This is a genomic window from Ruegeria sp. HKCCD6119 (genome assembly GCF_013110585.1).
Lineage (GTDB): Bacteria > Pseudomonadota > Alphaproteobacteria > Rhodobacterales > Rhodobacteraceae > Ruegeria.
Window position 1 is genome coordinate 115,344 of the sequence record NZ_WVQV01000006.1, and the last position, 57,001, is coordinate 172,344.

Below are 57,001 nucleotides of genomic sequence, written 5' to 3' on the forward strand. Positions count from 1 at the left end.
AGTCATGTGCACTTCAGGCTTTGGGATGCGCGCTGTTGTAGACCTCCATCAACCGCGCAGTGTCCACTGCCGTATAGGCCTGCGTCGTCGACAAAGAGGCGTGGCCTAGAAGCTCTTGAATGGCACGCAGGTCGCCTCCGGCTGACAGCAGGTGGGTGGCAAAGCTGTGCCGCATCGCGTGGGGTGTTGCGGTTGAGGGCAGCCCCAATTGCATACGTGCCTTGGCCATGACCCCTTGGATTGCACGCGGGTTCAATGGCCCGCCACGGACGCCTCGAAACAGGGCTTTGTCCTGTGCTTGTGGATGGGGACACAGCTTCAAATATCCGTCGACCGCTTCGCGAGCGGCAGGAAGAACCGGTACGACCCTCTCTTTGTCGCCTTTCCCGACGATGCGCAGCGTGGTGGGCAAAGGCGCGTCCGCTCCGGTCAGGGACAGCGCCTCGGATATGCGCAGGCCGCATCCGTACAGCAGCGTGACAACCGCGACGTCGCGCGCCGCGACCCAGTCGGATGTGGATTGCAGTTCCACTGTATCGATCATGGCGCGGGCTGCATCTTCGGCCAGCGGACGGGGCAGTTTCTTGGTGAATTTCGGCGCGCGGGTGGACAGAACGGCGGTGGGCTCGAACCCCTCACGCTCTGCCAGCCAACGGTAGAAGCTTTTGACCGCCGACAGTTTGCGCGCCAAAGACCGCGCGCTGACGTCCGCGCCACGCTGATCCGCCATCCAGGCGCGCATATCCGACACCGTGATCCGTTCCAGCGCCTTCAGGCCATGCCGTTCGGCGTGATGCAGGGTCATGAACGACAGAAACTCGACGACATCGCCACGATAGGCGTTTAGCGTATTCTCGGATCGTCCGGCAAGCGCGCTCAGGCTGTCCAGCCAATGCTGAAGCGCGTCGCGGCAAGCGGGCGAGACCAGGCTCACGACAACCAGTGGCGCATCGAGCGTTCGAACACGCCGGCAAAAAAGGCCAGAAGATCGGTGCCCAGCTGCGGGGTGAAATGCCGCGGGTCGCGGGCGGCCATGACGATCATGCCCGGAAGGCGACCGGCCCCGAGGTCCAGCTTCAGGCAGGCCTCGGAACGAAGCTGATCGGCCTGTGACCCGAAAATACGTCGGTTTGGCTGATGGATTTCCCGCAAGATCACATCCCGCGCAGGACCGCCGCGATCAATGGTCAGGTACCGGTCGATGAAGCCGGGTTCCGCGATCGTCAGGACCCCGCCCAACGTGTCGATTGCGGGATCGTTCTGAACCACGGTTGTTTCCAGAACCAGCGTAACGCTGTCGACGCGCAGGATGTCCGCCACATCGGCGCCCAGCGCGCGCAGGAAATCTTCGAACTCGACAGGTTCCAGCAATCGCAGAATGGCGCGGTGGACCTGATTGGTGCCCGCGAGGTTTTCATAGGCCGCAGCGATGACGGAACGGTGGGTGTCTTCCAGCCGATCCAGCCGCGCCTCGAGCCGTTGCATTGCAATGCCGCGCAGGTCTATCACGTTGTCGCCGCGCGCTTGTTCGTTGGCAGCGACAAGCGCCTGCATCAGGTCTTTGTCGTCCAGTACGACATCCGGCTCGGCCAGAATTGCCGCGCGGAGGTTATCCTCGAGTTTGGGGGTGCTGCTCATGTCCCGTCCGGTCTTTTTTGTTGTCGCGGCTTATAACATGCCGGACCGGATTTGCCTTGGAAAAAATGCACGCAAGGGTGGATTTCCTTGCATGTTGTGGCAAGGGGCTCCCGCCCGCCATGCCCGATCACAGATCAGGCATTTGGCCGTTGGGCCGGGCGCGGCGCCTGATGGCGCCGCGCGGTTGCAAGCCAGATCAGAGGATTTTCTGACCGGTTTTGGCCCAGTCGGCCAGAAAGGTTTCCAGACCTTTGTCGGTCAGCGGATGGTCGGCCAGCTTCTTGATTACGGCAGGCGGTGCGGTGATCACGTCGGCTCCGATGCGGGCGCTGTCGGTCACGTGGTTGACGGTACGGATCGATGCAGCAAGGATTTCGGTCTCGAACCCGTAGTTGTCATAGACCTGACGGATGTCTGCGATCAGGTCCATGCCGTCGAGGTTGATATCGTCAAGCCGTCCGATGAAAGGCGAGATGAATGTCGCGCCCGCTTTCGCAGCCAGAATCGCCTGATTGGTCGAGAAGCAGAGCGTCACATTGACCATCTGGCCTTCGTCGCTGAGCGTCTTGCAGGTTTTCAGGCCGGCCCATGTCAGCGGAACCTTGACGGCGATGTTCGGTGCGATCTTGGCCAGTTTGCGGCCTTCGGCGATCATGTCGTCAGCTTCTGTGGCGACAACCTCGGCCGATACCGGGCCATCGACCAGATCACATATCTCTTTGGTCACTTCCAGAATGTCGCGACCTGACTTCAGGATCAGCGAAGGGTTGGTGGTTACGCCGTCCACCATGCCCAGATCGTTCAGTTCGGCAATGGCGTCGATCTCGGCGGTGTCTACGAAGAATTTCATGAGGGCAGTCCTTTGATGGGTTGGCCTTGGTCGCGGATGGCTTTACCTCAAAGAGACCCCTGCTGGAACCCCCTGCGAAGGATATGCCGTGAGCGCTAACGGATTTTTCGACCAAGGAGAGCTGGTTGCGGTGCTGACAACACAGCCACTGGACCGAACGCTGGATTACAAAGCGCCCGAGGGTGGGTGCTTTCTGGGCGCGTTTGTCGAAGTGCCGTTGGGACCTCGCAAAGTCTTGGGCGTGGTTTGGGGGCCGGGGCAGGGCGGCTTTGATCTGAGCAAGGCGCGCTCGGTAATCCGGGTTCTTGACGTTGCACCGATGCGTGAAGAGATGCGGGTGTTTCTGGAAAAGGTCGCCGATTACACTCTGACACCAATGCCTGCGATGCTGCGTCTGGCGACGCGGGCACCGGGCTTGGGTGATCCGCCATCGATGCGCAAGGTCTATCGCTTGGGTGAAGGCCAACCAGACCGATTGACCGATGCGCGGACCCGGGTTCTGGGGGTATTGCGCGACTACGGCGGGCTGGCTTTTACCTTGAAAGAGCTCGCCGAGCAGGCGGGTGTAACGTCATCTGTTGTCAAAGGGTTGGTCAAACAAGGCGCCGTGCGCGAAGAGGACAGCCCGCGCGACTTGCCTTATCCTCATCTTGATCCGGACCTTCCCGGGAAAGACCTGACAGCGGATCAGGCAGCGGCGGTCGAACGGCTTCAGGCCGGGCAGCGGACCGGTGATTACGGCACCACGCTGCTGAAAGGGGTTACCGGTTCCGGCAAGACTGAGGTCTATTTGGAGGCTGTGGCTGAGGCGCTGCGCATGGGGCGGCAGGCCTTGGTCCTGCTGCCCGAGATCGCCCTGACCGCAGAATTTCTGACCCGGGTCGAGGCGCGGTTCGGTGCGCGCCCGGCGGAATGGCATTCCGGCGCTACCATGACGGAACGGCGGCGGGTCTGGCGGATGGTCGGGCAGGGCAATGCGCAACTGGTCGTTGGCGCCCGGTCGGCGCTGTTTCTGCCATTCCGCGATCTGGGGCTTGTGGTCGTCGATGAAGAACACGACACGTCCTACAAACAGGAAGACGGCGTGCACTACAGCGCACGCGACATGGCGGTTCTGCGCTCGGCGATTTGTGGCGCGCGGGTGATCCTGGCCAGTGCGACACCTTCGCTTGAAAGTTGGGCCAATGCCGAGGCGGGCAAGTACGAAAGGCTTGACCTGACCTCGCGTTTTGGGGCGGCGGTATTGCCCGAGATGAAGCCCATCGACATGCGGGCCGAGCAGATGCAGCCCGGAACGTGGGTTTCTCCGTCTTTGCGGCAAGCGGTGCAGCAGCGGATCGAAAAAGGTGAACAATCGCTGTTGTTCATCAACCGCCGTGGCTATGCGCCGGTGACCTTGTGTCGGGCCTGTGGCGAGCAGATCGCCTGTGATCAGTGCGACGCACGCATGGTCGAGCATCGGTTTCTCAAGCGATTGATGTGCCACCAATGCGGCGAAACCAAGCCGATGCCCGAAGCCTGCCCCTCCTGCGGCGTGGAAGGCAAGCTGGCCCCGGTCGGGCCGGGGATCGAACGGCTGGCGGAAGAAGCCGAGGCGACCTTCCCCGAGGCGAAAATCGCGATGCTGAGTTCTGACCTTTTTGGTTCAGCCCGGGCATTGAAAGCCAAGATAGAAGAGATCGCCGCCGGGGATGCCGACATTATCATCGGTACGCAGTTGGTGGCGAAGGGGCACAACTTTCCCAAGCTCACATTGGTCGGTGTGATTGACGCTGACCTGTCTCTGCACGGCGCGGATCTGCGCGCGGCTGAGCGTACGTTTCAATTGATGCGGCAAGTGGCTGGGCGCGCGGGACGGGCGGACAAGCCAGGGCAGGCGCTTTTGCAGACATTTCAACCGGAACACCCGGTGATCCGGGCCATCCTGTCGGGTGATGAGGAAGGGTTCTGGAAAGCCGAGGCAGCGGGTCGGCAGGCGGCAGGCGTGCCGCCCTATGGTCGCATGGCCGGAATCGTGTTGTCGGGCCCCGAGGTCGGGCCGGTCTTCGATATCGGCAATGCAATGGCCCGCAACGAATCGCCCCTGCGCGCGATCGGTGCTCAGGTCTTTGGCCCGGCGCCGGCACCTATTGCACGTATACGCGGTCGCCACAGAGTGCGCTTGTTGGTGAAAGCCCCGAAAGGGGCGCCGATTCAGGATGCCATTGCCCGCTGGATCGCCCCGTTGCGCCTGAAGGGCGATATCCGCCTGACCGTCGATATCGACCCACAGAATTTTTACTGACCTCTGCATCTGTGCAGGGTGATTGTGCGCAGACCGCTTCCCTCTCGCCAAAGCAGCGAAATGGGCGTAGAGGGGTCTCATGCTAAAACCCATGCCCCTTACAGAGGCGCAGAGCCTGCCGTTCTGGCGCCGCCCCATCACGCTGTTGTTCATGATGGCGCTGACCATGCCCATTGCGTTCAACGCATGGAGCGCGTTGCTGAACAACTTTGTTATTGAGGTGGCGAACTTTGATGGCGCGGATATTGGTCTGCTGCACACGGTGCGCGAGATTCCGGGGTTTCTGGCGGTTGGGGTGATTGCCGTCATCATTTTCATTCGCGAGCAGGTGCTGGCGATGATCTCGCTGATGATGCTTGGTGTCGCAACGGCGGTGACCGCGTGGTTCCCCAGCCTGGGGGGGTTGCTGTTTGTGACCTTGTTCAGTTCGATCGGGTTCCATTACTACGAGACCGTGAACCAGTCGCTTCAATTGCAGTGGCTGCCCAAGGATCGTGCTCCGCAGGTGCTGGGATGGCTGGTTGCAATGGGATCGGCGGCGACCATGGTGGTGTATGGGCTGATCGTACTGACCTGGGATCGCTTTGATCTGTCCTACAACTTTGTATTCATGGCGTCGGGTGGAGTTACGGCTGCGTTGGCACTGTTCTGTCTGTTCGCCTATCCGCAATTCGATGCGCCCACGCCGCAGACCAAGAAGCTGATCCTGCGTCGCCGGTATTGGCTGTATTATGCATTGCAGTTCATGGCAGGCGCGCGGCGGCAGATATTTGTCGTTTTTGCCGGGTTCATGATGGTCGAGAAATTCGGCTTTGAAGTGCATGAGCTCACCAGCCTTTATCTGATCAATCTGATGATCAACATGTTGGCCGCCCCATTGCTGGGAAAGGCGGTGGCAAAGTTCGGTGAGCGGCGCACGCTGATATTTGAATATACCGGCCTGGCCATCGTGTTCGCAGCCTATGGCGGCATCTATTGGTTCGGTTGGGGCGTTCTGCTTGCGGCAATCCTTTATGTGATCGACCACGTGCTGTTTGCGCTGGCTTTGGCATTGAAAACCTATTTCCAGAAAATCGCTGACCCTGCTGACATCGCGCCGACCGCTGCGGTGGCCTTTACGATCAATCATATTGCGGCGGTGTTTTTGCCCGCTTTGCTTGGCCTGCTTTGGGTCGTGTCGCCGGGCGCTGTGTTTGGCCTGGCCGCGGCGATGGCGATCGTTTCGCTGCTGTTGTCCCTGTTGATCCCGCGTCACCCCGAGCCTGGCAACGAGACTATCCTGATCAAATACGCTCCGGCCCCTGCGGAATAGGTCTCGGCGCTTGACCTTGACGGCGCGGCGTCCTAGGCGCGGTGTCAATCGAGACAGGAGGCCCCAATGCCCACATTCACCGCACTGACGACGCTGACAGGTAAGAAGGCCGCCGAAGGTCTGGGCGAGGCGATGGAACGTCTGGAGCCAGAGCCAACCGGCGTTGGTGTGTTCGAAGTCGAAGACGGATCCGGCCTGTGGGAGGTCGGCGGATATTTCACCGAAGCCCCTGACGAGACCGCGCTGGCGGTTCTGGCAGCGGCGTTCGAGGCCAAACCGTTTGTTGTTTCAGAGCTGCCGGAAACCGACTGGGTTGCGCATGTGCGACGCGAGCTTGCACCCGTCGAGGCGGGGCGTTTCTTTGTCTATGGAAGCCATGATGCCGACAAGCTGCCCGAAGGTTGCATTCCATTGCTGATCGAGGCCGCAATGGCCTTTGGCACCGGCCACCATGGTACGACGTTGGGTTGCCTCAAGGCCTTTGACAGATTGCTGGACGAAGGGTTCACCGCGACGAAAGTGGCAGATATCGGCTGCGGCACCGCCGTTCTGGCCATGGCCGCAGCCCGGGTTTGGGACGGTGACATCATTGCCAGTGACATTGATGAAGTGGCCGTTGACGTGGCCGAAGCCAATCTCAAGGCGAACGGGATGTCCGGTGCTGTACGGTGCGTGGAAGCCGCGGGTTTCGATCACCCCGATCTCAGGGCGCACGCACCCTACGACCTGATCTTTGCCAATATTCTGAAAGGTCCTCTGGTCGCCCTCTCGCCGGAAATCGCGGCGAATCTGCGTCCCGGAGGGTATGCAATCCTGTCGGGGATCCTCAACGAACAGGCCGATGACGTGGTGTCGGTTTATTCTCAAAATGAATTCAATCTCGCTCATAGAGGTGAGATTGGTGAGTGGACGACCCTAATCTTAATGAAACAGGGCGCAAACTAGGCCATTTGCAGGAGTTTTGTGGAATTTTGCCACGTTTTTGTCGTATTCTCTATTTACCGTTTTCTGACTGAAGTCGAGGGGGGCGGTTTTTGGAGGCTGCCATGACGGGTAAACAACTGGAGTTCACTCAGCGCGTTAATCGCCTGAACAAAAAACATCAAAAGATGAGCCGTGGCTATCGCGCGACGATGCGCAAGGATGGCCTGGTCGTCATGAAGCCGCAGCGGGTAAGCTCGGCAGTGCCGGCCAGGGTGCTGTTGCTTACGCTTCTGAGTGTTGTGGCGTTCAAGGCGTTTCTTTTGTCCAGCCTTGGCCCGACCGGATACCAATATCGGATCGACAGTTTGAACGAAGGCACATCGGTCGAAAAAGCAGGTGCCTGGGTGATGCAGATCGACCCGGTGTCGCAGGCGATTGCCGTGCAACTCAACAAGGTTTTATACTGAATCTCAATTTGACTCAGTTTCCAAAAAAACACCGCGTGCCCGGGGTGCGCGGTGTTTTTGTTTGCCCCTCAAGGGAGGAGGAAGGGGCGAATGCGAGTAGTGGTCGGTATTACCGGAGACCTTGGGCGATGGCGTCAATGTCGCCGCGGCACAGGCCGATATCTTCCAGTTCACGATCGCTCAGACCGGTCAGCGCGTTGCGGGTAACGCGGGCGTCATTCCATTCGACAGCTGCGTTCACGGCCGATACGAAAAATGCGCCGATACGGCCAACGAGGCCGAACGAGCCAGTGGAGGCGAAGCGGGTGGTGTCCAGTGCAGCCATATCCTGTTTCCTTCTGGTTGGTGTTCACTTTGCAGTCTTGCGATCTGCCCGGCATCTAGTGCCGCCAAATCGCCCGCACAAGTTCAGTTTTTGCATGTGTCCTATGCGTTTCCTGCAATGCTGCAAAAGGCTGTAATCCCCTTAAATAATTGGTGAAAACGCGTTCACAAAAGTGTCGAATTCAGACTTTTTGAAGTCGCAAATGGCACGTTGAGTCGCCCTTGGGACAGGGGTGTCGTTTTCAGGCCTTGGGTCAATTCGCTTGGAAAATGTTCACGCTTCGTGCTAGGCGTTGAAAAAAGATCACAGAACCCGAGCAGGCCGAGGCAAAACATGCGAATTCTGGGCATTGATCCGGGGCTTAGGACCCTGGGGTGGGGCGTCATCGAATCAAATGGCAGCCGCCTGAGCCACGTGGCCAACGGTTTGTGCAAGTCGGATGGGGATGATCTGGGTGAGCGGCTGTTGTCTCTCCACAACCAGATTGTCGAAGTCATCGCCGATCACCAACCGGACCAGGCAGCCATTGAACAGACCTTTGTGAACAAGGATGGTGCCGGTACGCTCAAACTGGGTCAGGCGCGTGGGGTTGCGTTGCTGACACTGGCTCAGGCTGGTTTGCCGGTTGGGGAATACGCCCCGAACCGGGTCAAGAAAACGGTCGTGGGTGTGGGGCACGCGGAAAAAGAACAGGTGCTGCACATGGTCAAACTGCAATTGCCCGGATGTCAGCCCAAAGGGGCGGATGCAGCCGATGCTCTGGCGATTGCGATTTGCCATGCCTATTACGGCAAGACCCAACAGGTGCGTGTGAAAGAGGTGCGGGCATGATCGGAAAACTCACCGGAAGGCTGGACTATCGCGCCGCAGATCACGTGCTGATCGATGTCCGGGGGGTGGGATACATCGTCTATTGCTCTGACCGGACCATGGCGGCACTGCCGGGCGTGGGCGAGGCGGTTTCGATCTATACGGACATGGTCGTGCGCGAAGACCTGATGCAGCTTTATGGCTTTCTTTCGCTGGTCGAGAAGGAATGGCATCGCCTTTTGTGCTCGGTTCAGGGGGTCGGAGCGAAAGTCTCTCTGGCGATCCTCAGCGCGCTGGGGCCGGACGGTGTCAGCCGCGCAATCGCACTGGGAGATTGGGCGGCGGTCAAGGCGGCGAAAGGTGTGGGGCCGAAAACAGCGCAGCGGATCGTTCTGGACCTCAAGGACAAGGCGCCGGGCGTGATGGCCATGGGTGGCACGGTGATTGATGCGATGGATGGCCCTTCGGTCGAAGTTGTAGAGCCTGTCGAGGCAGCGCCTGCTCCGAAGCGGACGCCAAAACCAGCCTCTGGGGCCGCTGCGGCATCAGCGGGTGCGCTGTCTGCCTTGTCCAATCTGGGTTATGGGCCGTCGGATGCAGCAGCCGCGGTTGCCGAGGCCGCCGCCAACAACCCGGATGCAGACGAAGCGGGTTTGATCCGTGCCGCCCTGCAATTGCTGGCTCCGAAAGGCTGAATGAATGGTAGACGCTGATCCCACTGTGCGCCCGGACCCATTGCCCGAGGACAACGACCGCGCATTGCGCCCGCAGGGCTTGGATGAGTTCATCGGTCAGGCCGAGGCACGCGCCAATCTGCGCATCTTCATCCAATCCGCCCGCCAGCGGGGCGAGGCGATGGATCACACGTTGTTCCATGGCCCTCCGGGGTTGGGCAAGACGACGCTGGCGCAGATCATGGCGCGTGAACTGGGGGTGAATTTTCGCATGACGTCCGGGCCGGTTCTGGCGAAAGCGGGCGATCTGGCTGCGATCCTGACCAATCTCGAAGCGCGTGATGTCCTGTTCATCGACGAAATCCACCGCCTGAACCCGGCGGTGGAAGAGGTGCTTTACCCCGCGATGGAGGATTTCGAGCTTGATCTGGTGATCGGCGAGGGGCCCGCTGCGCGAACGGTTCGGATCGAGTTGCAACCCTTCACGCTTGTCGGGGCCACGACGCGCATGGGTTTGCTGACCACACCATTGCGCGACCGGTTTGGTATTCCGACCCGGTTGCAGTTCTACACCGTGGATGAACTGCATGAGATCGTCACCCGAAACGCGCGAAAACTCGGCGCTCCGGCAGATGATGAGGGCGCACGCGAGATTGCGCGCAGGTCGCGCGGTACACCGCGCATCGCCGGACGTCTGCTGCGCCGGGTGGTGGACTTCGCCATTGTCGAAGGAGATGGGCGGATCACCCGCGAACTGGCTGACGGAGCCTTGACGCGGCTGGGTGTGGACCATTTGGGGCTGGATGGTGCGGACCGCCGATATCTGAAACTGATCGCCGAAAATTACGGTGGTGGTCCTGTCGGGATCGAAACGATGTCAGCCGCGCTGTCTGAAAGCCGGGACTCGCTGGAAGAAGTGATCGAGCCCTTTCTGTTGCAACAGGGGTTGATCCAGCGGACACCGCGTGGGCGGATGTTGGCGCAAAATGCCTGGACGCATCTGGGCATGGCTGCACCCAAGCGGCAGAGCGATCTGTTCGGTTGAAGCTTGCGCTTGGAAAATTTATGCCTTCGGCGAGAGTATTTTCGAAAAGATGAAGGCTTGACCGTGACACCGGAAGAGATTGAGGCGCTGTTCACGCGCGAAAGCGGTGAGTTTCTGTTTGCCCGTTGGGGACGACCCATCGTGCCGATTGTGTTTGGCGTTGAAGATGAAACGCTGTCCACTGTGAAGGGCGCCTTCGAGGCGGTTGTCACCTTGGCCGGTCACAAAATGGCCGAAACCGACCCCGAACTTGGTGCCAACTGCATGGTCTTCTTCTTCCGGGATTGGAAAGAGCTGCTGGACGTGCCGGATCTTGATCGTCTGATCCCGGATCTGGCACCGTTGGTCGGGCGCTTGGTTAAAGCGGATGCAAACCAGTACCGCATCTTCCGGTTCGAAGAAGACGGTGCGATCCGCGCGGCTTTTGTTTTTCTGCGCATGGACAAGCAGTTGTCCAAGATACCGGCGGAAACGCTGGCGCTGAGCCAGGTGGTGCAGACCATCTTGCTTTGGTCCGACACTGCGTTTCGGACGCAATCTCCGCTGGCCGTGGCGGGCGAAACGACGATCCTGCGCCCCGATATTGCTGCGTTGATTCGGGCTGCTTACGATCCGGTTTTGCCCGGTTCGGCGCAGGATGCGTCTCATGCGCTCAGGTTGTTTGCCCGGTTGGAGCCACCGCAATGAAACATTCCTACCCGGTTCGTGTATATTATGAAGACACCGACATGGGCGGCGTCGTCTATCACGCGAACTATCTGCGGTATATCGAACGTGCGCGTTCGGATTGGGTGCGCAATCTGGGCAATGACCAGAACGCGATGCGGGAAGAAGGCATTGTTTGGGTCGTGCGGCGGGTCGAGGCCGATTACCTTTCGCCCGCCAGGTTCGATGACGAACTGATCGTCGAAACCGAAGTCACGGAAATCTCGGGTGTGCGGCTGACCATGGCGCAGCTGGTCCGGCGTGGCGAGACCGAGATTTTTCGCGCCTCGGTCACTGCCGTGTGTATCAACAAGGATGGCAGGCCGATCCGGCTTCCGGCAGAGATTCGCGCATTGATGTAACAATTTGAGGGTCGGGGGTGGTTCTATTGGCATTTCAACCCCAACTGCGTTAGCGTTTGGCAAAACAAGGCCAAACAAACGGCCGTCAGGCAAAAACAAAGAGCAGGTTCATGGAAGCTGAAACGCTGGCGCTGGCGCAGGAGATCGATTTCTCCATGTGGGGGCTGTATGCCCGCGCGACCTTTATCGTCAAATTGGTGATGTTGATGCTGATCGGTGCATCCATCTGGTCCTGGGGCATCATCATCCAGAAGCTGATAAATTACCGCGCGGCCCGTCGCGAGGCGCAGGCATTTGACGAGAGCTTCTGGTCCGGCAACCCTTTGGACGAGCTGTTCGAGCAGATCGGAACCCAGCCGGATGGCAGCTCTGAAAAGATTTTTGCGGCCGGAATGATCGAATGGCGCAGGTCGCACCGAAATGATGGCGGATTGATTGCCGGAGCGACCGCGCGGATAGACCGGTCTATGGATGTGGCCATAGCGAAAGAGGCAGAGACCTTGCAGAAAGGTCTGCCCATTCTGGCCACGGTTGGATCGACTGCGCCGTTCATCGGCCTGTTTGGTACCGTCTGGGGCATCATGAATGCGTTTATCGAGATCGCCGAACAGCAGAATACCAATCTGGCGGTCGTGGCCCCGGGTATTGCCGAGGCACTATTGGCAACGGGGCTCGGCCTTCTGGCCGCGATCCCGGCGGTTATTTTCTACAACAAGCTCAGTGCTGACTGTGACCGCATCGTGGGCGGCTATGAGGCCTTTGCTGACGAGTTCGCGACCATCCTGTCGCGCCAGTTGGACAGCTGACAATGGGCGCGGCGGTTCAGCAATCCTCGGGTGGAAACGGGCGCAGACGCGGTCGGCGTCGCGGTCGTGCGCAACCCATGGCCGAGATCAACGTGACACCGTTTGTGGATGTCATGCTGGTTTTGCTGATTATCTTCATGGTGGCCGCGCCATTGCTGACGGTCGGTGTTCCGGTAGATCTGCCCAAGACCGCCGCCAGTGCTTTGCCCGGTGACAATGAAGAACCTTTGACCGTAACCCTGACGGCAGATGGACGTGTGCAGATCCAGACAACTGACGTGTTGCGCGAGGAACTGATCGGCAAGCTGCGGGCCATCGCCGCAGAGCGGAGCAGTGACCGGGTTTTCCTGCGCGCCGATGGCGCGATTCCTTACGCGCAGGTCATGCAGGTCATGGGCGCGCTGAACGCGGGCGGGTTTTCCAACGTTGGGCTTGTGACCGATACGGGCGGGCCGACGCTGGACGAAGGTGGAGAGTGAGGGCGCACGGTGGATACCGGCACCAAGATTTCGGCGATTGCGCATGTCAGCCTGATCGGAGCGGCGCTTTTCGGCGGTACCTTCCGGTCCGAGCCTTTGCCGATGGCCGTACAGGATGTGTCCGTGATAACCGCTGAACAATTCGCGGCCATGACGGCCCAGCGGGATGCGCCTGATATCCCGGAGGTGCCGACGGCATTGCAACAACCGCCCGAACCACAGGCTGATAGCACGCCGCCAGAACCTGTGGTCGAGGAACAACCCCGCCCTGAACCCGTCGTGCCTGCCGAACCCGAACCCGAGCCTGCCCCCGTTATCGTCGAAGCACCGCCGGAACCGGACGTGCCGGATGAGCTGCCGGTACTGACAGAGCCCGAGGTCGAACCTGTCGCACAGCCGGTGCCTCCGGGGCCCGAGGCGCAGCCGCGCCCGTCCGATCGTGTTGCCCCCGAGGCCATAGCGCCACCACCGCCCGAGGCAAAACCGGATGATTTCGAAACGCCGCCGGTGTCTCTGGACGAGGGCGCCGAGGTTCAGCAAGAACAACAGGATCAGACCGCGCCGGAAGAAGCGGCCCCCGAGATCGTGACCGAGGCAGAGGAAACCAAAGAGCAGTCTCCGCTTACCTCACCGCGACCGCGGGTGCGTCCGAACCGCCCAAGCCCACCGCCCGAACCCGTTGTGGCAGAGACGCCCAAGGCGGCGCCCGAACCTGACGCGCAAGCCGACGAGGCCGCGATCAATGACGCTTTGGCCGAAGCCTTGGGCAGTGGAACCCAGCCATCCGGCCCACCGCTGACCAGCGGCGAGAAGGACGCGATGCGATTGGCCGTGTCCAAGTGCTGGAATGTGGGCTCTTTGTCTACGGATGCACTGAGTACTGTGGTCGTTGTGGCTTTTTCGCTAAACCGTGATGGTACGGTTGTGGATGGCAGCATTCGGATGCTGGACAGTTCTGGTGGGTCTGCTGGTGCGGCCAATCAGGCTTATCAGGCCGCCCGGCGCGCGATTTTGCGCTGCGGGGCCAGAGGATATGATTTGCCTGCTGACAAATACGCTCATTGGCAGGATGTTGAGATTACATTCAATCCCGAGAGGATGCGGATCAAATGATGAAACTTCTGACCAGCCTCTTTGTCGGCCTGACGCTGATGTCTGCGCCGGTTCTTGCACAGAACGGTCCCCTGCGACTGGAGTTGGACCAGGGCATTATCGAACCATTGCCCTTTGCGGTGCCGAGCTTTGTTCCCGATGGTCCGTCAGCGGCGCAATATGCACAGGACATCTCGCGCGTGGTGGCGGCTGATCTGACAGGAACCGGGTTGTTCCGCGAGATCTCTTCGGATGCCTTCATCAGTCGGGTCAGCAGCTTCGAAGCACCAGTTCAGTTTGCCGATTGGAAAGCGATCAATGCCGATGCGCTGATTACGGGGGCGGTCAATGTTTCGGGCAAGAACCTCACGGTTCGGTTCCGGGTCTGGGATGTGTTTTCGGGTCAGGAGCTGGGCAATGGGTTGCAATTGGCAGGCACCACCGAGGGCTGGCGGCGCATGGCCCACAAAGTGGCAGATCAGGTGTACAGCCGGATTACAGGCGAGGGCGGTTATTTTGACAGCCGCGTGGCCTTTGTTTCGGAAAGTGGACCGAAAAACCAACGCCTGAAACGTCTGGCTATCATGGATTATGATGGGGCGAACGTGCAGTACATGACCGACAGTGCCGCAATCGTTCTGGCGCCGCGCTTTTCGCCTACTGGCGATCGGTTGCTGTACACCAGCTATGAAAGCGGCAGCCCGCGCATCTATGTTCTGGATGTGGGCCGCGTCAAACGACAGGAACTGAAGACGCAGGACGGAACCATGAGCTTCTCGCCCCGCTTTTCGCCGGATGGCCGGTCGATCGTGTATTCCTTGATTCAGGGGGGAAACACGGACCTGTGGAAAATGGATCTGGCGTCGGGGCAAAGCACGCGTCTGACCAACACGCCAGCGATTGAAACCGCCCCCAGCTATTCGCCGGATGGCAGCCGGATCGTGTTTGAAAGCGACCGTTCGGGCACGCCGCAGCTATACGTGATGCCCGCGAATGGCGGCGAGGCCACGCGGATCAGCTTTGGCTCGGGTCGTTATGGCACGCCGGTATGGTCGCCGCGCGGCGATCTGATTGCCTTTACCAAGCAAAATCAGGGCCGCTTCCACATCGGGGTGATGCGCACGGACGGATCAGAGGAACGCTTGTTGACCGCCTCGTTTCTGGATGAAGGCCCAACCTGGTCGCCCAATGGCCGCGTCATCATGTTCACCCGTGAAACGCAGGGCGCCAGCGGCCGGGCCTCGCTGTATTCGGTGGATATCTCGGGCCGCAACCTGCGCCCGGTGCGTACACCGGATGGCGGCAGTGATCCGTCATGGGGCCCACTACAGAATTGATCGCAGCAAAGTTCACAACGAATCGTCCCTGTGGTAGACAGGCGGCAACAATCAAAACACGAGGCACTTGAAATGAATGTATTGAGCAAAGTCCTGGCGTTGGGCGCGCTGAGTGTGATCGCCGCCTGTACGAACAATGACCCATCCGCCTTGGGCGGAAGCGGTGCTGGTGGCACAGGCGCAATCGTACCGGGCTCGCCCAGTGACCCGCGTTCGCCTGCGTATTTCCAGCAGACCGTCGGGGATCGTGTTCTGTTCGCCGTGGACCAGTCCACCCTGACACCACAGGCGCAGACCGTGTTGCAAGGGCAAGCGGACTGGCTTCTGGCCAATCCGGATTTTGTTGCCACGATCGAAGGTCACGCGGACGAGCAGGGTACGCGCGAGTATAACCTTGCGCTGGGTGCGCGTCGCGCAAATGCTGCTCGTGAGTATCTGATTTCGCGCGGTGTTGCTGGCAACCGTCTCAAAACCGTCAGCTACGGCAAGGAGCGCCCAATTGAGATTTGCAGCGTTGAGGAATGCTATTCCAAGAACCGCCGCGCAGTGACTGTGCTGACCGGATCAACACTGGGGTAAGACAATGCGTATGGCAGGATGGGTATTGGCGGCGGTCATGGCGACAGCCGGTGTTGCACAGGCACAGGATCAGCAAACCCTGGCCGACATACGTCAGGAGCTGACGGTGCTGCATGTGGAAATTCAGCGTCTGAAGCGCGAGTTTTCCACCACAGGATCGCCCGCGCCAAACTTGTCCGGCAGTTCGGTTCTCGATCGGGTTGACGCCATTGAAGCGGAACTGCAACGCCTGACCAGTCAGACCGAGCAGCTTAACCAGCGTGTGCAAAACATCGTCTCAGACGGCACCAATCGCATCGGAGATCTGGAGTTCCGCCTGTGCGAGCTTGAGGCAAACTGCGAGATTTCAGGCGAACCGACCAGCACACTGGGCGGAGAGGGCACAGATGTAGGTACGGCCGTCATCACGCCTGCCACGCCATCCCAAACCGATCAGGGTGAACTGGCCGTGGGCGAGCGGGCGGATTTCGACGCGGCATCGCAAGCACTGGCCGATGGGAATTACCAGACTGCGGCTGATTTGTTTGCGCAGTTTGATGCGAACTATCCTGGCAGCCCCCTGGCGCCCGAAGCGAATCTGAAACGGGGTCATGCGCTCGAAGGCCTTGGCGACACCCGCGAAGCGGCACGGGCGTTCTTGGCAAGCTTTACCGGAGATTCCGAAGGCGCATTTGCCCCCGAGGCGCTGTTCGAGTTGGGCGCGGCGCTGGGGCGTCTGGGGCAGACCGATCAGGCCTGCATCACGCTCAACGAAGTTGGCGTGCGCTTTCCATCCGCACCGGCGTTTGCGGATGCGACGCAAGAGATGTCTGCGCTGGGGTGTTCTTGAACCGTCACAGCGAAAACCTGCTTGCAGAGCTTCGCGCCCGGCTTCCCGAAAGGCTTCCGCCAAAACTGGGCGTGGCGGTCTCGGGCGGTGGGGATTCCGTGGCGTTGATGCATCTTTTGCATCAAGTCGCCCAAAACGAAGAGATCGCCCTTTTTGTGGCCACGGTCGATCACGGCTTGCGCCCCGACGCAGCGCAGGAGGCCGTGACAGTGTCGCGCCAGGCCGCTGCTTTGGGGCTGCCGCATGACATTTTGCATTGGGCGGGTTGGGACGGATCGGGCAATGTTCAGGACGAGGCCCGCAAGGCGCGTTACAGCCTGCTTGCCGGTTGGGCGCAACAGCGCGGAATCGACGCCATCGCGTTGGGGCACACGGCAGATGATCAGGCGGAAACGTTGCTGATGCGATTGGGTCGTTCATCAGGTGTCACGGGACTGTCCGGCATGTCGGCAAGTCGGCAATGGGAAGGGGTGACATTGCTGCGGCCAATGCTGGGGATCACACGCAAGGATCTGAGAGCCTACCTGACCGGTATCGGCGCAACATGGGTCGAAGACCCGTCGAATCAGGACCCTCGTTTCGACCGGATCAAGGCACGAGAGGCCATGTCCGGCCTCAAACCACTAGGAATTGATGCGCTTTCACTGTCGCGAGTGGCCGACAATCTGGCGCAGGCCAATGCAGCCCTGGGCGTTTTTGCGCAGGAATCCGCAGGGAATGTCGCCCAGATCGAACAGTGCGACGTGAAGGTGAACAGGGCCGGTTTTGCCGCATTGCCCAAGGAAATCCGACGCCGCGTGTTGCTTGGATGCCTTGCCTGGATCGCAGGGCAGGGATATCCCCCGCGTCAGGCGGCGGTCGAGCAGGCCATGAAGGCCATAACCGACGGGCGGGCAGGGTCGCTCAGCGGTTGCCTGTTGGTCCCGGAAGGGATGAGTGTTTGGATTTGCAGGGAATTCAAGGCCGTGGAGGCTCGGATTTCAGCACGTGACGAAGTTTGGGATGGCAAATGGGTCTTGACCGGTCCCGAAATTTCCGGTGCCGAGATCCGCGCTCTGGGTGAAGACGGGCTGCGACAGGTGCCTGAATGGCGCGAAACAGGCCGGCCCAGGCTGGCCTTGAGTGCGACGCCCGCGGTCTGGAAGGGGGGCGTGGTGCTGGCCGCTCCGCTTGCGGGATTCGCGAATGGATGGCGCGCGGACACGACGCCGGAATGGCCCGAGTTCCACGCATCTTTTTTATCGCATTGAACATACCACAATCCTCTCTATTTTAAGAGGTAACTTGGCAGCTTCTCACCTGCCGGAACTTTTGGGAGAATTTCCTTGGGCAACGCTCGCAATATCGCGTTTTGGGTCGTTCTGTTCCTGCTAATCCTTGCACTGTTCAATCTGTTCAGTGGACCGGGCGGAACGCTTCAGAGCAATGAAAGAACTTACTCCGATTTCGTCGGCGCCGTGCAAGGCGGTGAAGTCAAGAACGTGACGCTGGATGGTGAACAGATCCGCTATACGACCGAGAGCGGTGCAACTTACGTCACGATCAAACCCGGCGATGCCGAGGTCACCAAGCTTTTGATCGATGAGAACATCCCGGTTCAAGCGGTCAAGCAACAGCAGTCGGGCTTCCAGTCTTTCCTGATCACGCTGTTGCCGTTCCTGTTGCTGATCGGTGTCTGGGTCTATTTCATGAACCGGATGCAGGGCGGCGGCAAAGGCGGTGCGATGGGCTTTGGCAAGTCGAAGGCCAAGATGCTGACCGAAAAGCATGGCCGCGTCACATTTGACGACGTCGCGGGCATCGACGAGGCCAAGGAAGAACTGGAAGAGATCGTCGAATTCCTGCGCAATCCACAGAAGTTCAGCCGCCTTGGCGGTAAGATCCCCAAGGGCGCGCTGCTGGTCGGACCTCCGGGCACCGGTAAGACCTTGCTGGCCCGTGCCATCGCGGGTGAGGCGGGTGTGCCGTTCTTCACTATTTCAGGGTCCGACTTTGTCGAGATGTTCGTGGGTGTCGGTGCATCCCGTGTCCGGGACATGTTTGAACAGGCCAAGAAGAATGCGCCTTGTATCGTCTTTATCGACGAGATCGACGCGGTGGGTCGCCATCGTGGCGCTGGCTACGGCGGTGGTAATGACGAACGCGAACAGACCCTCAACCAGTTGCTGGTTGAGATGGACGGCTTTGAGGCCAATGAAGGCGTGATCATTCTGGCGGCCACCAACCGTAAGGATGTTCTGGATCCCGCACTGCTGCGTCCAGGCCGCTTTGACCGTAATGTGACCGTTGGCAACCCCGACATCAAAGGCCGTGAGAAGATTCTGGGCGTGCACGCGCGCAAGACTCCTTTGGGCCCCGATGTCGATCTGCGCATCATTGCTCGCGGCACGCCGGGCTTCTCGGGTGCCGATCTGGCGAACCTCGTGAACGAGGCTGCTTTGATGGCCGCCCGCGTGGGTCGCCGCTTTGTCACCATGGAAGACTTTGAGAACGCCAAGGACAAGGTGATGATGGGCGCCGAGCGCCGCTCGATGGTGCTGACCCAGGACCAGAAGGAAAAGACAGCCTATCACGAGGCCGGCCATGCCGTTGTCGGCCTGACCCTGCCGTTGTGCGATCCTGTCTACAAAGCCACGATCATTCCGCGCGGTGGTGCGCTGGGTATGGTGGTTTCGCTGCCTGAAATGGATCGCCTGAACTACCACCGTGATGAGTGTGAGCAAAAGCTGGCCATGACCATGGCCGGCAAAGCCGCCGAGGTCATCAAATACGGTGAAGACCACGTTTCGAACGGCCCGGCCGGGGATATCATGCAGGCCAGTCAGCTGGCGCGTGCCATGGTGATGCGCTGGGGCATGTCGGACAAGGTTGGCAACATCGACTATGCCGAGGCGCATGAAGGCTATCAGGGCAACACCGCAGGGTTCTCGGTGTCGGCCCATACGAAAGAGCTGATCGAAGAAGAGGTGAAACGCCTTATCCAGCAGGGTTATGAGCGCGCGCACCAGATTCTGACCGAACAGCACGAAGCATGGGAACGCCTGGCGCAGGGCCTGCTTGAATACGAAACCCTGACGGGTGATGAGATCAAGCGCGTTATGAACGGTGAATCACCCAGCGAGGATGATGAAGGCGACAAGCCAGATGAAGGCAGCGCGCCCAGTGTCACGGCCATTCCCAAGACAAAGGCCAAGAAATCTCCGCCCGATGGCGGGATGGAGCCTGAACCCACCGCATAGTCAAAAAAGACCCGGCGCATAGTCCGGGTCTTTTTTCTTTTCATCGGTGTTTTGCCGGGCAATATGCGCGCAAGAAAAAGGATGAAAAGGGAAGGCTATGCCGTTTTTGCGTGAAACCAAATTTGCCGCTGAAGCAGTCTGGCTTGGCTATGTCCCTGCGGGAACCTCTTTGCGGGCCCAGGCTGTTGATACGCTGGATCTGGGTTTTGACGGCGTGAAGGGTGAGCGCCACGAAGGCCTCAATCGGGCGTCCTGTGTCCGGGTCTCGAACCTTTACCCGAAAGGCACTGAAATTCGCAACGTGCGTCAGCTTTCAGTTTTGTCCGAGGAGGAGTTGCAGCAAATTGCGCAGGACATGGGGTTGGATCAGCTTGACCCGTCCTATCTTGGGGCTTCCATTGTGCTGCGCGGAATCCCGGATTTCTCTCATATTCCCCCGTCCTCGCGTCTTCAGGCAACGAACGGGGCGACGATAACAGTGGACATGGAAAACGCCCCTTGTGTTCTGCCGGGGCGCGAGATCGAAGCGGATCAACCGGGGCATGGCGCAGCTTTCAAACCTGCGGCGGCCGGGCGTCGGGGCGTCACCGGATGGGTCGAACGCCCGGGGCGCATTCAACTGGGGGACCGGCTGAAACTGTTTGTTCCGGATCAACCTGTTTGGGCTTGTGAAAACGGGCTTGTTTCCGATTAGAAACCCCTGAAACGAACTTACGACGCTTCGCGACGCCAGAATGTCGGAATCCATGGCTATCGGGATTGTACACAAGGGTATGGAATGCACAGCGCCGACGCCCCGCGTCGGTTTTGCACGGTATTCAATCAAGGACCCCGGCCAATGAGCTACAAATCCGATATCGAAATCGCCCGCGAAGCGAACAAAAAGCCGATTCAGGAAATCGGTGCCAAGATCGGCATCGACTCTGCGGATCTGCTGCCTTACGGCCATGACAAGGCGAAGGTTAGCCAGAACTTCATCAACTCGGTTCAGGACCGCGAAGACGGCAAGCTGATCCTGGTGACTGCAATCAACCCGACCCCGGCAGGTGAGGGCAAGACCACGACCACAGTGGGTCTGGGTGACGGCCTGAACCGCATCGGCAAGAACGCGATGATCTGTATCCGCGAAGCCTCGCTTGGCCCCAACTTCGGTATGAAGGGCGGCGCCGCGGGTGGCGGTTATGCGCAGGTCGTTCCGATGGAAGAGATGAACCTGCACTTCACCGGTGACTTCCACGCCATCACCTCGGCGCACTCGCTGCTGTCGGCAATGATCGACAACCACATCTACTGGGGTAACGAGCAAGAGATCGACACCCGCCGTGTCGCATGGCGCCGTGTGGTCGATATGAACGACCGTGCCCTGCGTCAGATCACAGCTTCACTGGGTGGTGTATCGAACGGCTTCCCGCGCGAAGCTGGTTTTGACATCACCGTGGCGTCCGAGGTTATGGCGATCCTCTGCCTGGCAAACGACCTGAAAGACCTTGAAAAGCGTCTGGGCGACATCATCGTTGCTTACCGCCGCGACAAGACGCCGGTCTACTGCCGTGACATCAAGGCCGAAGGCGCAATGACCGTTCTGCTGAAGGATGCGATGCAGCCGAACCTGGTGCAGACGCTGGAAAACAACCCGGCCTTCGTCCACGGCGGCCCGTTTGCGAACATCGCGCATGGCTGTAACTCGGTCATCGCGACCAAGACCGCTCTGAAAGTTGCCGACTATGTCGTGACCGAAGCCGGTTTCGGTGCGGATCTGGGTGCCGAGAAGTTCATGAACATCAAGTGCCGCAAGGCGGGCATTGCCCCGTCGGCTGTGGTGCTGGTTGCGACCGTGCGGGCAATGAAGATGAACGGAGGCGTTGCCAAGGCCGATCTGGGTGCGGAAAACGTTGAGGCCGTCAAATCAGGCTGTGCCAACCTTGGCCGTCACATCGAGAACGTGAAATCCTTCGGTGTACCGGTTGTCGTCGCGATCAACCACTTCGTCACCGATACCGATGCCGAAGTTCAGGCGGTGAAAGACTATTGTGGCGAGCACGGCGTCGAGGCGGTTCTATCGCGTCACTGGGAGCTGGGTTCCGAAGGGTCTGCCCCATTGGCCGAGAAAGTCGTCGAAATCGTCGAAGGTGGCACCGCGAACTTCGCACCGATCTACCCCGACGATATGCCTCTGTTCGAGAAGATCGAAACCATCGCCAAGCGCATCTACCGCGCTGACGAGGTTCTGGCTGACAACAAGATCCGCAACCAGCTACGTGAATGGGAAGAAGCCGGATATGGCAACCTGCCGGTCTGCATGGCCAAGACGCAGTATTCCTTCTCGACCGACCCATCGCTGCGCGGTGCACCCACGGGCCATTCGGTTCCGGTGCGCGAGGTACGCCTGAGCGCGGGCGCGGGCTTCATCGTGGTCGTCTGCGGCGAGATCATGACCATGCCTGGTCTGCCCCGCAAACCGGCTGCCGAAACCATCTGCCTCAATGACGCAGGTGAGATCGAGGGCTTGTTCTAAGCCGCCGAATAGGACATCTCGTGGTCCGGGGATTCATTCCCGGGCCATGAGGAGATGACGATGCCCACTCTGACACCGCCTCAGAACTGCAACACGATGCAGGAGCTGCGGGCTGAGATCGACAAGCTGGATCGCCAACTGATCGAAATGCTGGTGACACGCGCCAGCTATATCGACCGCGCGTCGCAGCTGAAACCGGGCGAGGGCCTTCCGGCCCGTATCCCGGAACGCGTCGAAGAGGTGGTGCAACGCGTGCGTGCAAGCTCGGACGCGCTGGGGATGGACCCGGATCTGGCCGAGAAGCTGTGGCGCATATTGATTGACTGGTCGATTGCACGCGAAGAGCGCGTGATTGGCACCGACTGACTGACCGGGCGTTCTGTGCGCCCGATCCGTTTTTTGAAAGAAGGGATCGAAGTATGGTAGCTCAGGTTATCGACGGTAAGGCCTTTGCCGCAAAAGTGCGCGGTCAAGTTGCCGATCAGGTCGCAAAGCTGAAAGAAGAAAACGGCATCACCCCCGGCCTGGCCGTGGTTCTTGTGGGCGAAGACCCAGCCAGCCAGGTTTATGTCCGCTCGAAGGGCAAAATGACCGTTGAAGTCGGCATGAACTCGTACGAGCACAAACTGGACGCCGCGACGTCGGAAGAAGACCTGCTGGCGCTGATCGACAAGCTGAACAACGACCCGGCCGTGCATGGCATTCTGGTTCAGTTGCCGCTGCCCAAACACCTGAACGAGGATCTGGTGATCAACTCGATCGACCCGGCCAAGGATGTGGATGGCTTCCACATTTCGAACGTGGGCCTTCTGGGCACCGGTCAGAAATCGATGGTGCCCTGCACCCCGCTGGGCTGCCTGATGATGCTGCGTGACCACCACGGTTCGCTTTCCGGCATGGACGCCGTTGTGATCGGCCGCTCGAACATTGTGGGCAAACCGATGGCGCAGCTGCTGCTGGGCGACAGCTGCACCGTGACCATCGCGCATTCGCGCACCAAGGATCTGCCGGATGTCGTACGCCGCGCCGACATCGTTGTCGCCGCTGTTGGCCGCCCCGAGATGGTGCCGGGTGACTGGATCAAGGAAGGCGCGACCGTGATCGACGTAGGCATCAACCGCATCGAACGCGACGGAAAGAACAAGCTGGTCGGTGACGTGGACTATGCCAGCGCGTCCCAGCGTGCTGGCGCCATCACTCCGGTTCCGGGTGGTGTAGGTCCAATGACCATTGCATGCCTGTTGGCCAACACTTTGACTGCGTGCTGCCGCGCCAACGCTCTGCCCGAACCCGAAGGTTTGACTGCGTAAGGCAATCTGGTCGGGTCGATCATATCGGCCCGGCACACTCCTCGGTTGTGCGTGACCCTGCGAGACAATCGTTGCACGCTGTAGCCATTTTGCCCTGAATGGGTTTGACAGCTTAAGAAATCGTGATATCCCAGTATTCCCAGTTGGTTACAGGTAAGGTGCATCAGTGCGTGTCGTGCTAAGGTTGAATTTTGTTGAGTCATGCACAAAAGCGGTATGACGTCTGGGATTAACACTATTCGGAATGCTTGTACCCCACAGCGAGTGACGGCGGGCCTTGTCTTTCTTCCCTTGCTTGCCTACGCGTTTCCTCCGTTTCTGGTTGCGGATCTGAGCTTCGGTTTGCGTCTTCTTTTCTGGACCGGGGTGATGGTCCTTGCCCTGACAGTCACCGGTTTGGCGCGCAAGCTGATGCAGAAAAACCCTGTTCTGTTGAATGTTCCCGTCCGTGATCTGGCATTCGCGGCACTGATCCTGGTTCTGTTCACGCCGTCCCTTTGGATATTGGCGTGGGTCCTGTTCACGTGCGGGGGCCACATAGTACCTGGCGCCCAGACCGTAGCGGTATATGGGGTCCTGTTTGCAACGGGTTTGGTTCTTGTGCAACGCAATGATCTGAACCCATTGATGGCCTCGACCCCGGACGCCGAGAAGCCGCGCCTGATCAGGCGTCTGCCGCCTGACTTCGATGGTCAAATCCATCGTTTGACGGTCAGGGACCACAATGTGGATATTGTCACTTCAGAAGGCACGTTCACGGTCCGCTCGCGCTTTACGGACGCAATTGCCGAGATGGAGCCGGTCCCCGGGCACTGTTCGCACCGGTCACATTGGGTGGTAGACGCGTCCATTGTTGGGCTTGAAAAAAAAGCGGGTAAAACCTTTTTGCGCCTGATGAACGGCGATCTGGTTCCAGTAAGCCGCAAGTACAAACCGAAGTTGGAAGAAGACGGGTTGATCTGAACTCAACGCGGCATTGGGATCATCTGTGGTTGCGGACCCGTTAGAATGGCCGTTGCGTCCGAGCTCATGAGATCGGAAAGTGCCCGATCCGAACTGCGCAACCCCCCGGTGTAAGTTCCGTAGGCAGGCAGGATCAGCCGGTTTCTGTCCAGCAGAAAGGCGGGCCGGGAAATGTGCCTTCCTTTTGTCCGAATCTGTGCTTTCGGATGAAAATGGCCTGAAATTTCACCTTGCGGCCGATCCTGGGCGATGTGACGAAAGACAAGAGGGCCGCACTGCCATTCGACCAGATGAGAGCCCCCCATCTCGATCGGGCCGGGATCGTGATTCCCTTCGATCCAGATCCATTGGCGCCCGGCCTGCAAAGTCGCAATCCTCAACCCTTCTGCGTCGGGCAAGGTTTGGGCCGCTTCGAGATCGTCAAAGCTGTCACCCAGGCAGATGACGGTTTCGGCGTTGGTGTGTTCCAGATCGCGCGCCAGCCGGTCAAGCGTTTCGCGACTGTCATAAGGCGGAAGCGTAGCCCCGCCCCGTCGGGCCATACGTTCTGATTTTCCCAGATGCAGGTCCGAAACACAAAGCAGTCGCCGCGCCGGCCACCATAATGCGCCAGACGGCAACGCAGCGAGTTGCTGGTCTGCAAAGGAAAATTCACACACGTTCATGATACGTTCTTGACCTGATTCCACATCTTGCGCAAGGGGTTCAAAGCTGGTCCAACCCGGCGGTTCCCAGCAGGCGGGCGCTTTCTTCGGCAAGCAGCCTTTCTTCGGCGGCTCCTTTGACAGGTACCTTTCCGACCTCAAGAAACAGCGGCGCGGCCAGTGGGGAAACGCGGTCCAGACGCAGCAGGTCGATGCGGTCGCCGATGCGCGCCAGCATTGCCTCGATCCGACCGAAGTCAACCAACCCGCGCATGGCTTCTTCGCGGGTGATCTGCATCAACAGATGATCGGGATCATATTTCAGCAAAGTGTCATAGAGAATATCTGACGAAAACGTGGCTTGCCGCCCGGTTTTACGTTGCCCGGCCAAGTTGCGTTCGATCAGACCGGCAATCGTGGCCGACGCGCGAAAGGTACGCTTCATGACTGCGTTGCCTGCCAGCCATGTGTCCAGCCCGTCACGCAGCGCTTCGGGTTGAAACAAAGGGCGTGGGTCAGTGACCGCATCCAAACCCCAAATCAGCGTGGCATAGTCTGTAGCGACAAACCCCAGCGGCGCCAAACCGGTTTCCTCCATCCGTTTGGTCAGCAGCAGCCCCAGTGTTTGTTGCGCGTTGCGGCCGGCGAATCCGTATACGCACAGATGCTCTCGCCCGTCGCTTGGAAAGCTTTCGATCAGCAGACGATCGCGTTGAGGCAGGCGGGACATTTGGCGCTGCAAGTGCAGCCAATCAGCCGTATGGGAAGGCAGGTGCGGCCAGTCAGTTTGGGCGAACATGCGCAGAATGCGGTCGCTGAGTTGCGTTGAGGTCGCAAATTTCGTGCCCGAGAAGGTCGCGATCTTTGGTTTGCGATCGGCGCGACGGCTGACTTCGACCACCATTTCACGCAGACCTTCATACCGCACAATCTGTCCGCCGATCAGGAAGGTATCGCCGGGGGTCAGCGAAGCAGCAAAGGCTTCCTCGACTTCGCCCAACGGTTTACCGCCACGGCTGCGTCTAAGGCGAACTTTGAGTGTATCCGTGTCCTGAATCGTGCCCAAATTCATGCGAATGCGCGACGCTGCGCGGGGATCGCGCAATTGCCATTGCCCGTCGGCACGCTTCTGCAGCCTTTGCCAGCGATCATAGGCGCGCAAGGCGTAGCCACCGGTGGTACAGAAATCCAGACAGGCGTCAAATTCGGATCGGGTCAACTGTGCGTAAGGTCCCGCGGATGTCATCTCGGCATATAGATCATCAGCGTCAAAGGGCCCGGCACAGGCCGCAATCAGAATGTGCTGGCACAACACATCGCGGGGGCCGGGGCCTCGGGGTTCTCCGTCCAGGTCATGGGCTTTGGCGGCCTCGAGCGCAGCGACGCATTCGACAACCTCAAAGCGGTTGGCAGGAACCAGCAGCGCCTTGGAAGGCGCGTTGTAGCGGTGGTTGGCCCGACCAATCCTTTGCACCAGCCGCTTGACGTTCTTGGGCGCACCGATCTGAATCACCAAATCGACATCGCCCCAATCAATGCCCAGATCGAGGCTGCCGGTGCAGACGATGGCGCGCAATTCGCCACGCACCATCGCGGCCTCGACCCGCTCGCGTTGCTGCCGGTCAAGGCTGCCATGATGGATGCCGATGGGCAGGCCGTCGTCATTCGCCAGCCACAGATAGTGAAAGTAGATTTCGGCCTGCGCGCGGGTGTTGTGAAAGATCAGCGTGGTCTTGTGCCGCCGGATCTGGTCCAGCACAGCCGGAATCGAATAGGCCGCGCCTCCGCCGGACCAGGGCGGCATTTCGGTTGTTTCCAGCATCTGGATGTCCGGGTCCGGGCCGGGATCGGCCTGCACGATCCGGCAGGGGTCTGGGTGGCGCGCCAGAAAGCCGGCAATTGCCGCAGGGTCTTCGACTGTGGCTGACAGGCCTACACGACGCAGACCCGGGTTGAGGCGCTGAAGTCGTGCCAGGGCCAGCATCAGCTGATCGCCGCGCTTGCTTTCCGCCAGCGCGTGGACTTCGTCGACGATGATCCGCTGCACCCCATCGAACATGCGCGGCGCATCTTCGTACGAGGTCAGCAGTGCCAGACTTTCCGGTGTGGTCAGCAGGATATGGGGTGGATCGGCTCTTTGGCGTTTTTTCTGCGTGGCCGAGGTGTCACCGGTGCGATCCTCAATCCGGATGGGCAGGCCGATCTCATCCACCGGGGTGCGCAGGTTACGTTTGATATCCGCCGCCAGCGCCTTGAGCGGCGAGACATAGAGTGTATGCAACCCGTTGTGGTCCCCGTCGGCCAGTTCGGACAGGGAAGGCAGAAATCCGGCCATGGTCTTGCCGCCACCGGTTGGGGCGATCAGCAGGGTTGCCGGTTCCTTCGCCCGGTCGAACATCTCTTTCTGATGTGGGTGGATGGACCAGCCTTTGGAGGAGAACCACGTACCAATCCGAGCGGGAATCTGCGTCATGGTTGCAGATTACCCGCCCGGAGGAGGGATTGGCACGGCGTTATTTGACGATTTTCTCGTCTTTTACGAACATGTTGGCCCAGGCACGGTCAATCAGGTCCGGGCTCATCTGATAAGGGATGCCTTCGAACTCGCAGATCGAGATCATCTGATCGATCAGGAAGATCGGTTGGTAGTTGGCATAAATATTGTTGATGGTCGGGTACTTGACCTTCAACAGGTGCACCAATGCCGCCTCATCCAGCGGCATACCTCGTTTGCGGGCCACCATGGCAAAGATTTTCAGGAAGTTCTCCTGATTGGGGCCGTCAATCTTGATCTTGAAGAAGATCCGGCGCAAGGCCGCTTGGTCGAAGATCTCATTGGGGTGGAAGTTGGTCGAGAAGATGACCAGCGTGTCAAACGGAACTTCGAACTTTTCACCTGATTGAAGGCCGAGGATATCCTTGTTTTCTTCAAGCGGGACAATCCAACGGTTGACCAGCGCCTGCGGCGGTTCGGCCTGACGGCCAAGGTCATCAACGATGAAAATGCCACCGGTGGATTTCAGCTGCAAGGGGGCCTGATAGGTTCGGGCGGTCGGATTGTAGACCAGATCCAACATACTGAGCGAGAGCTCACCACCGGTTACGACGGTGGGGCGTTCGCATTGCACATAGCGAGAATCGAACCGCTTGCGACGACGCAGGCTGTTGGGGTCGTCCGGCTCCTGTTCGATCGCCGTGTGCACGATCGGGTCATAGACCGTGATCACCTGACCCGCATATTCGATAGCGTAGGGCACATAGACGTTATCACCCAACGCATCTCGGATCCCGTTCGAGATCGAAGATTTACCGTTGCCCGGAGGACCGTACATCAGAATCGATCGGCCCGCACTGACCGCCGGACCCAGATGGTCCAGCAGGCTGTCGGGCAGAACCAGGTGACCCATTGCGCCAACCAGTTGCTCTCGCGTGACCTGAATATTACGGATCGACTGGCGTTTGACCTGCTCGCGATAGACATCCAACGGCACCGGCATTGCGCCGAAATATTCGGATTGGCTCAGCGCATCCAGCGCACGGGCCTTGCCTGCATCGGTCAGCTGATATCCCATCTCATTGCCGCTATTGGCGTTCAGTGTCCCGGTCGCTTCAAGCAGTTTCTGATCGCGCGCGATATCGACCAGTTCCTGTGTTACCGAACCAGGCAGACAGATGGCTTCGGCGACTTCTGATACCGTGCTCGCGTTTTTGCGAAAAATCGTCTTCAGCAGAATGTCCCGCATCATTACAAGCGGAAGCTTCATTTCGCCCAGACCTTTGGGGGCAGGGGGGGCCATAACAGAGGAATTCTGCATATTCATGCGCGGTGCTCGTCCATCAAAATGTCACGCCAAGAACCCGAAAACGGGCGTCTTGAAGAAAATGAACCAGCTTTGTGGCGGGACAAAGGCAGCGGCAAGGCGCGCTGATGATAGTTTACGATCCGAGAACAGTGCCCAGAATCAGGTACATCGCCAATGATCCGCCCAAGGCGAAACCCATCGGAAACTGTTTGCCCCGGCTCCAGCTTTCCCAATGCGGCGCGATCGTGCGCAGCCTTGTGATCTTGGCCAAACGATGAGTGACCACGGAAGCCAGAATACAGGCGGTCAGGATCATAAGCATAATTCGCAGATCGCCCAGCCAGACAAACGCCGATGCGGCGGCCAGAAACTTGGCATCGCCAGCGCCCATGGTGCCCGCGGCGTTCAGGAAGATACCAATGGCCAAAACCACGACGATATGCAGCAGTTGCCAGAAATAGACCGGCATAGACACGGTGATCGGCCCCAGGTTGCCGCCGACACTGCCTGTAGACCAGGGCGGGATGGCGATCAGTCCTATCACGATGTAAACCAGCGTCAGCGCAAGGACTGCATGGTTCTTGATCCGCATCTCACGCATATCCGTGAAGGCCACGTAAAAGCAGATCGGCAGCACAAACGGCAGAAACCAGGCCGCTGCCACTGCGGGTATTTGCATGTGTCAGGCCCCTTCAAGCGCCCGAAGCGAGCGGACCGCCTCGTCGAAATGCTGCGGGTGGGTTGAAATGGCTTCGCGGAACAGGTTCTTGGCGGTGGTTATATCGCCCTGTTTGACTGCCGAAATACCCATCGTGTTGAGCAGACGCGCTCGCTCGACCTGAGTCATCGGGACGACTGGCAGGCTATAGTTGCCTTGCGCCGATCGGGCCAAAACCAGGTTGTTCTTGGCAGTAAACAGCGAGTTGTCCTGACGGATCGCTTCCGAGAACAACCGCTCCGCTTCGGCATATTCGCCGCGGGTCAGTTTGGAATATCCCCAGTTGTTCATCACACTGCCCGGACGTGTCGTCAGCCCGACAGCGGTTTCATAGAAATGATCCGCGCGTTTCCACTCTTTCCGGGAATCAGCAACGACTGCCTCGAGGCGATACCGTTTGAAGGTTTCAAAGGTTGGGGGAACCGAATCCAGAACGGTTTTCGCCTGCGACCAGTCGCCGTTTCGGACCAATGCGTCCGCGTATTCAACCTTGTCCGCGGCGTTCGTGCCCTTCATCGTTGTGACGCGCTTCCATGCGGTCACGGCCTCGGTCGTGCGTTTGGCACGGCCCAAAGAAATTGCCAGTCCGCGCTGAAGATCGATCCGGTCCGGGTTCTTGAGCGCTGCGCCGTGGAAATAGGTCACCGCTTCGTTTGGATCTGCGGCGCTCAGAAGCACATCGCTCAGGTTTGTTTCGTCAATAACGTTCACTTCCTGAAACGTTCGTTCAACCTTTTCCTCTTCGGTTTCCTTTGCACAGGCCGAAAGGATCAGACCACTGATAACAACACTCGGAATCAAGAATTGCTGGCGCATTTTTTGCGTCCTTTACTGCTCTCGCCTCAATTACTGGATCTTGCGTAGCGTGAATTGCCCGTCGCCAAGCTGCTCCAGTGTGTATTCTTGTTGTTCTTGTGGGGTATTATTAACAGGATTTTCCATTTTTGCGAGTGCTAAGCGCAGATTGTCCCGGATTGCGTCACTTTCGCCATTGTCCAGCGCATAGGCACGCTGAAACACTTGCGCGGCCTCGGGGTATTCCTGTTTTTCCATCAGCAGGACACCCAGATTGTTCCAGGCCACCGGCCAGTCCGTGTCGTCTTCGACGGCTCTGCGCAGAAGTTTTTCGGCCTGTCCCAAGCGGCGTAGCCCCACATTTGCGGTACCCAGAGACGTCAGGACCTGGGGCGTCATACCCTGTTCCAGCGCGGCCCGGGTAAAGGTTTGAAGCGCCAGTTCGTATTCTCCGGCGGCCATCAATCTGTTTCCGACCTCGATGCTGTCCTCGGCCTGACCTTTGGTGTCAACTCCCGGTGCATCCAAACCGTTGGGTGACAGGCCTTCTGTACAAGAAGCCACCATGGCAAAAACCATGGTGGCCCGGAACATTAGGCGAAACCCGGAAGGGAAGCACCTGAATTCAGCTTTCATATGGCTCTATCCGACCTAGCGTCCAAAACTCGAAATAACATTTGCCGACGGGCCAACCAGAATAATCAGCAGCGGTGGAACCGTCAGCATCATTGTGACAAGAGTCATCTTGGTCGGCAACTTGTTCGCGGCCTCCTCGGCACGCATCACGCGTTTGTCGCGCATCTCACCGGCGTAAACCCGCAACGCCTCGGCGATTGATGTACCAAATGTTGCCGATTGGATCATGACGGTGACAAAAGAGTTCACGTCCTGAACGCCACAGCGCACGCCGAAGTCGCGCAGGACGGTATCCTTGTCCTTGCCGGCCTTCATTTCATACGCGACGGTTTCGAATTCCTGCGCGATATCCGGATAAGACGCGCTCATTTCACTGGCCACGCGAACGATGGCCTGATCCAGCGATTGACCGGCCTCGACGCAGACCAGCATCAGATCAAGCGTATCGGGAAAACCGGCGGTGATCGCTTCCTTCCGCTCTTCGACCCGTCGCGTGATCCAGTATTTGGGTGCGAAATAGCCGATCGCGCCGGGGACAAGCACCCGGATCATCATCTGTGTTCCGGTAAATTCCTGGCCGCCGGAAAAAACCGTGACCAGCAGAACACCAATGAAAATACCAAGGATCCCCAAGGAAAACTGCGCAAAGTGGAAGAACCGAACCGAATCCTTCGACCTGTAGCCCGCCTGGCGCAGCTTCAGCTCGACGGCCGAGTATTCTTCCTCGTTCTTGGGCTCGAGGAAAGTTGCAAACTTCTCAAGCTGTTCGTTTCGGCTCGAGTTTCGAAGCTGCTCTTTCTTCCCTTTTTTCTGCTTTGGAGGAGCCGCATTCGATCTTTGCAGTTTCTTCAGGGGGTCTTCCGGCTGCTTCATCATCAGTGTGACAGCGACCAGAACCATAAGCAGGCCAAGTACGCCGACAACGATAAGCGGTCCGAATTCACCCAGGTGCTGGGTCAACAGGTCATTGATGCTGGTCAGGATTTCCATGGTGCTGCCCTCAGACCTTGATGTTGGTGATGATTTTCATGACGATCAGGTTCAATGTCAGCAGGATCGCGACAACAAAACACGCGGGAATAAACCAGGGGTGATCCAACACGTCGTCGTAATAGCCCGGGTCCTTGACCAGAATAAAAATCAGACAGGCAACAGGGAACCCGGACAGGAACTTGCCGGACCATTGCGCCTCGGCCGTAATCGCCTTGACCCGACGGAACAGGCGAAAACGGGCGCGGATCACCTTTGCCAATCCGGCCAGAATTTCGGCCAGGTTGCCGCCAGATTGCTGCTGAATACCCACGGCTACGGCAAGAAAGCGCATATCCTGCATGTCCAGACGCTCAGCCATGTCCTTCAGCGCCTCGCCCACATCGCGACCATAGGCACATTCATCAGCGATAACGCCAAATTCGGTTCCCAGCGGATCCTGAACTTCGTTTGCAACCACCTGAATCGTCGACACAAATGGATTGCCAACACGCAGAGATCGTACCATCAGCTCAACCGCATCGGGCAGTTGTTCTTCGATCATTCCCATGCGTTTCTTGGCCTTGTGGTTTACCCAGGCGTAAACGCCGCCGATACCGATCGCGATGGAAACAACGATACGAAGTGCCGTGTCCGTAGCGGTGCCAATGCTCAAACCGACAAAGGCCATGGCTGATACCAGACCCATGATCATGATCAATTGACGTGGAGAGAACGCGATTGCAGCCTTTTGCGCCTTGTCAGCAAGAAGTGAATACAGAGGAATGCTCTGCGATTTCATATGCTGCTGCATCTCTTTGCGCAGCTGCTCCAGCACCTGTTCGCGTCCGGCACCCTTTTCCAGCATATCCAGGCGCCGGTTGACGCGGCTGTTCAGGCTAATGGACTTGCCGAAGGCGACAAGATAGATGCCCTCGACCAAGGCAAGGACCCCCACAAAGATGGCGACATAAATGATCGCCTCCATAGGCAATTGCATACCCGGTTCTCCTACATTGTGGTTGGGTCGTAGATGGACGCTGGCAAGTCAAAGCCCCATAGACGGAACCGTTCCGAATAGTGGCTCCGGACGCCAGTGGCGGTGAAATGCCCGATGATCTTGTTGTCTGGTGTCAGGCCAACGCGTTGAAAACGAAAGATTTCCTGCATGGAAATCACGTCCCCTTCCATCCCGGTGATCTCGGTGATCGAGGTCATCCGGCGCGAACCGTCCTGTAGGCGGCTGGCCTGCACGATCAGGTTCACAGCCGAGGCGATCTGACTGCGGACCGCCTTGATCGGCATTTCGATCCCGGCCATCGCGATCATGTTTTCCAGACGTGAAATGCCGTCACGGGCCGAGTTGGCGTGAATCGTGGTCATTGATCCATCGTGACCGGTGTTCATGGCCTGCAACATGTCGATGACCTCGGCGCCGCGTGTCTCACCCACGATGATACGGTCAGGACGCATACGCAGGGCGTTCTTCAGACAGTCGCGCGGGCTGACTTCACCTTTGCCTTCCACGTTGGGCGGGCGGCTTTCCATCCGACCCACATGCGTCTGTTGCAGTTGAAGTTCAGCCGTGTCCTCGATGGTCAGGATCCGCTCGGCATCGTCGATGAAGCTGGACAAGGCGTTGAGCGTGGTCGTTTTACCCGAACCCGTACCCCCGGAAACGATGATATTCAGTCGCGTGGACACGGCGGCCTGCAAATAGGCGGCCATTTCTTCGGTGAACGCACCGAAATTGACAAGGTCGTCAATACCCAGCTTGTCTTTCTTGAATTTACGAATGGAAACAAGCGATCCGTCCACCGCGATCGGAGGCACCATGGCATTGAAACGCGATCCATCGGCCAGACGGGCGTCAACATACGGGTTGGATTCATCGACGCGGCGGCCCACGGCGGACACGATCTTGTCGATGATCCGCATCAGGTGCTTTTCATCTTTAAAGGTAATGTCGCTGAGTTCCAGCTTGCCGGCACGTTCCACAAAAATCTGTTGTGGACCATTCACCAGAATATCGTTGACCGAATCGTCCTGAAGCAGCGCCTCGAGCGGGCCAAGGCCCGTCACCTCGTCATACAGTTCCTTGTTCAGTTGGGACCGGTCTTCGCGGTTCAGAACAATGTTTCGTGTTTCCAGAACTTCACTGGCGATAGCACTGATTTCAGCGCGCAACTCGGCTTCGCCGGCGTTTTCCAGCGCGGCCAGGTTCAGGTTCTCCAGCAGTTCGCGGTGCAGTTCGATCTTGATCTCACCCAACCGCTCCTTGCGTTTGCGGTCTTTGTCTGAACTTGTGACCTCACCAGCAATCTTTTTCACGGGTTTGCGTGCCACCGCAGTCGCGACAGGTGTCGCCTGTGCAGAAGACGCCGCTGTTTCAGCCGGTTGTGCCGGCGTTTTGACGGGCTGCGCTGCGGGTTGCTTTTTGTATCTTGAAAACACGGCTTATCCCCCCTTGGGATGATGTTTACGCAGCTTCTTCGGCACTGCTGCCGAGGCTGTGGAGCGACTTCGCCAGCTTTGCGATTTCGCGGCGCAAAGGGTTCTTGGCGGCCGCATTTGCCAGAGGCAGACCATGATCCCCACTTTGCATGACCGGTTTGCCACCATCAGGCAGCAGAAGGTCGATGGAGATTCCAAGGCTTTCCCCCATGCGTTTCACGCGGCTTTTCCCGTTCAGATCGGTAAATTTCGGCGCGCGGTTCAACGCAAAACGCAGCTTGTTGAATGGTAGCTCCTCTGCCTGCAATGCACGTTTCAGGCGCAGGGCATTCTGGGCGGACCGCATGTCCAGCTCGATCAGGGCGAAATACACATGGGCGGCCTGCAAAACTGTTTCCGACCACAGGACCAGCGTTTTTGGCATGTCGACAATGACATAGTCGAAATGCGCGCGCGCCATGTCGATCACGCGCTGAATGTCTTCCGGGGTGATCAAGTCCAGTGGCACCATGTCGGAGGGTGCGGTCAAAACCTGAAGCTTTTCTTCATATGTTTGAAGGGCTTGCGAGAATACTTCGCTGTCCATCGCATCGGTATCCGACAGCATTTCAAACACGGTCTCTCGTCGCGGCAGATCCAGATAGGTGGAAACAGTCCCGTATTGCAGGTCCAGATCGATCAGACACACAGTCGGTGCGTCTTTGTCCGAAGCACAGGCCAGTTCCCAAGCCAGGTTTACGGCCAGTGTCGTTGCGCCGACACCACCTGCCAGGCCCTGAACGACAAACAGTGCGCCTTCCTTGGACGCGCCGCCGGCTAAAGGAACGGCGGCTGCTTGCGCAACGGCAACCGGGTCGGGCTGCTTCATTCGCTCGATGGCTTCCTGCAATTCGCCTTCGGGAAGAGGATAGGGCACGAACTCGTCAGCACCCTTGCGCAGCAGTTGGTGCAGGGATGCCGGGGTAACATCCTCGGCGATCAGAACAACTTTTACTTTCTTTTCATTGGCTTGAGTGATTATCTCACCTAGCAGAGAAAGGTTGTCTTCGTCTTCTCCGTCGATCGCCAGTGCTACGAATTCCAGCGTTTCAGCTTCGGGTTGGCTGAAAAAGGCCAACGCTTCTGCAAATCCCAGATCTCCCCAGCGTTCGCCCAAGATGGCTTCCATGTCTTCGATCAGAAGGTCGAAATTCTGAACATCCCGACTGATGGTGCAGGCCAAGATTGCAGTATTGTCGTCTTGCGGCGTCGCGCTGGTCATAAACACTATCCTCGTCGTGAGGGCTCAGCATGTCATATGAACGAAATCCGCCAGATTGATGTGCTGTCGCCCCAATACGGTCAAATTTGGCCGCAGGTCACCCTATTGTTCACAATGTTGCTTTGAAGTTGGGCGAGAATTGGGCGCAAAAGAACCAATTGTAGGGAAATGGGCGACGATGTCGCCCATTTCAAACGTATTATCCACCGCTTCCGGCGGCACTAGTTGGCCGTATCTGTTGATGATACATTCTCAATCACGGTCTTCCACGTCGCACTTTCAACGTATTCGCGATAGATAATGTTCGCGTATTTACCGTCGAGCAGTTGCGGGTGACGGTCAACAAAGCCAGAAACTTCCGTTACCGTCCGGCGGTTGCGGCGATCCCGATTCGGTGTCGCGATCAACGGCTGCGTTTTCCCAAAGGATACAACGGCTTCAAGTCGTGAACGCGAGATGCCTTGCCGTTCAAGGAACGCAACGACGGCCTGCGCGCGGCGTAGCCCAAGGCTTTTGTTGTAGCTGGTCGACCCAACGGCATCTGTATGTCCGTAAACCCGGAACCTGGCTTCGGGGAACTGTTTGATCCAGTCAGCCTGCTGCAACAGTATGCTTTGCGCTGATGCGTCCAGTTGCGAACTGTTGAAGGCAAAGTTCACTTGGCTGGGCACATCCGCGGCAAATCTGCGACCGAGAATCTGAGCATAGGTCAACTCGCCGTTTTGAACCTGGATATTGTTCAATGTCGCGTTTCCAAAGGTTCCGGCATCGATCTCGTATCCGACCTCGCGCGTACATGCGGCAACGGCGACCGTAAGACCCAGTGTGATGATCCACTTCTGCATTGGTCCTATCCTCCTGATCAATCTAGGACGTAGCCGTACGAGCTGCCGAAGCTCTGTTTGGCAACCTCAGACGCTCCGCCGGCGCCCGCGCGCTGTGTGCGCGCCACCCGACCGTTCACGAACAGGTCGAATTCGCTGGGCGGTTTGACCCGATCGGTTGGAAGCGCAAGAGTTTCGCCTCGAGTCGGTGAAACTAGATGCGCCGTGATGATGATGACAAGTTCACTTTGTTCACGCTGGTAATCAGCGCTGCGGAACAAGGACCCCAGAACCGGCACATCTCCCAGCCACGGCACTTGGTTGACTTGGTCCACAAAGTTGTCCTGAAGCAGTCCGGCGATGGCAAAGCTTTCCCCGTCGCGCAGTTCTATTGTGGTCTTGGCTTCCCGCACGATAAAGCTGGGAACGGTGTCTCCATTGATCGTGAAGTTGGTGCTGGTGTCGATGCTCGAAACCGAGGTGCCCATTTCCAGATTGATCAGGTCGCCGTCCACAACCCGAGGAATGAAGTTCATATTCACACCGAAGGGTTTGTACTCGATTGCCACGACACCGTCGTCTTGCGGCACCGGAATCGGAACTTCACCACCAGCCAGAAACGTTGCTTCCTGACCGGACAGGGCTGAAAGGTTCGGTTCGGCAAGGTTGCGAACAAGGCCCTTCGACTCGAGGGCTTGCAGAAGTAAGTTGACTTGTGCCGATCCGACCCCGAAGCCAAACAACAAGACACCATTTTCCACTGTGACAGGGGGAACAAGGTTCTGCGGATTGAAACCACCGACAAAATCAGTGCCCGCAACTGAAAGCGTTGAAGAAAGCTCTTTAGCGACCGAGCGGTTCATCTCGGCAAAGCGAACTTTCAGCATGACCTGCTGGACGCCACCCACAGACATCAGGTTCGATACACGTTCGGGCGCGTACCGTTCAGCCAATTCAAGTGCGCGGGCCAGTTTGGCCGAGCTGGAGATCGTACCGGACAAAACAATGCCATCATTCGCTGTGCGAACCTCGATGGGTTCATTGGGCAGGATTTGACGCAGACGTTCCTTGAATTCCGTAACATCTGGTGCGACCCGGACGCGGACATTGGCCAAAAGATTGCCTGCGCCGTCAAACAGTGTCAGCGTGGTCAGGCCCGGGGCCTTGCCCAGAACATAGATCGTGCGCTCGGACAACGATGAGATGTCTGCAATGCCGGCATTGGCAATGCTGAGCTCTGCGAAAGGTTGTTCGCTTTCCACAACAATCGCGCGGTTCATCGGAACTTCCAGCGTTTCCACTGTGCCCTTTTTTACCACGCGAAGGGATTCAGCCCAGGCGGCATCGCCGACCGGGCCCATAAAAAGCGACAACCCCAGCAGGGTTGCGCTGATCCAGGAACGTATTGTCATGTGACCTGCCTCTCCGATCACGCCTCGTTTTTTGGGTCTTGTGCCCTATGTGCAAAGAGACTGCGCGAAATCCGAATTTATTGCAATAATCAATGGTTTCTGGAATTTTCCTTATGTGGAGAATTGGCAACAACAACAAGAAAAGAGCCGCATCTGAGATGCGGCTCCGATCTTGTAACACTCTGAATTGGCGTCAATTTGTACAGGGGATAGGCACGTTGACAATCTCGCCACCGCGTCTGATGCGCGTCGTGCAGACCTGTTCAACCTCTTCCTTCGGTTCCGGAGCGGCTGCCGTTATTCCAAGCAGTTTGCGCTGATCCACCTCGATTGCCGACGCAACAGAGTCATCCTGCACCCCAACCAAAGCTAGGGAAAGACGCCCGGTGTTCTGGGCCTGCGCGAGTGCTGCGACCTGTTCCGGCGTGGCTGCGACCGTGACTGTGCGTGCAATCGTTGCGCTTGCGACGTCCGAACCAGCGGTCTGGTCGACCGCGATGAGTTGAACATTGGTTTCGATCAGCTTGGTGATGCCGCCGGTGTTGCCCTCGACGGTGCCGCTTGATCCGGTCCAGTAGATGTCGACATTGTCGCCGGGACGCAGGAAGCCTGAAACACCAGAGGCCACGTCGACGCTGATTGCAAAGGCGCGCATACCTTTTTCAAGTCGAGATGTTAGGCCAGCCGATTCGCCTGGACGCGTGATCTTGACCTCCATAATCGCCTCGTCTTTTTCCATGGTTCTCAGAATATAACGCTCATTGGCGCCACTTTCGGGAAACAGGGCAGTGAGATCAGAGAACGTACCTTCGGGAATCGCGTTTTCCGGCCAGTCTACAGCGCGTACGTCTTCCTGCGTCAGGCGTTCACCGTATTTTAGAGGACGATTTGAAACGTAAACAGTTACCGTCGGAATGACATCGACTTTGGCATTGGCCAGCGCTTCTTCTGCCGCTTGTTTCTGCCGTGCCAGTTCGCTTTGATAAGCCGCAATATAGTTGCGCGCCATGTAAACGGCGCCCCCGGCCAGAGCAACGCCGACAATCAGGACAAGTCCGAAAACTGCTCGCATGCGTGTACCTCATTCTTTTGTTTGGTCGAATACTTAGCGGCCAAGGAACCACATTGAAACAGCCTATTTGCTAACCGCAAATTGTGTCGAAATGTGGGACAAAAATGCCTGATTGACAGATTTCCGCGCCTTCTTCCGCACAATTCCGCATGGTTATTGTTACCTCCCACGATTGCCAGCGGACCGAGCGCAACAAAACAACGCTGCACCCAACGGGCGCAGCGCTTTGCTTCGAAACGGTTAAGCAAGACGTTTTTGGAAACCAGCCAGAGCGCGCATCAGCCGCGACTTAGTTTCCGCCGCCGGCAGTTCCCGCCGTGATAATACCAGACGGCGCAGTATTCGAGCCGGTGCTGACGACGGCGCTGTTCATGGCCCCGTTGATATTGCCGCCCATGCCGTCGACGCTTGAGCTTATTACAAGGTAGGTCGCGCCTGACAATCCTATGACCACTGCGGTCAACACCACCCAGTCAACTGTCACCGCTCCTGCTTCGTCAGATTTGAACTGATTAAGGAACCTTAACATGTGCTTATCTCCAAATACGTCGCGTCAGTGCCAACAACAGGCTGGCCTGTAACTGGTCCGCATGGATGGCGAAAGTTGGGCTAAATATTGATTTCGTAGGGAAATTTTGAGCTCCTACCAGGTTTCGCGCGTTAGTCGAATTGATTGGAGCAGAAGAAACGCGGCAATTACAGCAAAACGCCATGATCGTCGCGATTGCCTTCACAACTTGCGCGCGGGCAGGCTCCAGCGAACTTGGGATGGAGCAGTTTCAGATCACAAGAAAAGGCCGCGCCCGATGAGCGCGGCCTTGGAAATTCTCTAGGTCAGCAACTTAGTTGCCGCTGTTGGTGCCTGCAGTTGTGATACCACCTGTCGCGGAATTGCTGCCGGTGCTCAGCGATGCGCCGTTCAGGGCGGTGTTCACGTCTGTTGCCAGGCCGGTCGCGCCAGCCGAGATCTGCTGATATGCAACGGCGGCCAGGCCGATGACTGCTGCGGTCAGAACAACCCAGTCAACTGTTACTGCGCCGTCTTCGTCTTTGCGGAAGTTCTTGATGAACTTGATCATGTTACGTCCCTCCTAAAGGATCAAAAAGAGTTTAACAAACCTCGGCGTTCTTCAGAGCTTTCTCTCTCAGTCCGCTCATGTCCGTCTCGGTATGGGACTATGTTTGACCGTTGGGCGTGGCAGGAATTGGGCCAAACACAGATTTTTTTTCGCATGGCTTAACTTTTTGGTTATAATTTTCATAACACAATGAAAATAAAAGATAAAAAAATCACAACGATTAAAGCAAAGGCCCTATAGCGATGCAAAATTGCGCCAAATGAGGCGAAACTGCCCCATTTCGCTTTGTTTTTCTGGCCTTGCGGGAAGATTTGGGGTTCAAATCGCCTAAAAAGAAAACATGAGGCAGGCAAATGAATCTCCGGAACGCACTTCAATGCGCCGGTGTGCTGGCGTTTCTGATATCGGGTACTGCATCCGTAAATGCGACCGAGACAGAGCCGCGCGGCGTATACAAGCGCGTCAAAGTCCCAAAACCCGGTGAACGTCCGCGTGTGACCGTGCAGATCACTCCGGAAGAACATGCAGCCAACCCTTCAGCGCCCAGCACGGGCACTGAACTGGTGGTGCCGGAAATCATCGCGCGTACCAAAGTCGCTCCGCTGCCGGCGCCCGGTGCGGAAGTCAAACGAGATCCCAAAGGATCGTACAAGGCTTTCTGGAATTTGATTTCACCGCACATTGATGAAGGTGGGGCCGGGCGGCTTGACGCGGCGATCAGCGCCCTGGCCGCAACCAACGTGAGATCACCGCGACTGCAATCGCTGCAAGATATCGCAAAGGAACGCGGGATCGATATCCTTCGTTCCACTGTGGGAACCAATGTTTCACCTGCGCTGGTGCTTGCGGTCATCTCGGTGGAATCGGCCGGGCGTACAGACGCGGTCAGTTCCGCAGGCGCGCAGGGGCTTATGCAGTTGATGCCCGCGACAGCGGCCAGATTCGGGGTAAAGGACAGCCTTAAGCCCTCTGAGAACATTGCGGGCGGTGTAAAATACCTCAACTGGCTGATGGAAGAGTTCGGGAATGATCCAATACTTGTATTGGCTGGATACAACGCAGGAGAGGGGGCCGTACGCAAACACAGCGGTGTGCCACCCTATGCTGAAACCCGGGACTACGTGCCAAAAGTCCTCGCCGCGTTTCAGATCGCGCGGGCTTTGTGCGCAACGCCGCCAGACCTGATTTCCGATGGCTGTGTTTTTCAGACTTCCAACTAACAAGGCCCGCCGTGATCCGGCGGGCCTTTCCATTTGATCAGGAAACGATTGTCGCTTCCGTTGCGGCGCGCAGCTCATCTTCGCTGACACCTTCCGCCAGTTCGACGATTTTCAGACCGCCTTCAACCACATCCAGCACACCAAGATTGGTGATAATGCGATCCACGACGCCCTTTCCGGTCAGTGGCAGGGTGCATTCCTTCAGGACCTTGCTGTCGCCGTGCTTGTTGGTGTGATCCATCACGACAATCACCCGGCCGACGCCTGCAACCAGGTCCATCGCGCCGCCCATGCCTTTCACCAGCTTGCCGGGGATCATCCAGTTTGCCAGATCGCCTTTTTCATCCACTTCCATGGCGCCCAGAATCGCCGCTGCGATCTTGCCGCCGCGGATCATGGCGAAGGACGTGGCACTGTCGAAATAGGCCGTGCGGGACAGTTCGGTGATCGTCTGCTTGCCTGCATTGATAAGGTCCGGGTCTTCTTCGCCCTCGAAGGGGAAGGGGCCCATGCCCAGCATGCCGTTTTCCGATTGCAGCGTGATGTCCTTGTCACCCACATAGTTTGCCACCAGCGTCGGGATCCCGATACCCAGGTTCACATACATGCCGTCTTCCAGTTCCTCTGCCGCGCGTGCGGCCATCTGATTGCGGTCCCAGGGCATTATGCTTCCTCCTTCTTGCGGGTGGTGCGCTGTTCGATGCGTTTTTCGTGTTCGCCCTGAATGATGCGATGCACATAGATACCGGGCAGGTGGATGCAGTCGGGGTCCAGCGAACCACGCGGAACGATCTCTTCCACTTCGGCCACGCAGATCTTGCCGCAGGTCGCGGCAGGAACGTTGAAATTACGGGCGGTCTTGCGGAAAACCAGATTGCCGGTGTCGTCAGCCTTCCAGGCTTTGACGATGGCCAGATCGGCAAAAATGCCTTCTTCCAGTATGTAGGTCTCGCCGTTGAAGTCCTTGTGCTCTTTCCCTTCGGCGATCACGGTGCCGACGCCGGTCTTGGTGTAAAAGCCGGGGATGCCCGCGCCGCCAGCGCGCATACGCTCGGCCAGAGTACCTTGCGGGTTGAACTCCAGCTCCAACTCGCCGCTCAGGTACTGGCGCATGAATTCGGCGTTTTCGCCGACATACGAGCTGATCATCTTTTTGACCTGCTTGGTCTGCAACAGGATGCCGATTCCGAAATCGTCCACACCGGCATTGTTCGACGCAAAGCTCAGGTCCTTGACGCCCGATTCCCTGATGGCCTCAAGCAACAATTCCGGAATGCCGCACAGGCCAAACCCGCCTGCGGCAATCAGCATGCCATCCGACAGCAGCCCATCGAGCGCCTCGGTGGCATTGGCATAGACTTTCTTCATGGAAAACTCCCCCAATGACATGGTGATGGGCTGGTTGTGCCGTCGCGTCACGGGGAAGTCAATGAAACCAAGGGGTAGGTGGTATTTCTACCAATAGAATGAGTTGTTGCAATGAAACAGGCGATTCAGCATAAGCGCTGTACCGTTATAGGAGATTGAAAACATGGAACGAATTTGGGTCGGAGCAGCCGCAGGTATTGCGCTTTTGGCTATGTCAGCCTGTGAGCCTGATCAGGCGGCGGTACTTCAGCTCGATGATAACAAGATCAAAGTTGTTGGTACCGGATATTCTGAGAAGTCTTCACTTGAATCTGCAATTTCAACCGCCAACGCACGGTGCGCACAGCAGGGCAAAGAGGCCTTCGTTCTGGCCAGCGATACCGGCTATCAGGGGGTGGACAAGAATGCAGCCCTGATCATCGATGTCCTGACGGCTGCTGCCCAGAACTCAGGCAGCGCACCCGGCTACTATCCTAGCTCAAGCAGCTCGGAAGACTGGCAGACGACGCTCGAAGTGCGATGCGGCCCACAGCCCAGGTAATTTGCTGACAGCCCCCCGCAATGCCGAAACGGCGATTGTGGGGGGCTTTTTCAACCCCGACCACCTGTCAGACTAGGTTGTTGCTTTCTTGGTGGTTGCTTTCTTTTTAGACGTGGCCTTCTTCTTGGTGCCTTTTTTGGCAGCGCGCTCGTTGACAAGCTCGATGGCCATTTCCTGCGTTACGTCCTCGGGTTTGATGTCTTTGGGGATCGTCGCGTTGACCTTTTCCCATTTCACATAAGGCCCATAGCGCCCGTCCAGAACCTGCATCGCGCCGCCATCGGGATGCTCACCCAACTCCTTCAGAGGTTTCGCCGCGGCCCGCCGTCCACGACCGGGGTTTGCCCGTTTTTCGGCCAGCAATTCAACGGCGCGGTTCATGCCGATCTCGAACACGTCATTGGGGTCTTTCAGATTGGCGTAGACCGGCTTTGCCTCCTCCGGCAGCTGATGCATCAGGTAGGGGCCGAACCGCCCGAAATTCGCGCTGATCATGCCGCCTTCGGGGTGTTCGCCGATCTGACGGGGCAGGGACAGAAGCGTCAGCGCCTTTTCCAGATCCATGTCATCCTTGCTCCACCCGCGCGGAAGGGATGCGCGCGGGGGCTTTTTGTTCTCGGGCGTGGGTTCGCCCCGCTGAACGTAAGGGCCGAACCGGCCGGACTTCAGCCAGATCTCATCCCCGCCATCTTCGCCCAGCAGCCTTTCGTCACCTTCCGCGCCTTCACCGGCAATCGGGCGCGTATAGGTACATTCCGGATAGTTCCCGCATCCGACGAACCCACCCGTACGAGAGGTCTTCAGGTGCAACTGACCGGTGCCGCATTTCGGGCAGATACGCGGATCGGACCCATCCTCGCGCGGCGGGTACAGCTGCGGAGCCAGAGCTTCGTCTAGCTTATCCAACACTTCCGAAATCCGGAGCTCGGAGGTCTCGCCAATCGCGGCTGAAAAATCACGCCAAAACTTGCCCAGCAGATCCTTGTAGTCGCGCTCCCCGGCGCTGACGTCATCCAGTTGCTCTTCCAGATTCGCGGTGAACTCGTAGCCAACATACTGGCGGAAGAAGTTCAGCAGGAAGATGGTGACGATCCGGCCCTTTTCCTCGGGGATCAGCCTGTTCTTGTCCTTGCGGACATATTCCCGGTCCTGGATCGTCGTTACGATCGAGGCATAGGTAGATGGGCGCCCGATCCCCAGCTCTTCCATCCGTTTGACCAAAGTGGCCTCGGTATAGCGCGGGGGCGGTTGGGTATGGTGTTGAAGGGCCAGAACGGATTCGTTCTCGGACAGGATTGCTTCTTTCGCGATCTTGTCACCGCTGTCGCTGGTCGCCTTGGCAAACTGATCCTTCAGAGAGGCTTTGGCAAAACGGGCCGGATCGCCCTGCGTGATCTGTGGCAGGCGCTTTTCATCCTCGTCCGCGACGTCATCCCGGCCTTCTTCGTATACCCGCATGAACCCATCGAACATTACCACCTGGCCCGTGGCGCGAAGGCCGACCTGACCGTCGTCGCTGCCGATCTCGACGGTGGTGCGCTCCAGACGTGCGGCAGCCATCTGACAGGCGATGGTGCGTTTCCAGATCAGGTCATAAAGCTTGCGCTGATCCTCGTCTGTCACTTTCAGCGCCTTGGCGTCGCGCGACATATCCGTCGGTCGGATACACTCGTGGGCTTCCTGCGCGTTCTTGGCCTTGTTCTTGTAGATGCGCGGGCTGTCCGGCACATATTCTGCACCGTAGCGATCCGCGATGGCGTCGCGGGTCGCGGCCACGGCCTCAGGCGCCATATCGATCCCGTCGGTCCGCATATAAGTAATGTATCCGGCTTCATAAAGCCGCTGCGCCACCTGCATTGCATGGCGCGCGCCCATGCCGAATTTGCGGCTGGCCTCCTGTTGCAGGGTCGAGGTCATGAACGGAGCGCTTGGGTTACGTGCGGCGGGTTTGGCCTCGACCGATGTCACGCTCAGCGCGCGGCTGGTGATCGCCTGAACCGCCAGCTCGGCCTGTGTCGCATTGGCCAGATCGTGCTTGTCCAGCTTCTTGCCGGCCAGCGTGACCAGACGCGCCTCATAGGTCTGCCCGCGCGGTGTCTCGAACAGCGCCCGAACCGACCAGTATTCCACCGGCTTGAATGCCTCGATTTCCATCTCGCGCTCGACGATCAGGCGCAGACAGACGGATTGCACGCGACCCGCCGATTTCGCACCCGGCAGTTTGCGCCACAAAACCGGAGACAGGTTGAACCCCACCAGATAATCCAGCGCGCGGCGGGCCAGGTAGGCCTCGACCAACGGCATATCGACCTGACGCGGGTTCTGCATCGCCTCGGTCACGGCGTCCTTGGTAATGGCGTTGAAGGTGACGCGGCTGACAGGCGTATCCTTCTTGATCGAGCGGCGTTTGGTCAACGCCTCCTGTAGGTGCCAGCTGATTGCCTCGCCCTCGCGGTCGGGGTCAGTGGCGAGGATCAGCGCATTGTCTTCTTTCAACGCGTCGGCAATGGCCTTGACATGCTTGCGGCTGTCGTTCCCGACCTCCCATTTCATCGAGAAGTCATGTTCAGGATCGACCGATCCATCCTTTGGCGGCAGGTCCCGCACATGGCCGTAAGAGGCCAGAACCGTGTAGTCGGGGCCCAGGTATTTATTGATTGTTTTTGCTTTGGCCGGAGATTCTACAACAACTACGGGCATTTAAGGGGAAACCTCGCTCGACGAATTTGGCGCCTTCTATGGTGGTGCAAAATGTGTGGGGCAAGCGGGAATTGTCAATGCGTTCCTTTCGTCGGTGGAAAAGCGCCGTGATTTCAGTGCGCTATCACAAATCTTCAGAAACCGGGCACGCCGGAACGAGGGTACGATCAACTTGCCAGCGACAACAGACCTCCGGGCTGACGCTGGATTCGCCCATCAAGTTCAAGGTCGATCAGCGCCGGTCCAAGCTCACCGGCCGAGGCCGCGATATCCCGCAGCAATTGATCTTCGGCGATGGGCGAGGGGCCAAGCCGCGCGATGATTTGCTCGTGCAGGTCTCTTGCAGGACGCACGATTGGTTCCGAGGGCGGTTCGATTGGCCGGCAAATCAGGTCGTCCTGCCTCGGCAAGGCTTCAATAACGTCTTCAGCAGATCGGACAAGTGTGGCGCCGTCACGAATCAACAGATTGCAACCGGCGGCCCGCGCGTCGAACGGATGGCCGGGAACGGCCAGAACCTCGCGCCCCTGATCCAGTGCGTCCCGTGCCGTGATCAGACTGCCGGACTTGGCGGCTGCCTCGACGACGACAACCGCCTGCGCAAGCCCCGAAATGATCCGATTTCGGCGTGGAAAGTGCCGGGCCTGGGGTGTTACGCCCATCGGTTGTTCCGAAATCCGTAAGCCGCGGGACGCGATGTCATGGGCCAGTTCCGTGTTTTCGGCGGGATAGATCACATCAACGCCACCGGCCATGACTGCCACGGTGCCGGTCTCCAGCGCGGCCATATGTGCGGCTGTATCGATGCCACGCGCCAGGCCAGAGACGATTACGTGCCCCTTGCTGCCCAGTTCGGTGGCCAGGCCACGTGCCATCCGCGCGCCGAGCGAGGAACAGTTTCGCGCGCCGACCATCGCAATCGTTGGTTTTTGCAGCAGCGAAACGTCTCCGATCGCCCAAAGCAGCGGCGGGGCTTCGTTGAGTCCAGCCAGGGCCGCGGGGAATTCAGCGGACCCAAGGCACAAAAGCCGCGCTTTGGCGGCTTTTGCGGCCCTGAGTTCCGCCTCGATCACGCCGGGGGGGCAGGTTTCATACCCTGTTATACCGGCGGCGCGTGCCATTTCAGGCAGCGCGGCCAGCGCGTTCTGCGCTGAGCCATGTTCGCGAAGCAGCCGACGAAATGTCGCCGGACCGACCTTGCGAGAACGCAACAGACGAAGCCACGAAAACCGGTCCTCTTCCGTGGTGGGTGGGAGTGGGGGGTGATTGGAAGAAAGCTGCTCTTCGGTCATCCGTTGCTCCGCCTTGTTGCAGAACTGGTTTACGGGACAGGCAGTTAACAGCTTGTGAATCGTTGAAAATTAGAAGTGTTTTTTTGCAGTCTTGTCAGGGTTGTCGAATGTAAGATATTGATAATAAATAAAATAAAAAACTTTCAGTCAGAAAGAGCGCTTTGAACACTAAAGGCGATCTTCGCGAAAAAAGAGGCGCTGGGTTAACCCTGCGCCTCTTGGATTGCGCCGCGTCCGACTCAGGCGGCCGATCCGCCGACAGTCAGCCCGTCCATCAGGACGGTCGGCTGGCCAACACCCACCGGCACCCATTGCCCGTCCTTGCCACAGGTTCCCATGCCGGGGTCCAGCGCCATATCGTTGCCCAGCCCGCGGATGCGTTTCAAGGCCGAGGGCCCGTCACCGATCAGCGTGGCGCCCTTGACCGGCGCGCCGATTTTGCCGTTTTCGACGCGATACGCCTCGGTGCACGAGAAAACGAACTTGCCATTGGTGATGTCCACCTGACCGCCGCCGAAGCCAACCGCCCAGATGCCGTCCTTGATATCAGCCACCAGAGCCTGCGGGTCGGCTTCGCCCCCCAGCATGATCGTGTTGGTCATGCGCGGCATGGGTTTGTGTGCATAGCTCTGCCGCCGCCCGTTGCCGGTAGGAGCAACCCCCATCAGCCGCGCGTTCTGGCGGTCCTGCATATAGCCGGTCAGGACGCCGTCTTCGATCAGCACCGTGCGTGCGCTGGGCGTGCCCTCATCATCCACGCTGATCGAACCGCGACGATCAGCAATCGTGCCGTCATCCACCACGGTCACACCTTTGGAAGCAATCTGCTGACCCATCAAACCGGCAAAGGCCGAGCTGCCCTTGCGGTTGAAGTCGCCTTCCAGGCCGTGGCCGATGGCCTCGTGCAGCAGAATGCCTGGCCAGCCGGGGCCAAGCGCGACTTCCATGACACCGGCCGGTGCGGGAACTGCGTCCAGGTTGACCAGCGCAATGCGCAGCGCTTCGCGTACCTTGGCCTGCCAGTCGGCGGGGTCGATCAACCCGCTCAGGCCAACCCGGCCACCACCTCCGGCGGATCCGCTTTCGCGGCGTCCGTTCTGTTCGACAATGACCGACACGTTCACGCGGGTCATGGGGCGCACATCGCGGACCATCACACCATCGGGGCGCAGAATCTCGACCTCTTGCACGGCTGCCGCGATCGTGGCGCTGACCTGAACCACACGCGGGTCCAGATCGCGGGCGAAGGCGTCGATCTCACGCAATGTCTCGATCTTGACCGGGAAAGCGGCAGAATCAATCGGGTCTTCGTCCGTATAGAGGCGCGTATTGGTGGAGCGCGGAGCATCCGCCAAGACCCCGCCGCCATCCCCGACAGCCAGTCTTGCTGTTTCCGCCGCCCGTTTCAGGGCAGGAATCGAGACGTCTGTGGAATGCGCATATCCAGCCACTTCACCTTGTACGGCACGCAGCCCGAACCCTTCCGACGCATCGTAAGACGCGGTGCGCAGACGGCCGTCATCGAACACGAGAGACTCGGATTTTCGCCGCTCGACAAACAGCTCTCCGTCCTCGGCCCCGTCCGTGGCCGAGCGCAAAATGGCAAGCGCTTCATCGTGTGGTAGAGCGCTTTCAAACGGGCGAAACGGGGCGTCGGACATGGGTTGCGACCTTTCGGGTTTGATCCAGATCAAAGATAGCGTCTGTTTGACGCAAGCATTTTGCTTTATCTACCCGACGGAATATGGTTTTTAACGCGGCCAAAGACAACGGGAGAGGTGCGACCGATTCACACCTTTTCGCCAGGGACGCAAAGATCAAACGATCAGGACAGAACATGAAGAATGCTTTGATGCTTTCAGGGTTTATGACAGCCCTCTCCAGCCTTCCAGCCATGGCTCAGGAGCTTGAGATTATTGGCAAGCCGGTTGACGGCGGTATGGGCTTTCAGCCCGCGGCCACCAGCCTTGCCACGGGAATTCAGCGTCTGGACGGCATGATTCTGGTGATCATCACCGTCATCTGCCTGCTGGTTGCCGGCCTGCTGGTTTATTGCATCGTGCGTTACAACGAACGCGTTAACCCGAAACCGGCGCGTTTTTCACACTACACCCCGGTTGAGATTGCATGGACCCTTGGCCCGATCCTGATTCTGGTCTTCATCGGTGCGTTTTCGCTGCCGGTTCTGTTCAAACAGCAGGAAATTCCGGAAGGCGACATCACCATCAAAGTCGTGGGCAACCAGTGGTACTGGACCTATGAATATGTTGATCACGATTTTGCCTTTGACAGCTACCTGCTGGGCCATCCGGCCACTCTGGACGAGGGCGCGCGCCCGGCCGACGCGGATGTGACTCCGTTTGTTCTGGATGACGCCATGCGCGCCAAGCTGGCAGATGCGGGTTACAGCGAAGACGAATGGCTGCTGGCCACCGACACTGCCGTTGTTGTCCCGGTTGGCAAGGTTGTCGTGATGCAGGTTACCGCATCTGACGTGATCCACTCCTGGACTATCCCGTCCTTCGGCGTGAAGCAGGATGGTGTGCCCGGGCGTCTGGCGGAACTTTGGTTCGAGGCCGAGAAGGAAGGCATCTATTTCGGTCAGTGTTCGGAACTCTGCGGCAAAGACCACGCTTATATGCCGATCACCGTGAAAGTCGTCAGCCAGGAAGCGTATGACCAGTGGCTGCAAGGTGCGATCGAAGAATATGCCGGTCTGCCGCAAAGCTATCAGGTTGCTTCGAACTGAGCACACTGAGGGCGGGTAAAAGCCCGCCTGACACGAAATGCAGGCTGTGCGGGCTGACCGCGCAGCTTTCGCCCCAGAAGGACCCGAGATGACCGACGCAAGCATCAATGCCAGCACAGCGACCGCCCACGCGGACGAGGCCAGCTTTGGCGATTACTTCGCCCTGCTGAAGCCGCGCGTGATGTCTCTGGTCGTGTTCACGGCGCTGGTCGGTCTGCTGGCGGCCCCGGTTCCGGTCCACCCCTTTGTCGGGTTCTGCGCCATTCTGTTCATCGCCATCGGTGGCGGTGCATCGGGTGCGCTGAACATGTGGTGGGATGCGGATATCGACAAGGTGATGAAACGCACCAAAGGTCGCCCGATCCCCTCCGGCAAGGTAGAGGAGGGTGAGGCGATGGCCATCGGCCTGACCCTGTCGGGCCTGTCGGTGATCATGCTGGGCCTTGCGACCAACTGGTTCGCAGGTGCGTTTCTGGGCTTCACAATCTTTTTCTATGTCGTTGTCTACACCATGTGGCTGAAGCGCTCGACCCCGCAGAACATCGTGATCGGTGGTGCGGCGGGCGCTTTCCCTCCGGTGATCGGCTGGGTGGCTGCTACCGGGTCCATGGAGGTTGAACCGTGGCTGATGTTCGCCCTGACCTTCATGTGGACACCGCCGCATTTCTGGGCACTCGCGCTGTTCATGCGCTCGGACTATGATGACGCGGGCGTGCCTATGCTGACCGTCACGCATGGTCGCCGTGCGACGCGTGTACACATTCTCGTCTATACGGCCCTGCTGGCGATACTGGCGGTGGGAACCGCGTTCTCTGGCATCGGTGGTCCCATCTATCTGACCGTGGCTTTGGTGTTGAACGCGTTGTTCCTGCGCGGCGCCTGGCAAATTTCACGTCGGACCGAGGATGACTCGGAGGCCGATAATTTCAAGGTCGAACGCAGCTTTTTCAAGCTTTCGCTGCTCTACCTCTTCCTGCATTTCGGCGCTATTCTGGCCGAAGCCTTGCTGAAACCCTATGGTTTGGGAGGATGGTCATGAGCCTGCGCAAAAGCCATGAACTGCATCAGCGTCGGTTCAGCCGCAATCTGGGCGTCGGCCTGACGCTGGCTGCCTTTATCGTGATCATTTTCGGCCTGACGATCGTCAAGGTCTCGGGTACTGACTTCAACATGGCCACACAGGAGATCCAGAACTGATGGCTTTGTCTGGTCCACAGAAAACGGTCGCTCAAACCGTGGGTGTGGTTGTCCTGATGGGTAGCCTGGCCTGGGCGGCGGTACCATTCTACGACTGGTTCTGCCGCGTGACCGGATTTGGCGGTACAACCGGTGTGGCCGAAGCCGCCCCCGAAGACATTCTGGACCGCACGGTCACCGTACGGTTTGATGCGTCCAAGGCCAAAAACATGGCCTGGGAATTCAAACCGGTCGTTCGCGAGATGGAAGTGCGCATCGGCGAGACCGGACTGGCTTTCTATGAGGCCTACAACCCAACGGATCGTCCAATAGCGGGTCAGGCCTCATACAATGTGGCACCCTATTCGGCGGGCGGGTATTTTCAAAAAATTGCCTGTTTCTGCTTTGAAGAGCAGGTGCTGCAACCCGGCGAACGGGTAGAGATGCCGGTGACCTTCTTCGTCGATCCTGAAATGGTCGAAGATCTTGAAGCAAAGTATGTTCATACGATCACGCTGTCGTATACATTCTACGAAATTGACCTGCCAGAGGGCTATGCCGCCCTTGAAGCGCAGGCAGAAACAAACACGAACTAACGCCTGTAGGTGAGGGACGCTGATGGCACACGCTAAAAACCATGATTATCACATTCTGGCCCCGTCGATCTGGCCTCTGATCGGAGCTGTCGGCGGCTTTGTGATGTTGTTCGGAGCCGTCCTTTGGATGCACGGATTGACCCCGTGGATGTTCTGGGCCGGTCTGGTCGCAGTTCTTTACACCATGTTCGCATGGTGGTCCGAAGTTGTTGTCGAAAGCCGCCAGGGGGATCACACCCCTGTGGTTCGCATCGGTCTGCGGTACGGTTTCATCCTGTTCGTCATGTCCGAGGTGATGTTCTTCTTTGCCTGGTTCTGGTCGTTCTTCAAACATCGCATGTACCCGATGTACGACTATGCCGGCACCGAATACATCCAGCCGGACATCCACGCGGTTGACCCGTTCCACCTGCCGCTGATCAACACTCTGGTTCTGCTGCTGTCGGGCTGTGCTATCACCTGGGCCCACCACGCGCTGGTGCATGACAACGACCGCAAAGCGCTGATCAACGGTCTGGCCATCGGTATCGTTCTGGGCATTGCCTTTACCGGTTTGCAGGCGTTCGAATACTATGAGCTGCTGGCCCATGAAGGCTGGAAATTTGGCGATGATCAGTTCTATTCGAACTTCTTCATGGCGACCGGTTTCCATGGTTTCCACGTCATCATCGGCACCATCTTTCTGTCGGTCTGCCTGATCCGGGCCCTCAAAGGCGACTTCACACCGGAAAAGCATGTCGGGTTCGAAGCGGCGGCCTGGTACTGGCATTTCGTTGACGTTGTCTGGCTGTTCCTGTTTTTTGCAGTCTACATCTGGGGACAGGCCCCGCTGATGTAAGCCCGATCAGCTGATCAAATTGCAAAAGCCGCCCTTGAGGGGCGGCTTTTTCTCTGTTCCGGGCGCAAGATTGCGCCCCATACAATTGCGTGGTTGCAATTTGGCCCACACGCCCCTTAACAAGACGCCGGTTCCTGAAAAGAGGTTCGACCCTGCCATGCGCCGCATTCTGTTCCTGCTGATCTTCGGCCTCGCCGGTTTGGGCGTTCTGCTGTCGCTGGGGATCTGGCAGATGCAGCGTCTGGCCTGGAAACAGGAGCTGTTGGCAGAGATTGAAAGTCGCATTTCAGCCGACCCTATCGCCTTGCCCCGGCAGGTTTCAGAGGACACCGACAAATACCTTCCGATAACGGTTTCGGGTGAGATGGAACCAGGCGAAATCCATGTTCTTGTTTCGGTCAAAAAGGTCGGGGCAGGGTATCGCATCATCCAATCGTTCAACACCGAGGACCGCACAATTCTGGTCGATCGGGGGTTTGTGCCGACAACTGCAAAACAGGCGTCGCGTCTGACCGGTCCGATGGAGATCACCGGCAACCTGCACTGGCCGGATGAGGTCGACAGCTATACGCCCGAGCCCGATATTGACGACAACATCTGGTTTGCCCGGGACGTGCCCAATCTGGCCGCCGCGCTGGGGGCCGAACCGGTGTTGCTGATTGCACGGTCTCAGACCGACCCGAACGTGACGCCTTTGCCGGTGGATACGGCGGGGATTCCAAACGATCACCTGCAATATGCAATCACCTGGTTTGGCTTGGCTCTGGTTTGGGCTGTGATGACCGGTTATTTCCTGTGGCGCAATCGCGCCCCTTCTGAGAGTGAAGAGCAATGAAATACATCTCGACCCGTGGCCAAGCGCCAGAACTGACCTTTGAAGAGGCGATGCTGACCGGATTGGCCCGCGATGGGGGGCTTTATCTGCCCGCCGAGATCCCTGTGATGAGCCATGACGAGATCGCGGCGCTTGCTGGTCTGCCCTATGAAGACATCGCGTTCCGTGTGATGTGGCCCTATGTCAGCGGCTCCTTTGCCGAGGATGAGTTCAAGCAGATCATCGCGCGTGCCTACGAGGGTTTTGGTCATGACGCCCGCGCGCCGCTGAAGCAGCTGAACGAGAATCACTTCTTGCTGGAGCTCTTCCACGGCCCCACGCTGGCCTTCAAAGACTTTGCCATGCAGTTGATCGGCCAGCTGTTCCAGGTGGCCCTGAAACGGCGCAATGACCGCGTGACCATCGTGGGCGCGACCAGCGGCGACACCGGTTCTGCCGCGATTGAGGCGTTCCGGGGGCTGGATGCCGTGGATGTGTTCATCCTGTTCCCGCATGGCCGCGTGTCCGAGGTGCAGCGTCGCCAGATGACGACGCCTGCGGACAGCAACGTTCATGCTCTGGCCGTGGACGGCGATTTCGATGATTGTCAGGCCGCGCTGAAAGATATGTTCAACGATTTCGACTTCCGCGACGGGGTCAAGCTGGCGGGTGTGAACTCGATCAACTTCGCCCGGGTGCTGGCGCAGATCGTTTATTATTTCTCGGCCGCCGTCAGCCTCGGCGCGCCGCACCGCAAGGTCAGTTTCACCGTGCCGACCGGCAATTTCGGCGACATCTTCGCAGGCTATCTGGCCAAGCGCATGGGCTTGCCCATCGACCGTCTGGTCGTTGCAACCAACCAGAATGACATCCTGCACCGCTGTCTGTCGGGTGAGGGGTATTTCAAGGGCGACACCATCCCCTCGATCAGCCCGTCGATGGACATTCAGGTCAGCTCGAACTTTGAGCGGGCGTTGTATTACGCCTATGGCGAGGACGGCGGTGCCGTGGCGCAGTTGATGGATGAGCTCAAGTCCGGCGGCTTCAATGTCAGCCAGGGCGCGATGGAAGCGCTGCGCGAGAGTTTCGACTCGGGCCGAGTGTCCGAGGAGGAAACGCTGGCGACGATCCGGCATACGCTTGCCCACAGCGCGGAACTGGTCTGCCCGCACACTGCGGTCGGGATCAAGGTCGGCGAAGACCACCGTGCCACCGATACCCCGATGATCACCTTGGCCACTGCGCATCCCGCCAAGTTCCCCGCCGCAGTCGAGAAGGCGAGCGACGTGCATCCACCTCTTCCATCCCGCATGTCTGATCTGTATGAACGTCCGGAACGGGTGACCCGCATCGCCAATGATCTGGGTGCCCTTGAGGATCATATAAAAAGGCACATCGCTGAGTGACTGTCAGACAAGACCAACTGAAGAACGGGTTTCGTATCGTCAGTGAACATATGCCGGGGCTGCAATCTGCGGCCATCGGCATCTGGGTAACCGCCGGTGGGCGGCATGAGCGGATCGAACAGAACGGAATTGCGCATTTCCTTGAACATATGGCGTTCAAGGGAACAGAGCGCCGTTCGGCGCTGCAAATCGCCGAGGCGATCGAGGATGTGGGCGGGTATATCAACGCCTATACCTCGCGCGAGGTAACGGCCTATTACGCGCGCGTTCTAAAGGACGACGTGGCGCTGGCGATGGATGTGATCGGCGATATCGTCCTGAACCCGGTTTTCGACCCGCGCGAGATCGAGGTCGAACGCGGCGTGATCCTTCAGGAGATCGGCCAGGCCTATGACACGCCCGACGATGTGATCTTTGACTGGTTGCAGGAGCAGAGCTATCACGACCAGCCTTTGGGCCGAACCATTCTGGGACCATCCGAACGGGTCAGTGCGTTTTCACGAGAAGACCTCTCTGGCTTCGTAGCAGAGCATTATGGCCCCGATCAGATGATCCTGTCCGCTGCCGGTGCCGTGTATCACGATCAGCTGATGAAAATGGCCGAAGAGATGTTCGGTCATCTGCAACCACGCAACGGGCTTATCGCTGACCCTGCGCGCTTTACCGGTGGTGAAGCACGGCAGGAGAAAAAGCTGGAGCAGGCCCATTTTGCACTTGCGCTGGAAAGCCCGGGCTATCGCGACGATGCGATCTATACGGCGCAGATATATTCGACGGCTCTGGGTGGCGGCATGTCCTCACGGCTGTTCCAGGAGGTGCGTGAAACACGCGGGCTCTGCTATACGATCTTTGCCCAGACTGGTGCCTATGCGGATACCGGTACGACGACGATCTACGCCGGTACCTCGGCAGATCAGGTGGCAGAGCTTGCCACCATCACCATCGACGAGATGAAGCGCGCAGCAGAGGACATGACCACGGAAGAGGTTGCCCGTGCCCGTGCGCAGATGAAAGCCGGGATGTTGATGGGGCTGGAAAGCCCGTCAAACCGGGCCGAACGGCTGGCGCGGCTGGTTCAGATCTGGGGGCGGGTCCCGTCTCTGGAAGATACGGTGGCCAAGATCGATGCGGTCAGCACCGAAAATGTGCGCGTATTTGCCGAGCAGATGGCCGTCAACGCACCTGCCGCTTTGGCGCTGTACGGGCCGGTTTCGGGGGCGCCGACATTGGCCGAACTACAGGAGAGGCGGGCGGCGTGATGCTGTTGGGCAGACGCAAGCTGAAACTCGAGACTGCGCGGCTCAGCCTGCGCCCGCCTGTACATTCCGACTTCAACGATTGGGCCGCGTTGCGGCGAGCCTCGAAAGGTTACCTGACGCCTTGGGAACCGATCTGGGCCAAGGACCACCTGAGCCGCAAATCCTTTACCAACCGTGTGTATTGGGCACAACGTTCGGTAGCGGCCGGGACGGCAATTCCGCTTTTTCTGTTTCGCCGTGAAGATGACGTGTTGGTTGGGGCCATCACGCTGGACAACATTCGGCGCGGTCCCGCACAGGCGGGCACATTGGGGTACTGGACCGGTCAGGCTTTTGCCCGACAAGGGTATATGCGTGAAGCCATCGGCGCGATGGTTCACCATGCCTTTACCCGTTTGGACCTGAGCCGGATTGAAGCCGCCTGCCTGCCGGAAAACCGGGCGTCGCGCGGGTTGCTGGAAAGCTCGGCCTTCAAATACGAGGGCGTGGCGCAGTCGTATTTGCAAATCAACGGGCGGTGGCGGACGCATGTTCTGTATGCCAGCCTGCGGTCTGACCGGCGTGGAAAAACCGACGCCGGATAGGGGGCGCTGCCCCTGTCGCGGCAAGCCGCGCCTCCCCCGGGATATTTGGGGCCAGATGAACAAGGGGCATGACTTGTTGTCGTTCTGCGCTACACTCGGGGTATGCGCTGGTTGATTGCGGCATTGATGGTGCTTTCGGGCGGGGCCGCTGCGCAGGAGCGACGGCCAAGTCATTGTGTCGCCATTGCCGATGCGGCGCCCGGAATCGAGTATCTGCACAGGGCGGCCTGGCAGGATCCGGTGCCG

At 58.5% G+C, this 57,001-nt stretch carries 58 protein-coding genes (1 of these 58 running past the window's edge); 34 read left to right on the top strand and 24 right to left on the bottom strand.

Annotated elements, in window-relative coordinates; translation table 11 throughout:
* Positions 1–13: 13 nt before the first annotated feature.
* From GS611_RS14520 to fsa, 3 genes are all read right to left on the bottom strand, one after another.
* Positions 14–934 (bottom strand): tyrosine-type recombinase/integrase, encoded by a 921-nt coding sequence (locus GS611_RS14520; protein WP_171636812.1) that lies wholly within the window; start codon positions 932–934, stop codon positions 14–16.
* Complete coding sequence (locus GS611_RS14525) at positions 931–1,638, bottom strand: DUF484 family protein (RefSeq protein WP_171636814.1); 708 nt, start codon at positions 1,636–1,638, stop codon at positions 931–933. The genes GS611_RS14520 and GS611_RS14525 overlap by 4 nt, the downstream gene beginning before the upstream one ends.
* A 196-nt stretch (positions 1,639–1,834) precedes the next feature.
* A complete protein-coding gene (fsa, locus tag GS611_RS14530; RefSeq protein WP_152457215.1) occupies positions 1,835–2,488 on the bottom strand; it encodes a fructose-6-phosphate aldolase in 654 nt (217 codons plus the stop codon).
* Between the two features lie 88 nt (positions 2,489–2,576).
* Between fsa and GS611_RS14535 the strand changes: the two genes are divergently transcribed.
* From GS611_RS14535 to GS611_RS14550, 4 genes are all read left to right on the top strand, one after another.
* Positions 2,577–4,772 (top strand): primosomal protein N', encoded by a 2,196-nt coding sequence (locus GS611_RS14535; RefSeq protein ID WP_171636816.1) that lies wholly within the window; start codon positions 2,577–2,579, stop codon positions 4,770–4,772.
* A 79-nt stretch (positions 4,773–4,851) separates the two neighbouring features.
* The gene (locus tag GS611_RS14540; RefSeq protein WP_171636818.1) at positions 4,852–6,084 is read left to right on the top strand and encodes an MFS transporter; all 1,233 of its coding nucleotides are present in this window, start codon (positions 4,852–4,854) and stop codon (positions 6,082–6,084) included.
* A 66-nt stretch (positions 6,085–6,150) separates the two neighbouring features.
* Positions 6,151–7,029, top strand: a complete 879-nt coding sequence (locus GS611_RS14545) for a 50S ribosomal protein L11 methyltransferase (RefSeq protein WP_171636820.1) — start codon at positions 6,151–6,153, stop codon at positions 7,027–7,029.
* A gap of 101 nt (positions 7,030–7,130) precedes the next feature.
* Positions 7,131–7,475, top strand: coding sequence for a hypothetical protein (locus tag GS611_RS14550; RefSeq protein ID WP_171636822.1), 345 nt, complete (start codon positions 7,131–7,133; stop codon positions 7,473–7,475).
* Positions 7,476–7,584: 109 nt separating this feature from the next.
* Here GS611_RS14550 and GS611_RS14555 read toward each other — a convergent pair whose 3' ends face one another.
* Positions 7,585–7,800 (bottom strand): DUF1127 domain-containing protein, encoded by a 216-nt coding sequence (locus GS611_RS14555; RefSeq protein ID WP_171636824.1) that lies wholly within the window; start codon positions 7,798–7,800, stop codon positions 7,585–7,587.
* Positions 7,801–8,133: 333 nt separating this feature from the next.
* Here GS611_RS14555 and ruvC point away from each other — a divergent pair, with 333 nt between their 5' ends.
* The 18 genes from ruvC to GS611_RS14645 all read left to right on the top strand — a co-directional run bounded on the left by ruvC (position 8,134) and on the right by GS611_RS14645 (position 24,545).
* A complete protein-coding gene (ruvC, locus tag GS611_RS14560; protein ID WP_152457220.1) occupies positions 8,134–8,631 on the top strand; it encodes a crossover junction endodeoxyribonuclease RuvC in 498 nt (165 codons plus the stop codon).
* Positions 8,628–9,305, top strand: coding sequence for a Holliday junction branch migration protein RuvA (gene ruvA / locus GS611_RS14565; RefSeq protein WP_171636825.1), 678 nt, complete (start codon positions 8,628–8,630; stop codon positions 9,303–9,305). The genes ruvC and ruvA overlap by 4 nt, the downstream gene beginning before the upstream one ends.
* Before the next feature lie 4 nt (positions 9,306–9,309).
* Positions 9,310–10,329 carry a Holliday junction branch migration DNA helicase RuvB gene (gene ruvB / locus GS611_RS14570; protein ID WP_171636826.1) on the top strand — a complete coding sequence of 340 codons (1,020 nt, stop codon included), beginning with the start codon at positions 9,310–9,312 and terminating at the stop codon, positions 10,327–10,329.
* Positions 10,330–10,392: 63 nt separating this feature from the next.
* Positions 10,393–11,016 (top strand): hypothetical protein, encoded by a 624-nt coding sequence (locus GS611_RS14575; RefSeq protein WP_171636956.1) that lies wholly within the window; start codon positions 10,393–10,395, stop codon positions 11,014–11,016.
* Positions 11,013–11,396 (top strand): tol-pal system-associated acyl-CoA thioesterase, encoded by a 384-nt coding sequence (ybgC, locus tag GS611_RS14580; protein ID WP_171636827.1) that lies wholly within the window; start codon positions 11,013–11,015, stop codon positions 11,394–11,396. The genes GS611_RS14575 and ybgC overlap by 4 nt, the downstream gene beginning before the upstream one ends.
* Positions 11,397–11,506: 110 nt before the next feature.
* Complete coding sequence (tolQ, locus tag GS611_RS14585) at positions 11,507–12,202, top strand: protein TolQ (RefSeq protein WP_152457225.1); 696 nt, start codon at positions 11,507–11,509, stop codon at positions 12,200–12,202.
* Positions 12,203–12,204: 2 nt separating this feature from the next.
* Positions 12,205–12,681: a protein TolR gene (gene tolR / locus GS611_RS14590; protein WP_152457226.1), complete on the top strand. Its 477-nt coding sequence runs from the start codon at positions 12,205–12,207 to the stop codon at positions 12,679–12,681.
* Positions 12,682–12,690: 9 nt separating this feature from the next.
* Positions 12,691–13,794: an energy transducer TonB gene (locus GS611_RS14595; RefSeq protein ID WP_171636828.1), complete on the top strand. Its 1,104-nt coding sequence runs from the start codon at positions 12,691–12,693 to the stop codon at positions 13,792–13,794.
* Positions 13,791–15,110: a Tol-Pal system beta propeller repeat protein TolB gene (tolB, locus tag GS611_RS14600; protein WP_171636829.1), complete on the top strand. Its 1,320-nt coding sequence runs from the start codon at positions 13,791–13,793 to the stop codon at positions 15,108–15,110. Before GS611_RS14595 ends, tolB begins: the two co-directional genes overlap by 4 nt.
* A 72-nt stretch (positions 15,111–15,182) precedes the next feature.
* Positions 15,183–15,689, top strand: a complete 507-nt coding sequence (gene pal / locus GS611_RS14605) for a peptidoglycan-associated lipoprotein Pal (protein WP_152457229.1) — start codon at positions 15,183–15,185, stop codon at positions 15,687–15,689.
* 4 nt (positions 15,690–15,693) lie between these two features.
* Positions 15,694–16,518, top strand: a complete 825-nt coding sequence (gene ybgF, locus GS611_RS14610; RefSeq protein WP_171636830.1) for a tol-pal system protein YbgF — start codon at positions 15,694–15,696, stop codon at positions 16,516–16,518.
* Positions 16,509–17,768, top strand: a complete 1,260-nt coding sequence (gene tilS, locus GS611_RS14615; RefSeq protein WP_348539537.1) for a tRNA lysidine(34) synthetase TilS — start codon at positions 16,509–16,511, stop codon at positions 17,766–17,768. Before ybgF ends, tilS begins: the two co-directional genes overlap by 10 nt.
* Positions 17,769–17,843: 75 nt before the next feature.
* Positions 17,844–19,757, top strand: a complete 1,914-nt coding sequence (gene ftsH, locus GS611_RS14620; RefSeq protein WP_171636833.1) for an ATP-dependent zinc metalloprotease FtsH — start codon at positions 17,844–17,846, stop codon at positions 19,755–19,757.
* Positions 19,758–19,854: 97 nt separating this feature from the next.
* Positions 19,855–20,451 (top strand): MOSC domain-containing protein, encoded by a 597-nt coding sequence (locus tag GS611_RS14625; protein ID WP_171636835.1) that lies wholly within the window; start codon positions 19,855–19,857, stop codon positions 20,449–20,451.
* Between the two features lie 144 nt (positions 20,452–20,595).
* Positions 20,596–22,272, top strand: a complete 1,677-nt coding sequence (locus GS611_RS14630) for a formate--tetrahydrofolate ligase (RefSeq protein ID WP_171170859.1) — start codon at positions 20,596–20,598, stop codon at positions 22,270–22,272.
* Positions 22,273–22,332: 60 nt separating this feature from the next.
* Positions 22,333–22,638: a chorismate mutase gene (locus GS611_RS14635; RefSeq protein WP_171636837.1), complete on the top strand. Its 306-nt coding sequence runs from the start codon at positions 22,333–22,335 to the stop codon at positions 22,636–22,638.
* Positions 22,639–22,691: 53 nt separating this feature from the next.
* Positions 22,692–23,582, top strand: coding sequence for a bifunctional methylenetetrahydrofolate dehydrogenase/methenyltetrahydrofolate cyclohydrolase FolD (folD, locus tag GS611_RS14640; RefSeq protein ID WP_171636839.1), 891 nt, complete (start codon positions 22,692–22,694; stop codon positions 23,580–23,582).
* A gap of 369 nt (positions 23,583–23,951) precedes the next feature.
* A complete protein-coding gene (locus GS611_RS14645) occupies positions 23,952–24,545 on the top strand; it encodes a LytTR family DNA-binding domain-containing protein (protein ID WP_245218136.1) in 594 nt (197 codons plus the stop codon).
* Between the two features lie 2 nt (positions 24,546–24,547).
* On the opposite strand, the gene pdeM is transcribed toward GS611_RS14645, so the two are convergent.
* The 15 genes from pdeM to GS611_RS14720 all read right to left on the bottom strand — a co-directional run bounded on the left by pdeM (position 24,548) and on the right by GS611_RS14720 (position 40,212).
* The gene (gene pdeM / locus GS611_RS14650) at positions 24,548–25,210 is read right to left on the bottom strand and encodes a ligase-associated DNA damage response endonuclease PdeM (protein WP_171636843.1); all 663 of its coding nucleotides are present in this window, start codon (positions 25,208–25,210) and stop codon (positions 24,548–24,550) included.
* A 40-nt stretch (positions 25,211–25,250) separates the two neighbouring features.
* Positions 25,251–27,662, bottom strand: coding sequence for a ligase-associated DNA damage response DEXH box helicase (locus GS611_RS14655; protein WP_171636845.1), 2,412 nt, complete (start codon positions 27,660–27,662; stop codon positions 25,251–25,253).
* A 40-nt stretch (positions 27,663–27,702) separates the two neighbouring features.
* Positions 27,703–29,010 carry an ATPase gene (locus GS611_RS14660; protein ID WP_171636847.1) on the bottom strand — a complete coding sequence of 436 codons (1,308 nt, stop codon included), beginning with the start codon at positions 29,008–29,010 and terminating at the stop codon, positions 27,703–27,705.
* Positions 29,011–29,125: 115 nt separating this feature from the next.
* Complete coding sequence (locus GS611_RS14665; protein WP_171636848.1) at positions 29,126–29,671, bottom strand: prepilin peptidase; 546 nt, start codon at positions 29,669–29,671, stop codon at positions 29,126–29,128.
* Positions 29,672–29,674: 3 nt separating this feature from the next.
* Complete coding sequence (locus tag GS611_RS14670; protein ID WP_171636850.1) at positions 29,675–30,526, bottom strand: lipopolysaccharide assembly protein LapB; 852 nt, start codon at positions 30,524–30,526, stop codon at positions 29,675–29,677.
* A 30-nt stretch (positions 30,527–30,556) separates the two neighbouring features.
* Complete coding sequence (locus GS611_RS14675) at positions 30,557–31,099, bottom strand: tetratricopeptide repeat protein (protein WP_371732270.1); 543 nt, start codon at positions 31,097–31,099, stop codon at positions 30,557–30,559.
* Between the two features lie 57 nt (positions 31,100–31,156).
* The gene (locus GS611_RS14680; RefSeq protein WP_171636852.1) at positions 31,157–32,131 is read right to left on the bottom strand and encodes a type II secretion system F family protein; all 975 of its coding nucleotides are present in this window, start codon (positions 32,129–32,131) and stop codon (positions 31,157–31,159) included.
* 10 nt (positions 32,132–32,141) lie between these two features.
* The gene (locus GS611_RS14685; protein WP_117869719.1) at positions 32,142–33,110 is read right to left on the bottom strand and encodes a type II secretion system F family protein; all 969 of its coding nucleotides are present in this window, start codon (positions 33,108–33,110) and stop codon (positions 32,142–32,144) included.
* An 11-nt stretch (positions 33,111–33,121) separates the two neighbouring features.
* The gene (locus tag GS611_RS14690; protein WP_171636855.1) at positions 33,122–34,564 is read right to left on the bottom strand and encodes a CpaF family protein; all 1,443 of its coding nucleotides are present in this window, start codon (positions 34,562–34,564) and stop codon (positions 33,122–33,124) included.
* Positions 34,565–34,589: 25 nt separating this feature from the next.
* The gene (locus GS611_RS14695) at positions 34,590–35,825 is read right to left on the bottom strand and encodes an AAA family ATPase (protein ID WP_152457246.1); all 1,236 of its coding nucleotides are present in this window, start codon (positions 35,823–35,825) and stop codon (positions 34,590–34,592) included.
* 221 nt (positions 35,826–36,046) lie between these two features.
* The gene (locus tag GS611_RS14700; protein WP_171636857.1) at positions 36,047–36,670 is read right to left on the bottom strand and encodes an OmpA family protein; all 624 of its coding nucleotides are present in this window, start codon (positions 36,668–36,670) and stop codon (positions 36,047–36,049) included.
* 17 nt (positions 36,671–36,687) lie between these two features.
* The gene (locus tag GS611_RS14705; RefSeq protein WP_171636859.1) at positions 36,688–38,061 is read right to left on the bottom strand and encodes a type II and III secretion system protein family protein; all 1,374 of its coding nucleotides are present in this window, start codon (positions 38,059–38,061) and stop codon (positions 36,688–36,690) included.
* A gap of 193 nt (positions 38,062–38,254) precedes the next feature.
* Positions 38,255–39,133 carry a Flp pilus assembly protein CpaB gene (cpaB, locus tag GS611_RS14710; protein ID WP_171636861.1) on the bottom strand — a complete coding sequence of 293 codons (879 nt, stop codon included), beginning with the start codon at positions 39,131–39,133 and terminating at the stop codon, positions 38,255–38,257.
* Positions 39,134–39,422: 289 nt separating this feature from the next.
* On the bottom strand, positions 39,423–39,662 hold the full coding sequence (locus tag GS611_RS14715; protein WP_171636653.1) for a hypothetical protein: 240 nt from the start codon (positions 39,660–39,662) through the stop codon (positions 39,423–39,425).
* A gap of 313 nt (positions 39,663–39,975) precedes the next feature.
* On the bottom strand, positions 39,976–40,212 hold the full coding sequence (locus GS611_RS14720) for a Flp family type IVb pilin (protein ID WP_171636863.1): 237 nt from the start codon (positions 40,210–40,212) through the stop codon (positions 39,976–39,978).
* Positions 40,213–40,565: 353 nt separating this feature from the next.
* Between GS611_RS14720 and GS611_RS14725 the strand changes: the two genes are divergently transcribed.
* Entirely contained in the window at positions 40,566–41,432 is an 867-nt protein-coding gene (locus tag GS611_RS14725; protein ID WP_171636865.1) for a lytic transglycosylase domain-containing protein, read from the top strand.
* 37 nt (positions 41,433–41,469) lie between these two features.
* On the opposite strand, the gene GS611_RS14730 is transcribed toward GS611_RS14725, so the two are convergent.
* A complete protein-coding gene (locus GS611_RS14730; protein WP_152457252.1) occupies positions 41,470–42,096 on the bottom strand; it encodes a CoA transferase subunit B in 627 nt (208 codons plus the stop codon).
* Positions 42,096–42,800 carry a CoA transferase subunit A gene (locus tag GS611_RS14735; protein ID WP_171636867.1) on the bottom strand — a complete coding sequence of 235 codons (705 nt, stop codon included), beginning with the start codon at positions 42,798–42,800 and terminating at the stop codon, positions 42,096–42,098. The genes GS611_RS14730 and GS611_RS14735 overlap by 1 nt, the downstream gene beginning before the upstream one ends.
* A 163-nt stretch (positions 42,801–42,963) precedes the next feature.
* Between GS611_RS14735 and GS611_RS14740 the strand changes: the two genes are divergently transcribed.
* Entirely contained in the window at positions 42,964–43,341 is a 378-nt protein-coding gene (locus GS611_RS14740) for a hypothetical protein (protein ID WP_171636869.1), read from the top strand.
* Between the two features lie 72 nt (positions 43,342–43,413).
* Here GS611_RS14740 and topA read toward each other — a convergent pair whose 3' ends face one another.
* The 3 genes from topA to tldD all read right to left on the bottom strand — a co-directional run bounded on the left by topA (position 43,414) and on the right by tldD (position 48,994).
* Complete coding sequence (topA, locus tag GS611_RS14745) at positions 43,414–46,041, bottom strand: type I DNA topoisomerase (RefSeq protein ID WP_171636871.1); 2,628 nt, start codon at positions 46,039–46,041, stop codon at positions 43,414–43,416.
* Positions 46,042–46,208: 167 nt separating this feature from the next.
* A complete protein-coding gene (gene dprA, locus GS611_RS14750; protein WP_171636873.1) occupies positions 46,209–47,333 on the bottom strand; it encodes a DNA-processing protein DprA in 1,125 nt (374 codons plus the stop codon).
* A gap of 239 nt (positions 47,334–47,572) precedes the next feature.
* Positions 47,573–48,994 carry a metalloprotease TldD gene (tldD, locus tag GS611_RS14755; RefSeq protein ID WP_171636876.1) on the bottom strand — a complete coding sequence of 474 codons (1,422 nt, stop codon included), beginning with the start codon at positions 48,992–48,994 and terminating at the stop codon, positions 47,573–47,575.
* A gap of 176 nt (positions 48,995–49,170) precedes the next feature.
* Between tldD and coxB the strand changes: the two genes are divergently transcribed.
* The 10 genes from coxB to GS611_RS14805 form a co-directional block, all read left to right on the top strand.
* Complete coding sequence (coxB, locus tag GS611_RS14760; protein ID WP_171636878.1) at positions 49,171–50,082, top strand: cytochrome c oxidase subunit II; 912 nt, start codon at positions 49,171–49,173, stop codon at positions 50,080–50,082.
* Between the two features lie 88 nt (positions 50,083–50,170).
* Positions 50,171–51,121 carry a heme o synthase gene (gene cyoE / locus GS611_RS14765; RefSeq protein ID WP_171636880.1) on the top strand — a complete coding sequence of 317 codons (951 nt, stop codon included), beginning with the start codon at positions 50,171–50,173 and terminating at the stop codon, positions 51,119–51,121.
* Complete coding sequence (locus tag GS611_RS14770; protein WP_171636882.1) at positions 51,118–51,279, top strand: hypothetical protein; 162 nt, start codon at positions 51,118–51,120, stop codon at positions 51,277–51,279. The genes cyoE and GS611_RS14770 overlap by 4 nt, the downstream gene beginning before the upstream one ends.
* Positions 51,279–51,854, top strand: a complete 576-nt coding sequence (locus GS611_RS14775; protein WP_152457260.1) for a cytochrome c oxidase assembly protein — start codon at positions 51,279–51,281, stop codon at positions 51,852–51,854. The genes GS611_RS14770 and GS611_RS14775 overlap by 1 nt, the downstream gene beginning before the upstream one ends.
* A 22-nt stretch (positions 51,855–51,876) precedes the next feature.
* Entirely contained in the window at positions 51,877–52,692 is an 816-nt protein-coding gene (locus GS611_RS14780) for a cytochrome c oxidase subunit 3 (RefSeq protein WP_152457261.1), read from the top strand.
* A gap of 157 nt (positions 52,693–52,849) precedes the next feature.
* Positions 52,850–53,527, top strand: a complete 678-nt coding sequence (locus tag GS611_RS14785) for an SURF1 family protein (RefSeq protein ID WP_171636884.1) — start codon at positions 52,850–52,852, stop codon at positions 53,525–53,527.
* A complete protein-coding gene (gene thrC, locus GS611_RS14790) occupies positions 53,524–54,912 on the top strand; it encodes a threonine synthase (RefSeq protein WP_171117532.1) in 1,389 nt (462 codons plus the stop codon). Before GS611_RS14785 ends, thrC begins: the two co-directional genes overlap by 4 nt.
* A complete protein-coding gene (locus GS611_RS14795) occupies positions 54,909–56,171 on the top strand; it encodes an insulinase family protein (protein ID WP_171636886.1) in 1,263 nt (420 codons plus the stop codon). Before thrC ends, GS611_RS14795 begins: the two co-directional genes overlap by 4 nt.
* Positions 56,171–56,755: a GNAT family N-acetyltransferase gene (locus tag GS611_RS14800; RefSeq protein ID WP_171636888.1), complete on the top strand. Its 585-nt coding sequence runs from the start codon at positions 56,171–56,173 to the stop codon at positions 56,753–56,755. The genes GS611_RS14795 and GS611_RS14800 overlap by 1 nt, the downstream gene beginning before the upstream one ends.
* A gap of 102 nt (positions 56,756–56,857) precedes the next feature.
* Positions 56,858–57,001 carry the start of an MBL fold metallo-hydrolase gene (locus tag GS611_RS14805; protein WP_171636890.1) on the top strand. The gene runs 675 nt beyond the window's last position, so 144 of the gene's 819 nt are visible here — the first part of the coding sequence; the start codon lies at positions 56,858–56,860; its stop codon lies beyond the right edge, outside the window.

Bases quoted from the DNA above. Each gene is read 5' to 3' on its own strand.
- dprA (WP_171636873.1), bottom strand. From the start codon at position 47,333: ATGACCGAAGAGCAGCTTTCTTCCAATCACCCCCCACTCCCACCCACC.
- pal (WP_152457229.1), top strand. From the start codon at position 15,183: ATGAATGTATTGAGCAAAGTCCTGGCGTTGGGCGCGCTGAGTGTGATC.
- GS611_RS14695 (WP_152457246.1), bottom strand. From the start codon at position 35,825: ATGACCAGCGCGACGCCGCAAGACGACAATACTGCAATCTTGGCCTGC.
- cpaB (WP_171636861.1), bottom strand. From the start codon at position 39,133: ATGCGAGCAGTTTTCGGACTTGTCCTGATTGTCGGCGTTGCTCTGGCC.
- ybgF (WP_171636830.1), top strand. From the start codon at position 15,694: ATGCGTATGGCAGGATGGGTATTGGCGGCGGTCATGGCGACAGCCGGT.
- GS611_RS14540 (WP_171636818.1), top strand. From the start codon at position 4,852: ATGCTAAAACCCATGCCCCTTACAGAGGCGCAGAGCCTGCCGTTCTGG.
- ruvA (WP_171636825.1), top strand. From the start codon at position 8,628: ATGATCGGAAAACTCACCGGAAGGCTGGACTATCGCGCCGCAGATCAC.
- pdeM (WP_171636843.1), bottom strand. From the start codon at position 25,210: ATGAACGTGTGTGAATTTTCCTTTGCAGACCAGCAACTCGCTGCGTTG.
- ruvB (WP_171636826.1), top strand. From the start codon at position 9,310: ATGGTAGACGCTGATCCCACTGTGCGCCCGGACCCATTGCCCGAGGAC.
- ruvC (WP_152457220.1), top strand. From the start codon at position 8,134: ATGCGAATTCTGGGCATTGATCCGGGGCTTAGGACCCTGGGGTGGGGC.
- GS611_RS14525 (WP_171636814.1), bottom strand. From the start codon at position 1,638: ATGAGCAGCACCCCCAAACTCGAGGATAACCTCCGCGCGGCAATTCTG.
- GS611_RS14705 (WP_171636859.1), bottom strand. From the start codon at position 38,061: ATGACAATACGTTCCTGGATCAGCGCAACCCTGCTGGGGTTGTCGCTT.
- tolB (WP_171636829.1), top strand. From the start codon at position 13,791: ATGATGAAACTTCTGACCAGCCTCTTTGTCGGCCTGACGCTGATGTCT.
- GS611_RS14785 (WP_171636884.1), top strand. From the start codon at position 52,850: ATGCGCCGCATTCTGTTCCTGCTGATCTTCGGCCTCGCCGGTTTGGGC.
- ybgC (WP_171636827.1), top strand. From the start codon at position 11,013: ATGAAACATTCCTACCCGGTTCGTGTATATTATGAAGACACCGACATG.
- GS611_RS14545 (WP_171636820.1), top strand. From the start codon at position 6,151: ATGCCCACATTCACCGCACTGACGACGCTGACAGGTAAGAAGGCCGCC.
- GS611_RS14680 (WP_171636852.1), bottom strand. From the start codon at position 32,131: ATGGAAATCCTGACCAGCATCAATGACCTGTTGACCCAGCACCTGGGT.
- tolQ (WP_152457225.1), top strand. From the start codon at position 11,507: ATGGAAGCTGAAACGCTGGCGCTGGCGCAGGAGATCGATTTCTCCATG.
- GS611_RS14770 (WP_171636882.1), top strand. From the start codon at position 51,118: ATGAGCCTGCGCAAAAGCCATGAACTGCATCAGCGTCGGTTCAGCCGC.
- GS611_RS14715 (WP_171636653.1), bottom strand. From the start codon at position 39,662: ATGTTAAGGTTCCTTAATCAGTTCAAATCTGACGAAGCAGGAGCGGTG.
- GS611_RS14800 (WP_171636888.1), top strand. From the start codon at position 56,171: ATGCTGTTGGGCAGACGCAAGCTGAAACTCGAGACTGCGCGGCTCAGC.
- GS611_RS14555 (WP_171636824.1), bottom strand. From the start codon at position 7,800: ATGGCTGCACTGGACACCACCCGCTTCGCCTCCACTGGCTCGTTCGGC.
- GS611_RS14700 (WP_171636857.1), bottom strand. From the start codon at position 36,670: ATGCAGAAGTGGATCATCACACTGGGTCTTACGGTCGCCGTTGCCGCA.
- thrC (WP_171117532.1), top strand. From the start codon at position 53,524: ATGAAATACATCTCGACCCGTGGCCAAGCGCCAGAACTGACCTTTGAA.
- GS611_RS14670 (WP_171636850.1), bottom strand. From the start codon at position 30,526: ATGCGCCAGCAATTCTTGATTCCGAGTGTTGTTATCAGTGGTCTGATC.
- GS611_RS14730 (WP_152457252.1), bottom strand. From the start codon at position 42,096: ATGCCCTGGGACCGCAATCAGATGGCCGCACGCGCGGCAGAGGAACTG.
- GS611_RS14775 (WP_152457260.1), top strand. From the start codon at position 51,279: ATGGCTTTGTCTGGTCCACAGAAAACGGTCGCTCAAACCGTGGGTGTG.
- cyoE (WP_171636880.1), top strand. From the start codon at position 50,171: ATGACCGACGCAAGCATCAATGCCAGCACAGCGACCGCCCACGCGGAC.
- folD (WP_171636839.1), top strand. From the start codon at position 22,692: ATGGTAGCTCAGGTTATCGACGGTAAGGCCTTTGCCGCAAAAGTGCGC.
- GS611_RS14550 (WP_171636822.1), top strand. From the start codon at position 7,131: ATGACGGGTAAACAACTGGAGTTCACTCAGCGCGTTAATCGCCTGAAC.
- GS611_RS14660 (WP_171636847.1), bottom strand. From the start codon at position 29,010: ATGAATATGCAGAATTCCTCTGTTATGGCCCCCCCTGCCCCCAAAGGT.
- fsa (WP_152457215.1), bottom strand. From the start codon at position 2,488: ATGAAATTCTTCGTAGACACCGCCGAGATCGACGCCATTGCCGAACTG.
- GS611_RS14685 (WP_117869719.1), bottom strand. From the start codon at position 33,110: ATGCAATTGCCTATGGAGGCGATCATTTATGTCGCCATCTTTGTGGGG.
- GS611_RS14655 (WP_171636845.1), bottom strand. From the start codon at position 27,662: ATGACGCAGATTCCCGCTCGGATTGGTACGTGGTTCTCCTCCAAAGGC.
- GS611_RS14625 (WP_171636835.1), top strand. From the start codon at position 19,855: ATGCCGTTTTTGCGTGAAACCAAATTTGCCGCTGAAGCAGTCTGGCTT.
- GS611_RS14665 (WP_171636848.1), bottom strand. From the start codon at position 29,671: ATGCAAATACCCGCAGTGGCAGCGGCCTGGTTTCTGCCGTTTGTGCTG.
- GS611_RS14725 (WP_171636865.1), top strand. From the start codon at position 40,566: ATGAATCTCCGGAACGCACTTCAATGCGCCGGTGTGCTGGCGTTTCTG.
- GS611_RS14780 (WP_152457261.1), top strand. From the start codon at position 51,877: ATGGCACACGCTAAAAACCATGATTATCACATTCTGGCCCCGTCGATC.
- topA (WP_171636871.1), bottom strand. From the start codon at position 46,041: ATGCCCGTAGTTGTTGTAGAATCTCCGGCCAAAGCAAAAACAATCAAT.
- GS611_RS14630 (WP_171170859.1), top strand. From the start codon at position 20,596: ATGAGCTACAAATCCGATATCGAAATCGCCCGCGAAGCGAACAAAAAG.
- GS611_RS14740 (WP_171636869.1), top strand. From the start codon at position 42,964: ATGGAACGAATTTGGGTCGGAGCAGCCGCAGGTATTGCGCTTTTGGCT.
- GS611_RS14735 (WP_171636867.1), bottom strand. From the start codon at position 42,800: ATGAAGAAAGTCTATGCCAATGCCACCGAGGCGCTCGATGGGCTGCTG.
- coxB (WP_171636878.1), top strand. From the start codon at position 49,171: ATGAAGAATGCTTTGATGCTTTCAGGGTTTATGACAGCCCTCTCCAGC.
- GS611_RS14720 (WP_171636863.1), bottom strand. From the start codon at position 40,212: ATGATCAAGTTCATCAAGAACTTCCGCAAAGACGAAGACGGCGCAGTA.
- tldD (WP_171636876.1), bottom strand. From the start codon at position 48,994: ATGTCCGACGCCCCGTTTCGCCCGTTTGAAAGCGCTCTACCACACGAT.
- tolR (WP_152457226.1), top strand. From the start codon at position 12,205: ATGGGCGCGGCGGTTCAGCAATCCTCGGGTGGAAACGGGCGCAGACGC.
- GS611_RS14645 (WP_245218136.1), top strand. From the start codon at position 23,952: ATGGTCCTTGCCCTGACAGTCACCGGTTTGGCGCGCAAGCTGATGCAG.
- GS611_RS14635 (WP_171636837.1), top strand. From the start codon at position 22,333: ATGCCCACTCTGACACCGCCTCAGAACTGCAACACGATGCAGGAGCTG.
- GS611_RS14675 (WP_371732270.1), bottom strand. From the start codon at position 31,099: ATGTTCCGGGCCACCATGGTTTTTGCCATGGTGGCTTCTTGTACAGAA.